Annotated in this window: 52 protein-coding genes (2 of these 52 cut by a window edge); 24 read left to right on the top strand and 28 right to left on the bottom strand. The window is 55.5% G+C overall.

The window, feature by feature from the left end:
* On the top strand, positions 1–1313 hold the 3' portion of the coding sequence (locus ACNQ6O_RS12885; protein WP_418053629.1) for a SulP family inorganic anion transporter. Its footprint begins 424 nt before the window's first position; 1313 of the gene's 1737 nt are visible here — the last part of the coding sequence; the start codon falls outside the window, past its left edge; it ends in the stop codon at positions 1311–1313.
* Position 1314: 1 nt separating this feature from the next.
* On the opposite strand, the gene ACNQ6O_RS12880 is transcribed toward ACNQ6O_RS12885, so the two are convergent.
* The 5 genes from ACNQ6O_RS12880 to ACNQ6O_RS12860 form a co-directional block, all read right to left on the bottom strand.
* Entirely contained in the window at positions 1315–1845 is a 531-nt protein-coding gene (locus ACNQ6O_RS12880; RefSeq protein ID WP_418053628.1) for a response regulator transcription factor, read from the bottom strand.
* A 1-nt stretch (position 1846) separates the two neighbouring features.
* Positions 1847–3115, bottom strand: coding sequence for a sensor histidine kinase (locus ACNQ6O_RS12875; RefSeq protein ID WP_418053627.1), 1269 nt, complete (start codon positions 3113–3115; stop codon positions 1847–1849).
* Positions 3116–3178: 63 nt separating this feature from the next.
* Positions 3179–5761 (bottom strand): PEP/pyruvate-binding domain-containing protein, encoded by a 2583-nt coding sequence (locus tag ACNQ6O_RS12870; protein ID WP_418053626.1) that lies wholly within the window; start codon positions 5759–5761, stop codon positions 3179–3181.
* A gap of 7 nt (positions 5762–5768) precedes the next feature.
* Positions 5769–7118 carry an NADP-specific glutamate dehydrogenase gene (gene gdhA, locus ACNQ6O_RS12865; RefSeq protein ID WP_418053625.1) on the bottom strand — a complete coding sequence of 450 codons (1350 nt, stop codon included), beginning with the start codon at positions 7116–7118 and terminating at the stop codon, positions 5769–5771.
* A gap of 227 nt (positions 7119–7345) precedes the next feature.
* Positions 7346–7720: a potassium channel family protein gene (locus ACNQ6O_RS12860; protein ID WP_418053848.1), complete on the bottom strand. Its 375-nt coding sequence runs from the start codon at positions 7718–7720 to the stop codon at positions 7346–7348.
* A gap of 193 nt (positions 7721–7913) precedes the next feature.
* Here ACNQ6O_RS12860 and ACNQ6O_RS12855 point away from each other — a divergent pair, with 193 nt between their 5' ends.
* On the top strand, positions 7914–9155 hold the full coding sequence (locus ACNQ6O_RS12855) for an efflux RND transporter periplasmic adaptor subunit (protein WP_418053624.1): 1242 nt from the start codon (positions 7914–7916) through the stop codon (positions 9153–9155).
* Positions 9152–12274, top strand: a complete 3123-nt coding sequence (locus ACNQ6O_RS12850; protein WP_418053623.1) for an efflux RND transporter permease subunit — start codon at positions 9152–9154, stop codon at positions 12272–12274. Before ACNQ6O_RS12855 ends, ACNQ6O_RS12850 begins: the two co-directional genes overlap by 4 nt.
* Here ACNQ6O_RS12850 and ACNQ6O_RS12845 read toward each other — a convergent pair.
* The 11 genes from ACNQ6O_RS12845 to ACNQ6O_RS12795 all read right to left on the bottom strand — a co-directional run bounded on the left by ACNQ6O_RS12845 (position 12213) and on the right by ACNQ6O_RS12795 (position 27971).
* Positions 12213–13148 carry a MotB family protein gene (locus ACNQ6O_RS12845; RefSeq protein WP_418053622.1) on the bottom strand — a complete coding sequence of 312 codons (936 nt, stop codon included), beginning with the start codon at positions 13146–13148 and terminating at the stop codon, positions 12213–12215. The genes ACNQ6O_RS12850 and ACNQ6O_RS12845 overlap by 62 nt on opposite strands.
* 5 nt (positions 13149–13153) lie before the next feature.
* Positions 13154–13936 (bottom strand): MotA/TolQ/ExbB proton channel family protein, encoded by a 783-nt coding sequence (locus tag ACNQ6O_RS12840; protein ID WP_418053621.1) that lies wholly within the window; start codon positions 13934–13936, stop codon positions 13154–13156.
* 80 nt (positions 13937–14016) lie between these two features.
* Entirely contained in the window at positions 14017–14418 is a 402-nt protein-coding gene (locus ACNQ6O_RS12835) for a YkvA family protein (protein ID WP_418053620.1), read from the bottom strand.
* A gap of 19 nt (positions 14419–14437) precedes the next feature.
* A complete protein-coding gene (locus ACNQ6O_RS12830) occupies positions 14438–16096 on the bottom strand; it encodes a phytoene desaturase family protein (RefSeq protein ID WP_418053847.1) in 1659 nt (552 codons plus the stop codon).
* Between the two features lie 152 nt (positions 16097–16248).
* On the bottom strand, positions 16249–17625 hold the full coding sequence (gene pelG, locus ACNQ6O_RS12825; RefSeq protein WP_418053619.1) for an exopolysaccharide Pel transporter PelG: 1377 nt from the start codon (positions 17623–17625) through the stop codon (positions 16249–16251).
* Entirely contained in the window at positions 17625–19166 is a 1542-nt protein-coding gene (pelF, locus tag ACNQ6O_RS12820) for a GT4 family glycosyltransferase PelF (protein WP_418053618.1), read from the bottom strand. The genes pelG and pelF overlap by 1 nt, the downstream gene beginning before the upstream one ends.
* Positions 19163–20146, bottom strand: a complete 984-nt coding sequence (locus ACNQ6O_RS12815; protein ID WP_418053617.1) for a HEAT repeat domain-containing protein — start codon at positions 20144–20146, stop codon at positions 19163–19165. The genes pelF and ACNQ6O_RS12815 overlap by 4 nt, the downstream gene beginning before the upstream one ends.
* On the bottom strand, positions 20143–21477 hold the full coding sequence (locus ACNQ6O_RS12810) for a PelD GGDEF domain-containing protein (RefSeq protein ID WP_418053616.1): 1335 nt from the start codon (positions 21475–21477) through the stop codon (positions 20143–20145). The genes ACNQ6O_RS12815 and ACNQ6O_RS12810 overlap by 4 nt, the downstream gene beginning before the upstream one ends.
* A 6-nt stretch (positions 21478–21483) precedes the next feature.
* Entirely contained in the window at positions 21484–22017 is a 534-nt protein-coding gene (locus tag ACNQ6O_RS12805; RefSeq protein WP_418053615.1) for a hypothetical protein, read from the bottom strand.
* An 11-nt stretch (positions 22018–22028) separates the two neighbouring features.
* Entirely contained in the window at positions 22029–25229 is a 3201-nt protein-coding gene (locus ACNQ6O_RS12800; protein WP_418053614.1) for a tetratricopeptide repeat protein, read from the bottom strand.
* 3 nt (positions 25230–25232) lie between these two features.
* Positions 25233–27971, bottom strand: a complete 2739-nt coding sequence (locus ACNQ6O_RS12795; protein WP_418053613.1) for an endo alpha-1,4 polygalactosaminidase — start codon at positions 27969–27971, stop codon at positions 25233–25235.
* A gap of 246 nt (positions 27972–28217) precedes the next feature.
* Between ACNQ6O_RS12795 and ACNQ6O_RS12790 the strand changes: the two genes are divergently transcribed.
* On the top strand, positions 28218–28904 hold the full coding sequence (locus ACNQ6O_RS12790) for a cytochrome b/b6 domain-containing protein (RefSeq protein ID WP_418053612.1): 687 nt from the start codon (positions 28218–28220) through the stop codon (positions 28902–28904).
* A 14-nt stretch (positions 28905–28918) separates the two neighbouring features.
* Here ACNQ6O_RS12790 and ACNQ6O_RS12785 read toward each other — a convergent pair whose 3' ends face one another.
* Positions 28919–29383: a c-type cytochrome gene (locus ACNQ6O_RS12785; protein WP_418053611.1), complete on the bottom strand. Its 465-nt coding sequence runs from the start codon at positions 29381–29383 to the stop codon at positions 28919–28921.
* Positions 29384–29520: 137 nt separating this feature from the next.
* Between ACNQ6O_RS12785 and ACNQ6O_RS12780 the strand changes: the two genes are divergently transcribed.
* Positions 29521–29946: a hotdog fold thioesterase gene (locus ACNQ6O_RS12780; protein ID WP_418053610.1), complete on the top strand. Its 426-nt coding sequence runs from the start codon at positions 29521–29523 to the stop codon at positions 29944–29946.
* A gap of 108 nt (positions 29947–30054) precedes the next feature.
* On the opposite strand, the gene ACNQ6O_RS12775 is transcribed toward ACNQ6O_RS12780, so the two are convergent.
* The gene (locus ACNQ6O_RS12775) at positions 30055–30288 is read right to left on the bottom strand and encodes a GGDEF domain-containing protein (protein ID WP_418053609.1); all 234 of its coding nucleotides are present in this window, start codon (positions 30286–30288) and stop codon (positions 30055–30057) included.
* Between the two features lie 151 nt (positions 30289–30439).
* Here ACNQ6O_RS12775 and ACNQ6O_RS12770 point away from each other — a divergent pair, with 151 nt between their 5' ends.
* From ACNQ6O_RS12770 to ACNQ6O_RS12760, 3 genes are read left to right on the top strand one after another with little or no spacing between them, the layout of a single operon-like run.
* Positions 30440–30904: a YchJ family protein gene (locus ACNQ6O_RS12770; RefSeq protein ID WP_418053608.1), complete on the top strand. Its 465-nt coding sequence runs from the start codon at positions 30440–30442 to the stop codon at positions 30902–30904.
* A gap of 7 nt (positions 30905–30911) precedes the next feature.
* Positions 30912–31799 carry an EamA family transporter RarD gene (gene rarD, locus ACNQ6O_RS12765; protein ID WP_418053607.1) on the top strand — a complete coding sequence of 296 codons (888 nt, stop codon included), beginning with the start codon at positions 30912–30914 and terminating at the stop codon, positions 31797–31799.
* Positions 31796–32005: a DUF3565 domain-containing protein gene (locus ACNQ6O_RS12760; protein WP_418053606.1), complete on the top strand. Its 210-nt coding sequence runs from the start codon at positions 31796–31798 to the stop codon at positions 32003–32005. The genes rarD and ACNQ6O_RS12760 overlap by 4 nt, the downstream gene beginning before the upstream one ends.
* Here ACNQ6O_RS12760 and ACNQ6O_RS12755 read toward each other — a convergent pair.
* Positions 32002–32883 (bottom strand): LysR family transcriptional regulator, encoded by an 882-nt coding sequence (locus tag ACNQ6O_RS12755; RefSeq protein ID WP_418053605.1) that lies wholly within the window; start codon positions 32881–32883, stop codon positions 32002–32004. The two genes, ACNQ6O_RS12760 and ACNQ6O_RS12755, sit on opposite strands and share 4 nt — an antisense overlap.
* Before the next feature lie 93 nt (positions 32884–32976).
* On the opposite strand from ACNQ6O_RS12755, the gene ACNQ6O_RS12750 reads away from it, so the two are divergent.
* From ACNQ6O_RS12750 to ACNQ6O_RS12700, 11 genes are all read left to right on the top strand, one after another.
* A complete protein-coding gene (locus ACNQ6O_RS12750) occupies positions 32977–33753 on the top strand; it encodes a cation diffusion facilitator family transporter (protein ID WP_418053604.1) in 777 nt (258 codons plus the stop codon).
* Between the two features lie 113 nt (positions 33754–33866).
* Positions 33867–35546, top strand: coding sequence for a methyl-accepting chemotaxis protein (locus tag ACNQ6O_RS12745; RefSeq protein ID WP_418053603.1), 1680 nt, complete (start codon positions 33867–33869; stop codon positions 35544–35546).
* 113 nt (positions 35547–35659) lie between these two features.
* On the top strand, positions 35660–36730 hold the full coding sequence (locus ACNQ6O_RS12740; protein WP_418053846.1) for a TRAP transporter substrate-binding protein: 1071 nt from the start codon (positions 35660–35662) through the stop codon (positions 36728–36730).
* A gap of 109 nt (positions 36731–36839) precedes the next feature.
* Positions 36840–37961, top strand: a complete 1122-nt coding sequence (gene potA / locus ACNQ6O_RS12735; protein WP_418053602.1) for a spermidine/putrescine ABC transporter ATP-binding protein PotA — start codon at positions 36840–36842, stop codon at positions 37959–37961.
* The gene (gene potB / locus ACNQ6O_RS12730; RefSeq protein ID WP_418053601.1) at positions 37954–38811 is read left to right on the top strand and encodes a spermidine/putrescine ABC transporter permease PotB; all 858 of its coding nucleotides are present in this window, start codon (positions 37954–37956) and stop codon (positions 38809–38811) included. The genes potA and potB overlap by 8 nt, the downstream gene beginning before the upstream one ends.
* On the top strand, positions 38808–39578 hold the full coding sequence (potC, locus tag ACNQ6O_RS12725; RefSeq protein WP_418053600.1) for a spermidine/putrescine ABC transporter permease PotC: 771 nt from the start codon (positions 38808–38810) through the stop codon (positions 39576–39578). The genes potB and potC overlap by 4 nt, the downstream gene beginning before the upstream one ends.
* On the top strand, positions 39575–40615 hold the full coding sequence (locus ACNQ6O_RS12720; RefSeq protein ID WP_418053599.1) for an extracellular solute-binding protein: 1041 nt from the start codon (positions 39575–39577) through the stop codon (positions 40613–40615). The genes potC and ACNQ6O_RS12720 overlap by 4 nt, the downstream gene beginning before the upstream one ends.
* Before the next feature lie 151 nt (positions 40616–40766).
* Positions 40767–41843 (top strand): extracellular solute-binding protein, encoded by a 1077-nt coding sequence (locus tag ACNQ6O_RS12715; RefSeq protein WP_418053598.1) that lies wholly within the window; start codon positions 40767–40769, stop codon positions 41841–41843.
* Between the two features lie 5 nt (positions 41844–41848).
* Positions 41849–42943: an ABC transporter ATP-binding protein gene (locus tag ACNQ6O_RS12710; RefSeq protein ID WP_418053597.1), complete on the top strand. Its 1095-nt coding sequence runs from the start codon at positions 41849–41851 to the stop codon at positions 42941–42943.
* Positions 42940–43800, top strand: a complete 861-nt coding sequence (locus tag ACNQ6O_RS12705; RefSeq protein WP_418053596.1) for an ABC transporter permease — start codon at positions 42940–42942, stop codon at positions 43798–43800. Before ACNQ6O_RS12710 ends, ACNQ6O_RS12705 begins: the two co-directional genes overlap by 4 nt.
* Before the next feature lie 4 nt (positions 43801–43804).
* Positions 43805–44662, top strand: a complete 858-nt coding sequence (locus tag ACNQ6O_RS12700; protein ID WP_418053595.1) for an ABC transporter permease — start codon at positions 43805–43807, stop codon at positions 44660–44662.
* Between the two features lie 60 nt (positions 44663–44722).
* Here ACNQ6O_RS12700 and ACNQ6O_RS12695 read toward each other — a convergent pair whose 3' ends face one another.
* The 7 genes from ACNQ6O_RS12695 to ACNQ6O_RS12665 form a co-directional block, all read right to left on the bottom strand.
* On the bottom strand, positions 44723–46135 hold the full coding sequence (locus tag ACNQ6O_RS12695) for an alanine/glycine:cation symporter family protein (RefSeq protein ID WP_418053594.1): 1413 nt from the start codon (positions 46133–46135) through the stop codon (positions 44723–44725).
* Positions 46136–46282: 147 nt separating this feature from the next.
* Positions 46283–46726 (bottom strand): universal stress protein, encoded by a 444-nt coding sequence (locus ACNQ6O_RS12690; RefSeq protein WP_418053593.1) that lies wholly within the window; start codon positions 46724–46726, stop codon positions 46283–46285.
* Between the two features lie 32 nt (positions 46727–46758).
* Positions 46759–48045: a TRAP transporter large permease gene (locus tag ACNQ6O_RS12685; RefSeq protein ID WP_418053592.1), complete on the bottom strand. Its 1287-nt coding sequence runs from the start codon at positions 48043–48045 to the stop codon at positions 46759–46761.
* A gap of 38 nt (positions 48046–48083) precedes the next feature.
* Positions 48084–48680, bottom strand: coding sequence for a TRAP transporter small permease (locus ACNQ6O_RS12680; protein WP_418053591.1), 597 nt, complete (start codon positions 48678–48680; stop codon positions 48084–48086).
* A gap of 112 nt (positions 48681–48792) precedes the next feature.
* A complete protein-coding gene (gene dctP, locus ACNQ6O_RS12675; RefSeq protein ID WP_418053590.1) occupies positions 48793–49821 on the bottom strand; it encodes a TRAP transporter substrate-binding protein DctP in 1029 nt (342 codons plus the stop codon).
* A 141-nt stretch (positions 49822–49962) separates the two neighbouring features.
* Complete coding sequence (locus ACNQ6O_RS12670) at positions 49963–50502, bottom strand: YqiA/YcfP family alpha/beta fold hydrolase (RefSeq protein ID WP_418053589.1); 540 nt, start codon at positions 50500–50502, stop codon at positions 49963–49965.
* Positions 50495–51490: an LLM class flavin-dependent oxidoreductase gene (locus ACNQ6O_RS12665; protein WP_418053588.1), complete on the bottom strand. Its 996-nt coding sequence runs from the start codon at positions 51488–51490 to the stop codon at positions 50495–50497. The genes ACNQ6O_RS12670 and ACNQ6O_RS12665 overlap by 8 nt, the downstream gene beginning before the upstream one ends.
* A 184-nt stretch (positions 51491–51674) precedes the next feature.
* On the opposite strand from ACNQ6O_RS12665, the gene ACNQ6O_RS12660 reads away from it, so the two are divergent.
* The 4 genes from ACNQ6O_RS12660 to ACNQ6O_RS12645 are packed head-to-tail and all read left to right on the top strand — an operon-like array spanning position 51675 to position 55793.
* On the top strand, positions 51675–52847 hold the full coding sequence (locus ACNQ6O_RS12660) for a mechanosensitive ion channel family protein (protein ID WP_418053587.1): 1173 nt from the start codon (positions 51675–51677) through the stop codon (positions 52845–52847).
* The gene (locus ACNQ6O_RS12655; protein WP_418053586.1) at positions 52844–53671 is read left to right on the top strand and encodes a (Fe-S)-binding protein; all 828 of its coding nucleotides are present in this window, start codon (positions 52844–52846) and stop codon (positions 53669–53671) included. Before ACNQ6O_RS12660 ends, ACNQ6O_RS12655 begins: the two co-directional genes overlap by 4 nt.
* A complete protein-coding gene (locus ACNQ6O_RS12650) occupies positions 53668–55125 on the top strand; it encodes a LutB/LldF family L-lactate oxidation iron-sulfur protein (protein ID WP_418053585.1) in 1458 nt (485 codons plus the stop codon). Before ACNQ6O_RS12655 ends, ACNQ6O_RS12650 begins: the two co-directional genes overlap by 4 nt.
* Positions 55122–55793: a LutC/YkgG family protein gene (locus ACNQ6O_RS12645; protein ID WP_418053584.1), complete on the top strand. Its 672-nt coding sequence runs from the start codon at positions 55122–55124 to the stop codon at positions 55791–55793. The genes ACNQ6O_RS12650 and ACNQ6O_RS12645 overlap by 4 nt, the downstream gene beginning before the upstream one ends.
* A 24-nt stretch (positions 55794–55817) precedes the next feature.
* Here ACNQ6O_RS12645 and nfsA read toward each other — a convergent pair whose 3' ends face one another.
* Positions 55818–56555, bottom strand: a complete 738-nt coding sequence (nfsA, locus tag ACNQ6O_RS12640; RefSeq protein ID WP_418053583.1) for an oxygen-insensitive NADPH nitroreductase — start codon at positions 56553–56555, stop codon at positions 55818–55820.
* Positions 56556–56668: 113 nt separating this feature from the next.
* Here nfsA and ACNQ6O_RS12635 point away from each other — a divergent pair, with 113 nt between their 5' ends.
* On the top strand, positions 56669–56959 hold the full coding sequence (locus ACNQ6O_RS12635; protein WP_418053582.1) for a YebG family protein: 291 nt from the start codon (positions 56669–56671) through the stop codon (positions 56957–56959).
* Between the two features lie 31 nt (positions 56960–56990).
* Here the strand turns inward: ACNQ6O_RS12635 and ACNQ6O_RS12630 are convergent, their stop codons facing one another.
* A protein-coding gene (locus ACNQ6O_RS12630; protein WP_418053581.1) for a TrmH family RNA methyltransferase crosses the window boundary here: on the bottom strand, positions 56991–57304 show its 3' portion. The gene runs 415 nt beyond the window's last position; 314 of the gene's 729 nt are visible here — the last part of the coding sequence; its start codon lies beyond the right edge, outside the window — the gene reads right to left on this strand; the stop codon is at positions 56991–56993.

The raw sequence follows: 57304 nt of genomic DNA, 5'->3' as shown, positions 1-57304 counted from the left end.
CCGGTTTGGTGATTGCAGCCAGCCAGTTGAAACACCTCTTGGGCGTTCAGGCATCCGGCCATAATTTGCTGGATATTGGCACCTCGTTACTGGGTGCCTTCGGTGACATCAATACGCCGACGCTGTTGGTGGGCGCGGGAACGCTTCTCGTCTTATGCTGGGCGCGGCATGGCCTGAAACCTCTGTTGGTAAAGTTGGGCCTGACGCTACGCCTAGCCGACATCGTGACCAAAACTGCCCCTATCCTTGCTGTTCTGATCACAACGCTACTGGCTTGGTACTTCAGACTGGACCAGCAGGGCGTGCGCCTGGTTGGGGAAATTCCATCGGGTTTGCCCTCGTTTACATTACCGAGTCTGGATACGGCGCTTTGGTCACAGCTGGCGGTCAGTGCGCTGTTGATCAGTGTTGTCGGCTTTGTTGAATCGGTCTCTGTGGGCCAGACTTTGGCGGCGAAGCGGCGCCAGCGCATCGATCCGGATCAGGAGTTGATTGGTTTGGGTACGGCCAACCTCAGTGCCGGTTTTTCCGGGGGGATGCCGGTCACGGGTGGTTTCTCTCGCTCTGTGGTGAATTTCGATGCGGGTGCCGAAACCCCCGCGGCGGGAGCCTATGCCGCTGTTGGAATTGGGTTGGCAGCGCTGTTTCTGACTCCGGCGATTGCGTGGCTGCCTCAGGCAACCTTGGCCGCAACCATCATCGTGGCCGTGGTCACCTTGATTGATCTGCCCGCCCTGCTCCGCACCTTCCGGTACTCGCGCACCGATTTTGGCGCCATGCTGGCGACCATTGTGCTGACCCTGGTACACAGTGTCGAAGCCGGCATCATCGCCGGTGTGGGCTTGTCGATCGGCTTGTTCCTGTACCGCACCAGTCGCCCGCATTGCGCGGTGCTAGGCCGGGTGCCGGGCACTGAGCACTTTCGGAACATTCTGAGGCACGATGTGGAAGTGTGCCCGAAAGTCACCTTCCTGCGGATAGACGAGAGCTTGTATTTCGCTAACGCCCGTTTTCTTGAAGAAACGGTTATCGAGCTTGTCGCCCGAGAGCTGGAACTGAAAGATTTGGTTCTGGTGTGCCCCGCGATTAATCTGATCGATGCGTCGGCACTGGAGAGCCTGGAGGCGATGAACGAACGCCTTTCTGATGCTGGAGTCCGCTTGCATTTGTCTGAAGTGAAAGGGCCGGTGATGGATCGATTGAAAGGCACGGAATTGCTGGAACGCATGGGTGGTCAGGTTTTCTTGAGCACTTATCAAGCATGGAGAACGTTGACCGGGCGCCATGGTGTGGCGGTGCCTTCCGAACGCTGAGTCAGCGCCAGCGGGAATGCTTTTGCAGTTTACGCTGCAAGGTTCGGCGATGCATATTGAGAGAGCGCGCTGTCGCGGAAATGTTGCCGTCGTGTTCGCTTAATACGCGCTGAATATGCTCCCATTCCATTTCTTCAACGGAGGGGGGCGCTGGGCGAAGCTCGGGTTCGCCTTCAACCGGGTCAAAGCCGCACATCAGTTGTTGAACGGTGACAGGCTTGCACAGGTAGTTCACCGCGCCCCGCCGAATCGCCTCGACGGCGGTGGCAATGCTGCCATAGCCGGTCAGTACCAGAACTTCGAGCTCCGGCTTTGTTTTGAGTAGCTCTGGCAACAATTGCAGGCCACTCTCGCCCGCCAAGTTCAGGTCCAGCACGCAGCGTTTAATGCCAGCTTCAGTGGCGGCTGCCAAAGCCGAGGCGTGATCGTGGGCCGTAGTTGCTTCGACGCCCTGGCGGGCAAGAGATCGAACCAGCACCTGAGTAAATGCCTGATCGTCGTCCACCAACAACCACTGTTCTTTTGTAGACATATCAATGGGCTCCGCTCGTTTTAACCGTGGCAGCAGGCAGAACAATCATCATGGTGGTACCCGACCCGCTGGTTTTGGCCTTCAGGCTTCCGCCCAGTCTTTGAATGGTGGCATTGGACAGAAAGAGCCCGACCCCCAAGCCATTGCGAGAGTCGACGATTTCTTCGCCCGGCGCACCTTGTAGCGAAGATTCCAGTCCATCACCTTGATCTTCAACGATAATCTCAACCTGACCGTCATCCGCTACCCGGCTGCTGACCGAAACCCAATAGGGGCTTGCAGTCAGTGCGTTCGCCAGTAAGTTGAGCACCGCTTGGTCCAGTGTTGCGTCCACGTTAACGCTGGCCTCGGGGCAGTTTGTGGGCCAGTGCAGCGGGCCGGACGGCCACAACAAGGTGGCAGATTCCCGTAGCCGTGCCAGCCAGTGTTTTACCGTTACGGTTTCCAGCTGTGCGGTTTTGGCGTCCACCGCTGTTTTGGTGAGTTGTTGCAGGTGGCCACTGCACAGCTCTATTTGCCGCCCAAGCATGTCCAAGTCTTCGTTCAGCTCCGCTGAAGCTTGGTCTTGGGTATTGGCCCGGATTTCATCAAGCAGCAGCGTCATGGTGTTTAACGGTGTACCCAAGCGGTGCGCGACCGCGGCAGCGGACAGCCCCAAGGCAATGACCTGTTCATCCCGAAGCCGGTTTTCACGAAACGTCGATAACTGGCTCTGCTGATGCCGCAGTCGCCGGGCTAATGCCCCGACCACCAGTAGCAAGATGCCAGCGGTCAGGGCAAAGGTTGCCCACATCCCGACCAGATGCAGCTGAGCCAAGTCGCCGCCGTGATGATGGTGCACTACGGGTGTGTGCCAAAGCACCAACGCGGTATAGATGGCAATGCCAGCCAGGGTCAGCGCAAGGCTCTGGCGGGTTGGCACCAGAATAATGGCCACGGCAATGGGGAGCAGCAACATGGAAACCAAGGGGTTGGTATAGCCGCCTGTGAAGTACAGCCACCCGCCGATCAGTATTAGATCGACGGCCAGTGTGAGGCTAACGGACGAAGAAGATTGAGGCGGCCGGCGGTTAAACCAGAGCCAGCCCAGAGTGGCAAGTACACCGTATAACAGGCAGAGGAGGAGGGCTTCAGCCTGGTGGGCCAGTTGAACCATGGTTTCGGCAACGGCGATCGCTACCAGTTGAATGGTAATAATGGCCAGCCGCATGCTCAGCAGATAGCGGGCCGCCTGACGAAAACCAGTTTGAGAGTGTGTGAACCATTCCATGGCCGCATTCTAGCAGCAAGCAGCAACAACAGGCCTTGAGACGGTGCGACTTATTGTCCCGGGTCAATCCGCGAAATAACACACCAACTGCTGACTGAGGACATCCCCCGTCAGTTGAAGGTGCGCGGAAGCCATGCTGTGCACTTTTACGGCGGCGGCAACGGGGTTGTCTGGGTCAATGGGGTTGCCGGTTTCACCGAATTGCAACAGGTCTGGATGGTATTGGCAGTGGGGCATATCTGGGAATAAAGCCGCGTAGGCAATGCCGCTTTCGACCAGATCCTGGAAAAAGTGAGAGCCATAAGACAAGTCGGGCACCATGTCGCCGGCGTTCTCCGACACTTCAATCAGCGCGGCGACGCCGGCGATGTCGGAAAAGCGCACCGGCACGCCGAGTTCAGGACTGCTGGTGCCCCAGCGGCCGGGCCCGATCAGCATGGTGGGTTCGGACGACGAGCGCATGATCTTTCCGATCAGGCGGGCCACCTCATAGCGCTCACTGGTGTTCAGGTCCGCGTAAACTGAGGCGTCCACCCGGATTACCCGGTTAATGGCAAGGTTGATGTTGCCACCCATAAAGTGACCCCGGGTTTGGAACAATAACCGGGACCGAGGCAGTGGGTCAGGAATCTGGACCGGCCCGGTTTCGCCGATGGTGGCCAGTGGGCGGCATTGCACCAGATTGAAGGAGGTTTCGCCCTGGTCATTCAGGTGCAGGGTGAATTCCACGTCCACGGGGTGACGGTAACCGGCTTCCAAAGTAGCTAGCAAGCTCGACAGCTGGCGAATAAATTGGCTGCCTTTCACCAACGGCCGGAACGTTAAGCGCCACACCGGGCCATCGAGGCCTATTTGTTCTGCTCTGGTTGTGGCTGCGCGATCCACCTCCGCTAAGTGCTTCATGGGCAAGGTTTGGGTGGTCGCGAGCAGTTGGCTTAACGGGCAGGTTTCGAGGTTGCCGGTTTCCAAGTCCAGCACATCGATCAAATGCTGGGAGTAACGGAAGCTTTCGTCTTGGTCGCGGAAGGGTTGTCGCATGGGGTAATCCAGTGCCATCACGCAGGCGTGGTCGCCTTCGATACGGTCAACCGCCCGGGTTCCCAGCCCCATCACCAGCCGCACCATGCCGGCTTTCGGGTCCATTTTACTGTCCCACGCAAAGGTGTTGCGCGACACCCCGACACCGGCGGCATCAGGCAGGTAGTAACGGTTGTGAAAGCGGCCGTTCACGCGCTGAATCAGTAGCGCCATGGGCTCTTCCCGCTGATCGAGCCCGCGCCGTTTCCGGTACACCAGCGCATCCTCGCTCATGGAGGAGGCGTAGACTTCCCGAATGGCATTTTCCAGAGCGACCAGGCGTTGTTCGGGTGGGCCCTGATTAACCAAAAAGACACTATCGTACTTACCCGCAAAGGCATTGCCGAAACCATCTTCCTGCAGGCTGGATGACCGCACCAGAATCGGGTATTGCCCGTAATGATCGAGCAGCCGCTCTAGGTCGGCCCGAATTTCGTTGGGAAAGTGCCCGTTCAGAATGCCTTTCTGCAGGGCCGGGGCTTCGCTCAGGTAACCGCTGGCGGAGCGTTGGCGCATCACCGTTGGCCACAGGCCGTTGTGGACCAGAAAAGCGTAGTAGGCATCGGTTCCCAGATAGCTGGAATCATGAGGTTCCAAGTGCTGTAGCCATTGCTCGGGGTCGTCTTTCAGCAGGATATTGCGGGCAATCAGCATGCCGGTGGCCTTGCCGCCAATATAGCCGCTGCCGATTAGCCGACTGCGGATGCTCAGCAGATCTTCCAATGATAGATAGCGCCGGGCCAGCTCTAGTATTTGCGGATCTCTGCTAACCAATACTTGAAGAACCTGTTCTTGCAGAGCTGCGATGGTATCGGGGTTCTGTTCGGCCAGTGCCCGGCTGGCGTCTTGAAACAACCGGTCCCAGTAGTCCAGCAAGGGCTGGCTGTGCAGGCTTTCCTGCTCCAGTGCGGCCTGTAGCCTTGTCGCATCACTACTGTAGGTAATTGGGTGAAACTGCCCGTTGAGCTCCCGATGCGGCAAGAACATCGTGGGTGATTGTCGCCGCCAGGCCTTAATGGGTTGTACCTGTACGTCGTCGCCATGGCGGTGAACGTCGAGCATCACTTGGGTGGTCTGCCGGATGCGGTCCAGCGTCATCCGGGAGTGACGGTCTGGGTGGAGTGCAAACCAGGCGACGGTATCCAGTTCGAACAGGAACGGGCAAATCACGCGGAAGAAATTACCCACCATGGCATCGGTGGCCCAGGCGTTCAGCAGCTCGCTCAGGCTATCACATATATAGAAAGCGCCTCGGCCATGCTGCTCAATCAGGCGCCAGACCCGGCCGGTAAAGCTTTCAAAGCCGCCCAAGGCATCTATTTCGATGGTGCGTACAGCGGGGTGATTTTCGATGATTGGCGCGTGGTCGCCAAATCGAAGATAGAGGATCTGCCGGCCTGAACTTGCGGCCGCTTCTACAAAGGGTAGGACGAAACGGCGATAGTCATCGAGGTGCGATACCCGCCAGACTACGTTATCGCCGATTCTGAGGTGATCCAGAACCTCGTCGAGCCCGGCCAGACCGGTGGATACGCGGTCTGAGGACTGACGAGGATCTTCGCCGTTCATGGCTGGATCAGATGACGCCCATGGCGGTCATCGCTTTGGCTACACGCAGGAAACCGTTGACGTTAGCGCCCAGTACGTAGTTACCTTCAGCACCGAACTCGGCTGCGGTTTCGTAACAGTTCTTGTGGATATCAATCATGATTTCCTCAAGACGTTTCTGGGTGTAGTCGAAGGTCCAGGAGTCACGGCTGGCGTTCTGCTGCATTTCCAGTGCGGAGGTGGCTACACCACCGGCGTTGGCTGCTTTGCCCGGGCCGTAACAGATCTTGGCGTCTTGGAACAACAGGATACCTTCCGGAGTGGTCGGCATGTTTGCGCCTTCGGCCACGGCAATACAGCCGTTTTCAACCAGAGTTTTGGCATCGCTGGCATTCAGTTCGTTCTGAGTGGCGCAAGGCAGGGCTACGTCACACGGAACGCTCCAGATGTTGCCGCCTTCAACGTACTTGGCATCTTTATGAATTTCAGTGTAGGCGCTGATGCGGCGACGCTCAATTTCTTTGATCTGCTTGAGAGCCTTAAGATCGATGCCCTTCTCGTCCACGATGATGCCCTGAGAGTCGGAGCAGGCAATGACTTTAGCGCCCAGTTCATGACACTTCTCGATGGCGTAGGTGGCTACGTTGCCGGACCCGGAAACCACAACGGTCTTGCCATCCAGAGAGTCGCCACGGGCTTTCAGCATTTCGTGGGTGAAGAACACAGTGCCGTAGCCGGTTGCTTCGGTACGGGCACGACTGCCGCCCCAATCCAGGCCCTTGCCGGTAAACACGCCGGATTCATAGCGGTTGGTGATGCGCTTGTACTGACCGAACATGTAGCCAATCTCGCGACCGCCTACGCCGATGTCGCCGGCTGGGACGTCAGTGTACTCGCCCAGATGACGGTAAAGCTCGGTCATCAGGCTCTGGCAGAAACGCATGATCTCGTCATCGGAACGACCCTTCGGATCGAAGTCGCTGCCGCCTTTACCGCCGCCGATGGGCAGGCCGGTTAGTGCGTTCTTGAAGATCTGCTCAAAGCCCAGGAACTTGATGATGCCCAGGTAAACAGACGGGTGGAAGCGCATGCCGCCTTTGTAGGGGCCCAAAGCGCTGTTGAACTCTACGCGGAACGCACGGTTGATGTGGATCTCGCCTTGGTCGTCCTGCCAGGGCACACGGAAAATGATCTGGCGCTCAGGTTCGCAGATGCGCTGGATAATCTTTTTGTCGGCGAACTCGGGATACTTCACCAGAACGGGGCCGAGAGTTTCCAAAACTTCGTGGACCGCTTGATGGAACTCCTTCTCGCCCGGGTTGCGGTGAAGGACGTCCTGGTAAATTGGTACCAGCTTTTCGTCGAGTTTTGCTGTCATAGGAATGGCTCTCGGGATACGCGTATTGAAACCCGATAAAAATTCGGGCGCCCAAAAAAAGGGCACTGATTGCACCACAATCGAGCACCATTTGGCAAGTCAGTTGGTCAATTGTTGATAGCCTGATTATTAATAGTCGCCTAAAAAATAGTTCCGGCATCGTGTCTCGAGTCAGACGAGTGGGGGCTGTATGATTTTTCCATCTGCATAGCGTTATTGTCGGGGGTTTAACTGCCCTCCCAATACCGCTGCATCTTCATGAACAGGAACGAAGCACTCCAAGTAATTAGTACCAAACCTGTGAGCCCTTCGATTCCGGTCAAAAAACGCAGTGCGCCAATGGGCTCTATGTCGCCATAACCCACGGTGGTGAAGGTGCTGAAAGAAAAGTAGACGCAGTCCAGAAAACTGCCGTTAAAGTTACCTTGCAGTGAGCCCCAAGTATCGGCGTGGTGCATGAGAAAATAGGCAACAGCAAACACCCACACCTGGGCGGTGTGGGCAATTAGTACACCTAAAACAGCCGTCACCAAGCGTAGGTTGTGGCGAGCGTGCATGACTTTCAACAAGGCGCTCAGGCGAACGAGTGCCTCGCGGTGCATAAGTACGACAAGCACTACAATGAAAGCATTAATGAGTGTGGCGCTTGGAAGATTGGCATAATCTGCTGACAACAAACGTATAGTACTCCTGACCGTGCTTTTTATAGCAATCTGGAGCTGCCTCTCAGAGGTATCTCGTAATTCGCTGCCGTCTTGTGGCGGAACTTAATTTACCTTAGCCGGCTAAATCGCTATGTCCAAGAGAATTATACCCATAATTATTCTGATCGCCGGAGTGTTGGGATTCCTTTATCTGAAGATGACTCGCCCGGAGCCTGCTCAGGTCACTGCCGTTGAGCGTGGCTGGAGAGTGCAGGTTCAAGTGGTTGAGCCAAAAGCCCATACACCTGTGCTACCTCTATACGGCGAGGTAGTCGCACCCGAGCAGGTATCTGTGGTCGCCGCAATGGCTGGGCGAATTGCTGAGCGGCCTGTGGCCGAGGGGCAGAGAGTAGAGGCGGGTACCTTGTTGGTCGCGCTGGACAACCGGGATGTGGAGCCGCTACTTGCGCAAGCAAGCGCCCAGGTGGCTGACCTTGAGGCACAAATTCGTTCAGAACAGGTTCGCTACCGAAATGATCAGGCCTCGCTTAAAAGCGAGCAGGCTATTCTGGCCAATGCCCGCCGGCAGATGGAGCGCACTCGGGCGCTGGTGGAGCGCAAACTGGCCTCTCGGGAAAACCTAGAAGCGGCTACTGACTCCGCCGCGCGCGCCGAGCTGACAGTGAGTGTGCGCCAACGAGCCGTAGATGAGCACCCTGCGCGCCTGCAGAGTCTGAAAGCCAGGCTGGCTCAGGCGCAAGCGACCCTTGTGAGCACTCAGCGGGATGCCGAACGTGCGCGGGTTGTTGCGCCTTTTGATGGCGTGGTAACCGATGTGCAAGTTGCCGTGGGCGATCAGATATCTCGCAATCAGAAGCTGCTTTCGATTTACGACGTCAATGGCTTGGAGCTGCGAGCCAGAGTCCCCGACCGATATCGGGCAGAGTTGCTTGCTGCGTTGGCTGAGGGCACAGAGCTGTTGGCTTATAGCGATCAACAAACGATTCGTTTCAGGTTGGAGCGTTTTTCCGGCACCAGCGACCCTGCAGGAACCGAAGCCATTCTCACGCTCACCGGAGGGTCAGCGGGATTGCGGCCCGGGGCTCTGCTGCCTGTTAGCCTCGAGCGGCCAGTGCGCAGAAAAACGGTGGCCATACCGTTCAGCGCCTTGTACGGCGCAGACAGCGTATACCTGATGACCGATGAGGGTCGGATGAAACGCATTGAAGTAGAACGTATCGGAGAAGCACAAAGCGACAATGGCGAGCGTCGCTTACTGATATCCGGTGAGCAACTTACGCCCGGGGCCCAATTGATCACCACTCATCTTCCGAACGCGGTTACAGGCCTCAAGGTTGAGCTGGCGGGTGCTGCGGGAGAAGCCTCCCAGTGAAACGTAAAAAGGGTGTGATCGGGTTCTTTGTTCACCATCGGGTTGCCGGCAATCTGGTGATGTTAGTGATGCTTCTGGGCGGGGTGCTGGCGCTGACCCGCATGAACGTTCAGTTTTTTCCGACCTTCGCCTTGGACATGGTGAACGTGCGGGTGGTCTGGAGCGGAGCCTCCGCTGAGGACGTAGAGCGGGGGATTACAGATCCGCTGGAGCAGAAGCTGCGAAGCGTGGATGGTTTAAAGAAAATGACCTCCACCTCCGCCCAGAGCGTGTCATCCATTACTTTGGAGTTCCACGAGGGCACCGACCCGATTCAGGCGGTGGACGACGTACGTCAGCAAGTGGACGAGTTCAATAACCTCCCGGCGGACGCCGAAGAGCCCCGCGTAACGCGGATAGAGCGGTACGAACCAGTCGCTCGGTTGCTGATATACGGCGATGTGGACCGAAGCGAACTGCGCGATATGGTCTTTCGTTTTGAAGATGAACTACTGGACCGAGGCATCGATCGGATCAGTATCCGGGGCTTGCCGGAGCAGCAGATCAGCATCGATGTGCCCGTGGAGCGTTTGGAAACCCTTGGGCTGACACTTGAGCAGATTGCCGACCGGGTAGCATCGCTGTCTCGGGATCTCCCCGCCGGCATGATGGCCCAGCAGGATGCCACTCGGGAACTGCGCTCGGTGGAGCAGCGCCGAAGCCCTCAGGATTTTGAAACTCTGCCCGTTCTGAGTGGTGATCGTGTTCGGCTGCAATTGGGGGATATTGCGATTATCCGCCAAGAGAATCGTGATAATCAGACGATCATGGAAAATGCCGGTCAGCCCGCCGTTGAGCTGCAATTGCAGAGAGTGGAGAACGGGAATTCTCTGGCAGCAGCCAAGGTTCTCGAGCGCTGGCTGGAAGATACCCGCCCAGGCCTGCCGCCCACCATCAAACTCGATGTTTATGATGAAACCTGGCAGTTGCTGGAAGACCGTATCTCTTTGCTAGTGAATAACGGTTTGGGTGGTTTGGTGGTGGTCATTACCCTGCTGTATTTATTCTTACCCGGCCGTGTGGCAGCGTGGGTCGCTATCGGTATCCCGACGGCGTTTATGGCGGCATTGGCGGTGCTGTGGTTGGTGGGCGGTTCCATCAACATGATCTCATTGTTTGCCCTGATCATGGCCTTGGGGGTCATCGTGGACGACGCCATTGTGGTGGGCGAAGATGCCGATGCCCATGCGCGTATGGGGGAGGAGTCGATCTACGCGGCCGAAGGGGCGGCCAAACGCATGGTTTGGCCAGTACTGGCGTCTTCTCTGACCACGGTCGCCGCTTTTATGCCGCTGCTGGTGGTGGGCGGGATTATAGGCAATATTCTGGGGGATATTCCGCTGGTGATGATCTGCGTTCTGATCGCATCTCTGCTGGAATGTTTCATTGTCCTGCCCTCACACCTGCGCCGTGCTTTTGTGACTAAGACTAAAAACGACCACGGAGAAACGCCACGCTGGAATCCGGTCAGCCGTTTCCGGGACCGATTTGAACAGGGTTTTGATCGCTTCCGGCACGGCTCGTTTCGTCGCTTATCCCGATACAGCTTGGAACACCGGGGCATCACGGTTGCCACGGCCGTTGCTTTGGCTTTGATCACCGGTGGCTTGTTGGCTGGCGGCCGGCTGGGCTTTAACTTCTTCCCCACGCCTGAGCCTTCTGTGTTCTATGCCAATGCCAGCTTTGTTGCTGGCACGGATAAACAGACCGTACAGAACTTCATCCACGACATGCAGCAGTCCCTCGCGGAAACCGAAGAAGCTCTTGGTGGCGATTTGATTTTAAGCGCGGTGACCACCTATGGCGCGACTCTCGGCGCTGAAGGCAGCTCCCGTAATAACGACGAATTGGGGGCCATGCTGGTTGAACTGGTGCCGTCCGATCAGCGTTCGGTCCGTAACCCGGACTTTATCCGGGAGTGGCGCAGTCGCCTGAACTTGCCGGCGGGCCTGGATGCACTGAACATAAACGAACGTCAGGCCGGTCCACCGGGGCGTGACGTGAACGTGCGATTGACCGGGACTAACGCGATCGACCTGAAAAAAGCCGCTGATGAAGTGGCTCAAGCCTTGAGCACCCTGCCCGGCGTCTTGGATGTCGAAGATGACATGCCTTGGGGGCGGGAGCAATTGATCTATCAAGTGAGCGCTTACGGTGAAACTCTGGGTTTGACTACCGTTGATCTGGGGCGGCAGCTTCGGGCCGCGTTCGATGGCCGTGTGGCGCAGATTTATCAACAGGGCCGCGACGAAATAGAAGTCCGGGTGCAGTTGCCTCGCAGTCAACGCGAGCAATACTCCACCTTGGAGCGTATGACCGTGCGCGTGCCGGATGGTCGCTTTGTACCCTTGACCCAGGTGATGGATCTGGAACACCGGCAGGGCTTTCAGGCCTTGCGGCATGCGGATGGTAAGCTCTCGGTAGAAGTAACTTCAGCACTGAATACACGGATAGCGACCACCGACCAAGTGCTGGAAAGCTTGGAAACCAATGTGTTGACCGACATCGCCAGCCGGTATGGCGTGGGTTATAGCTTTGAAGGCCGGTCTGCGGACCAGCGCGAGACCATGGATGACATGAAGACGGGGCTGCTCATTGGTGTCGGGCTGATGTACGTCGTGTTAACGTGGGTGTTCGCGTCCTGGATGCTTCCCGTGATCGTGATGGCGATCATTCCGTTTGCCTTGGTGGGCGCGTTGCTGGGGCATTGGCTGATGGATTTGCAGCTCACGATCTTATCGTTGTTCGGCCTGTTCGGCCTGTCCGGAATCGTGGTCAATAACGCCATTATTCTGGTGGCCTTTTACAATCAGCAGCGTCAGAAGGGGCTGGCCATTACTGATGCGCTGAACGAAGCCGTCGTGCAGCGAGTGCGCGCGGTATTGCTGACCTCTCTCACCACCATTGGCGGGCTGACGCCCTTGTTGTTCGAGACATCACTGCAAGCCCAGTTCCTGATTCCGATGGCCACTTCCATAGCCTTTGGCTTGGGGTTGTCTACGGTGTTGGTGCTACTGGTTATTCCGGCGCTGCTGTCTTGGGTCGAGCACTTCCGGGCGTGGCGGAGCGAACGTCAATAACGGTTTCGTTTTGCCGTGTACTGCGTTCAATCAACTCTCTCAGCCGTAAGCGCTCTTCCTCTTGAGGGGTGTGCATGTCGACTATGATTTCAACGCGGCGGTTCTTTGCTCGAGTTTCTGGGGAGTCGTTATCAACGCGAGGTTCGGTATCAGCGAGCCCCTTCACGGCCAGTCGAGTGGGTTCAACGCTGCCGGTTGCCAGTAACGCATTGGCAACGGCTGCGGCACGAGCTGCGGAAAGGTCCCAGTTGCTGTAAAAACGGTCGTTTCGAATGGGAATGTCATCCGTATGGCCCTCGACCGTAAGCTCACCCGGAATGTCCGCTAGTACCTCGGCCATTTCCAGCAACAAGGTTTCAAAATCCCAGGTAAGTTCCGCCGAGCCAGAGGGGAAAGACCCTTTCTCTTCAACCCGAATAACGATTCGATGTTGATCTAGATCGGCTTCGACCGTGATGCGTCCGTCCTCAAGGGCCTCAGCCAGAACTTCCCGAATGCGCGCGGCATTGGCCTCGAGGGCTTCTTTTGCCGCTTCTTCGCGGGCTTCTGCGGTAGGGCTCTTTAGCGTTTCCAGCTCAGGCTTTTGATCGGTCGTGGTTTGGCGGATTTCGTTGACCACCGTAGGCTCGGGCGGAGCCGGGGAGAATTTATCGAAAATAGGGCTGGTGCCTTGGGGGATTTCCAGGGCTGGTACTTCGCGCTGCACCCCGAAGGCTTTTGAAAGTTCACCGGCAATCTGCTTGAACTTCATTGCATCGATTTCAGAAAACGATAGCAGAAGCACGAAGAAGCACATCAACAGCGACATCAAGTCGGCGAAGGTGACGACCCACGCCGGGATGCCCGGTTTTTCCTCTTCTGGGAGCTCATCCATAGTGCTTATCCGCCGCTCGCCTCAGCCTCAGCCTCGGGCGCTTTATCGCGCTGACTTGGTGTCAGGTAACTCGAGAGCATTTGTTCGATGACGCGTGGGTTGGTGCCCTGTTGTATGGCAACCAGTGCGTCGGTGTAGAGCATTTGCAAGCGGGCTTCTTCAGTCATTCGAAGAGACAGCTTGTCGGCAATGGGGGAGGCAATCATGGTTGCGATCATGGCGCCATAGAGCGTGGTGAGCAGCGCGACTGCCATGGCCGGACCAATGGATTTTGGGTCTTCCATGTTGGAGAGCATCTGAACCAGACCAATCAGGGTGCCGATCATGCCCATAGCCGGTGCCACGTCCGCCATCGCGGTGAACACTTTGGAACCGGAACGGTTGTAATCCAGCGTCATCAACCGCTCTTTGTCCAAGAGCTGTTTGATGGTCTGATCGTTTTGTCCATCCACCAGCATCTGAATTCCGCTGGCGAGAAACGGTGAGCTGACATCCCTGCCTTCAAGGCCTAAAGGTCCCTCTTTTCTGGCGATGTTGGCAACTTCCACCAGCTCTTCTATGCTCGCTTGAGTTTCCGGCAACTTAAACTTGAAGGCCCGAGCGGCCGCTTTAAACGCGCCAAGAAATTGAGGAATGCTGAACTTGGCCAGGACGACCAGTAAGGTGCCGCCCACGACGATCAGCAGAGATGACGAGTTAATGAATACATCAGGAGACACGCCGAGAATGACGGCAGAAGCGATGAGTGCCAGTGCGCCGAGAAGGCCGACCAGGGTTGCGAAATCCACATGCGCTCCGAGAAGTTAATGGCTAAAGGTAGGAGGAAGATTACTGGTAGTTGTTTGCCCAATCAATTGATTTTTTGCAACTACTCGGGCTGTGCTGAGAGTTCCTTCCAAGCGGCATACTTATGCAAATCCGATTCAATCAGCTTCAAGCAAAGTGCGACAACCCCGGCGTCGTCGATAAACCCGAAACCGAAAATGAGATCGGGGATAATATCCAGTGGGTTCAGCACATACAGCAAGGCACCCGCAACAGCGGCAATGGTTTTCCATGGAACGGTGCGATAGCGACCATTCCAATAATCCCGAATCAGTGAAAACATCAGCTTGATGTCGGTGCTGAAGCGCTGGAGTCGACCACTGGCTTTGACCTTTGCCTCGATCGCCTCTTGCTTTTGCAGTAGCGCTTCCAGATCTTCCTTTTGGACTTTACCTGCTTCGCCCTTCAGTTGTTCTGCTGCCGCTTTGTCGGAGAACACCGCCATTGCTGTGTGCCTTTTAGTCTTAGCCTACAAAGATACGCTTGGCTAAGCCGGCGCCTCTGAGGCCCTGAATGGAGAGTGTGGTAATCAATCCGCCAATCATCGCGCCAACCAAGCCGCAGGTCAAAATATCCTGCCCGGTCAGGTATAGGCCGGGGATGTCGGTTTTCGGCCTTAACCAGCGTTGTTCGAAACGCTCAGGTGTATGGTCCAAGCCGTATAGCTCACCTTCTTCGTAACGGCAGAACCAGGCTGTCGACAGTGGGGTTGAGGTTTCAACGTAATCTATTTTACCGCGCAGCTGGGGGAGCTTGTCATAGACCTCTTCCAGCAGTTTGTCGGTGATTTCTGTTTTCAGCGCTTCGTAATCGTCACCGCGTTTGCCCCAAGTGCTGCCTTGCCAAGATTCGAACATGTCCCAGGATGTCGGTGCCACAACCTCAAGCGTTGAGGTGCCCGGCCAGCGGTTCTGGTAATCCGGATCTTTCGCTGCCGGGAACGACAGGTAGACAACCGGGAAAGGCGCGTTGTGCGGGTCTTTCAGGAAGTTGTCTACGCTGGCATCGTGATCCGCCCCCGGATAAATCCAGAAGTTGGTGCGCGGTAATCCTAGTTCTTCAGGCGTGCCTTTCAGCCCGATGTAAAGGCCGATATGGGCCATGGACGGTTTGATGTGCTTACGGTCTTGTGGATAACCGACCTTTTCGGACACTTCCTTTGGCAGCAGTCGTTCATAGGTGTTGATAACCCCTGCGCCACTGATGATCTTCGGTGCCCGGATTTCTTCGCCATCGGCCATACGAACACCCACGGCTTTGCCCTTCTCGACCAAAATGTCGGTGACGTCGGCGTAGGTAAACACTTCGCCGCCAGAGGCCTGAATTCCCGGGATGATCGTTTTGGCAATTTCGGACGCACCGCCGACCGGGTAGTAACCACCGTGCAAATAATGTTTGGCGATGATCGCGTGAATCATGAAACTCGACTGCTTCGGGGTCACACCACAGTCGCCCCACTGCCCGGTGATGGCACCGATGAGTTCTTCGTTATCGGTTAGCTCGCGGAGTACGTCGTAGGTGGTGCGGTTAAAGCAGTCCGGCAGTACTTTATTCAAACCTTTTGATACCAGCGGGCTGATCAAAGAGGGTGAGAGTTTGGACAGGGTATACCACTGCATGCCGCTGGTGACTTGGTCGAGCAGCGCAACGTAACGATCGATGGCCTCGCCTTCATCCGGGAATGAGGCCAGCAGCGAGTGACGCAGGCCTTCTTTGCCCGCTCGCAGATTGACCACTTTGTCGCCGAGGAAGAAACGGTCGTAGTTTTCATCCATCGGTGCCCACTTGAGCTTGCTGTCGGTGATGTAGTCGAACAGGCGGCGCGCCAGTGTGGTGCTCACGCCCATATCGCCGATGTAATGAACACCCACATCCCACTCGTAGCCGTTCCGGGCGTAACTGTGGGTGTAGCCACCGGCGGTGTAATGTTGTTCCAGTACCAGAACTTTTTTTCCGGCGCGGGAGAGGCACGCAGCAGCGGTCAGGCCGCCAATGCCAGAGCCAATCACAATGGCATCATACGGGCCTTTCAGGCGGTTGGCTCGATACCGGGTGCCGATTCTGATGGTGCTGGGTTTCAGTTTTTTTGGAGTTGTTGTCGTTGCCACTGCAGGTGTCCTCATGATCATGGATTGGGGCGGTCTGCTGAGGGGTGTCGGGTCAGCCGTCCCGGTATTATTTTTGGAGTAACCTTTAGGATCCTATGGTTCTATTTGCTTGTCCATACCCACAAAACAGAACATCTGAATATTAATTCACGTTTTGTGAACCGGCATCAGCGCCCCTGCAGCATGAAGGTTTCATACTCCAGACGATCAAACTTGCGTGATAACAAAGCCAGTCCGATGACCGATGACAGGAAGGTGGCACCCGCGTAGCCGTATCCGTAGAAATTCGCGCCCAATTCGATGGTCAGAAAGGTAAAAATCAGGTTGCTGGCAAAAAAGATCACGCACAACGACACGTTGATATGCCGGGAGTCCAGATAGAACAACACGTTCTGTATGGCCAGCAGAATAAGCTGCATGCTTACGGAAACCAGATCAATGTAAAAGATTGGCAGGTACAACGTAGAGATGCCGATGGCCGCGAGAATTTCGTCAGCCCAGCTGAACAGAACGATCAGTGTGAAGCTCTGAACTTTGCAGATCTCGTAGATGCCGTTTTGGGCCACCCGGACCATTTCATCGCGAAAGCCGTTGATGTGGGCGAGCGTGTCGCCTTCCCGTACCGCGGTGTAGAAACGATCGTAGGTTTCGGAAAAGTCGGTTTCCATTCTCACAAGGAAAACCGCCATGCCGGGAATGATCGCCAGGTAGGCCAGAAAGATGGACAGGTCATAGATGGCTGAAGCCCGCAGTGTTCCGATCACGTGCTGTGAGGTATCCGGGTGAAACCAGAAGATGAACTTGTCCGCCCAGACCGCAGCATTAAACAGCAAGCCGGTTGCGATCAGTGCGGGAAAGATTTGTGAGCGGCGGGTGAAACTGAAATCAATCAGTTTTTCGCTGGGGTACTGCCGAATGATGGTAAACAGGAAGCTGAACAACAACAAGCTGTGGCCAAGCAGCAACCCCCCTAACAAGCCCTCAAGGCCGAAATTGGAGAGCAGCAGAGCCGCGACAATGGCTGTGGTGTAGCCAACCGCAAACAGAACCACAATCAGGTAGTAAGACTTCATGCCTGACAGGAAGATAGTGACCGGCCAGAGATTACACAGCACTACGAAGTTGGCCAGCATCAACAGCTTATACAGGGTGCTGGTATCCGGCAGTAAAAACAGTATGGCTGGCAAACCGCCCAGCAGAGCCAGTACGGTTGAGAGCCAGAGCACGCCCATAAGGTTGGGCAGGATCAAGTCGTTGCGTTTTTCATAGAGGCGGTCGGCAACCCAGCGTGTAAAGACATGCTGGAATAGCCCGGAAAGGACCAAGGAAATCGCCATCAGGTAGGTGACCGAGACCAGAAACTGAATGATTTCCAGATCACGAACCGCCAGTGTGAGGCTGACGATACCAATCAGCATTACCCCAAGTACCGAGAGCACCCAAGGCCCGGAACTGATAATACTGGCGAGACCGTAGGCGCCAATCAGACTGCTCAGGCTGTCGCGTTTCAGAATGCGTCTGAGTTCGAATCCAATGCCGGCCATCAGTCTTCCCGGTTCTCGGCCGTTAAGGCCGTGTCGTAGATGTCTCGATACGAATCGTACATAGAATCCAATGTGTAAAATTGTTTAACTCGAGCCAGCCCGGCTGCACTGGCCTCTTGCCAGCGCTGTTTGTCCAGCAGAAGCCGGGTGGCGGCTCTTGCTGTCGCTTCAGGGTCCGCGATGGGGACCACTGCCCCGCTGCGCCCTAGACGCTTGTCTTCGGCGGTGCCGCCTTCGATAAGCTCACGACAGGCTCCCACATCGGTAGCAAGGCAAGGCAGTCCCGCAGCATTCGCTTCAAGGATCACCAGGGGCAGCGCTTCGGAGATCGACGTCAGCACCATCAGGCCCAGTTGCGGGAGTATGTCGTTCACATTCTGGAAACCCAGGAACTTGACGCAGTTTTCCAGACCGAGGCTGCTGACCAATTCCCGGCACTCCTTCACATAGGTTGGGTCTTCTTCTTCCGGCCCGACAATCCAGCCTTCAATGTTTGGAATCACTTCGTAAACTGCGCGCATGGCGCGGATGAAGGTTTTGATATCTTTGATGGGAACCACTCGGCCCACCAGTCCCATTACCTTCGGCACTTCTTCTGGCCGGGCTGCCAATGCCCCTTCAAAACGAGTCGGGTCGATCCCGTTCGGAATGATATGGGTGCGCGCCGGGGCAGCCCCATCTGCGAGTTGGCGTTGCTGGTTGCCAATATAGAGCGAGATGATCGGGTCGGCCATTTGATAAGACATCCGCCCGAGCGATTCAAAAAAGCGAATCCAGAGTTGCCGGATGTAGCCCAGATCGTCGTTCAGGTTGGTACTGACTTTGTCAGTCACGTCTTTGATCCAGTCGGCCTGGGAGAGGTCAATTTTCCGCTCTTTGGTGTAAATGCCATGCTCGGTCAGAATGTAAGGAACGCCCCGAGACTCTTTTAGCATAGCGCCCATCAAGCCGGCATAACCGGTGGAAACGGCATGCACGGCACGGGTAGGCGGAATGTTTTGGGCGATTTCGGCGATCCGGAACAGCGGCCCATGCATGATTTTGATGGTCCAGAAGTAATCGATGAACGAAGGATCGGTGCAGTACTTGTTGTAGCTTTCATCGATCACTTTCCAGCTTTCTTCGCTGTACAGAAAATCTTCTTTACTGATGCCGCCTTTGCGCCCGAGACTTTGGAATATCTCGCTGAGCACGCCTTTCTGTACGGGGGCTTTGTTACGCAACTGGGTGTGAAGTTTGCGCTGGGTATCGAACGCCGCCCGATTACCTTTCCGTGCCTTCGGCTTTGATTCCACCAAAGGGTCCATCAAGTAGTGGCACTCGAGATGAACAACATTCTCTGGTAGCTGGTACTGCTGTTCACCGTAATGGCTGCGGTCGCCGCCCAGGAAAACTAGGGAGAAGCTGTATTGGGGCAGCCCCATAATGATCTGGTGTACCCAAGATGAAACACCACCGCGAACAAACGGGTAGGTGCCTTCTAGCAACAGCGTAATGTCAGCAATGGGAGTGTCCGGTTTTGCTGGTTTTCGGCCGATCATAGCCAGCCCTCCATCAGTTCTTTAACGGGCGCGGAAGGGCCGAAGCGTGAGCAGTTGGCCAAGTGAAAGCGCACCTTCTGAAAGTCTCGTGCCAGAAAGGCCATTTCTGCCAGATATGGGTAGATTAGCTCCGGAGGCGCGCCACTAGCCAGTGCCGCTTCGAAAGCGTTGCTGGCAGCTTCGGTGTGGCCTAGAGCTAGCTCGATACGGCCCAGCAGTCGCCAGTCGTTATGAAGAGACCGCTCTTTGGTAAGGTCGACAAGCAGATTACGAGCATTCTCGAGGTAATACTGCTTGAGTCCGCCTTGTGCTAAGCCAAGGTAGGCGATTTCCCACCAGGTATGGGCGAGTCGGCGGGTCAGCCTGCGCCGGTCAGGGTGGTCAGGTTCATCCAGAAGCTTCTTAAGTTGTTGAGCCTGGGTCGCAAGCCGCTTCTCTTTCTGTTCCAGCATGGAGTAAGCCAGCAGTCGGATGTCGTCGGAGGGATCCTTGAGAGCCTCCTTCAAAATGTCGACGGCTTCCTGGTCCGTTAATTGTCGTGACGCCAGCAGAGCTTTCAGGCGCTTATCAGGGGTGCTGGCCTCACGCAGTACTTCGCGCAAGCCTCCGTCACTAAAGCCCAGTTGTTCACCCATATTGATCGGGCGATAGGGCAGGTCTGGTATGGCGGTTTCCTGCCAGGGAATGCTGTGCTCGGAGCGCGGCAGGCGAAGGGGTAACAACACACCGGCAAACACACCAATGGTGCCGATAACGGGCATAGCAAATTGCAGTGTGAACAAAAATACGCCCGCCAAAACCAATTTTTGACGATAACTGGCGGGCAACAGCGGCAGGCATACCAGGGTAAATATCAAGGTGGCCAGTGCGTGTACAGATAAATAGGCAGACAGCGTCACCAGGGAGGGCAGGTCTGTAAAGAGTGCCGCAATTCCGCCAGCTTCTAATGCCAGTCCTAGCGAAATGAGCCAAGCGCTCATGTCGACTCCTTCTGAACACGGTCAAGCCATTCGGATGGGTTCGTTTGTTGACTCAAAGACAACTGTTGAATGCGCGCGAGCGACTCCAAATAACGGCCCGATTGCAGTTGTACGGCGTCAGACAAGCGCTGAAGGTAGGCTCCGGTGCCTAATTCGTCGGTAAGGGGCAATAATACAACAATCTGGGTGTTAGGTGCCTCCGGCGGCTGAGCAATAACGTCCAACCCACGGCGCGTTTGTTGCATCATCTGGAGGAGCTGGATCGATGAAGCAGCGTCGTTGAACGTGAAGTGCACCAGCGTAGAGGGTAAATTGTGGTCGCGAGCATCGGAGGTGACACGGGAAAGCTGGAACTGGAAGTGGCGCCAGTCTGACTGTGTTTGCCCGGAGGTCTGAGTGTGCTCCAGAAGGATATCGGACATGTGTCCGGCCATAATCGCCAGCAAGCGCAGTGTTTTGGTCTGGAAGCTGAAGAATGGCATTGCTTCTACGGCAACGATGCCAATCATCGTCTGTTCTGAATCAATAAGTGGAAGTGCAAGAAGCAGTTGGGTGTCCAGGTCGCCGCGGTTGTCACGGTATTCGGTGTGGACTGATATCAACGTTCTTTGTTCCAACGCATGAACCAACAGAGGGTCGTTAGCGTTGAGAGGCTGCCCACTGCCGACCGTGGCTACCGGTTCGTCCGCCAGGACACCGTTCTCGATTGGATAAATCGCCGCAACTTGCAGCTGCCCATAGCGCACCAGCAAACGCATCATCAGTTCTCCGGTCTCCTCATTGAGTCCGGTGCCACGGGCGTAGGAAATTTCACTGTATAGCCGCCGCAGTGCTTCGCGCAGGCTATTGGAGCTGCCGGCGAGCTGCTGCTCGAGACGGTCATGGGAGACTTTCAGCAGATAAAAGTTCCGGGTGAACTCTTCCAGACGTACGTGACGGTATTGGTTAGCCGCAACCAGTTTTTCAATGCGACGATCCCAGTAATCTCTAAATTCCCCGGCTAATAAGCCTGTCGAAAGAATGCCGAGACCCCAGATGTAAGGCAGCTGGTCGTCCGGCAAGAAGCCAGCCCTGAGTATCAGCCCGGCAGCCGTGAAAATCAGGCTGGAAGAAACCAAAGCCATTATGAAACCGTATCGCAAACCCGCGACTAACGGTGCCAGTACCGGCCACGGGAAAGTTTCTTCTATGAACAGCGGGTCTTCCGGGTGCAGCCAGAAACCTGCCGCAAGAAGCAACAGTGTGATGATAATGGTTTCAAGCCATTTCACCCAGGCTGTCGTTTCCTTGCTGGACAGGCCGAGATCGCCGTATACGTCGGATTTGGTCATGTCGGTTTAACGCGCCACTTCAATAACAGGCATTTCATCCAATAATTTTTCAAGCACCTTATGGCCGGCAACGGCAACGCCTTCGCGGCCCCAGCCAGTGCGGGCGCCGGTTGCTGACCAGATCACCGAGTTGTCATCCGCGTTGCGGAACACCAAGGTAATGCCGATCGCAGGCTCGCCATCGAGGCCAGACTTGTAACGCCACTCATCAACGGTGCCTTCCACGATGATGTCCGCACCTTCATCCCTCGCTGTTGCAATGGCGTCCTGCTGGCGGTCATGGTTATCGTAAATCAGCGGGTTGTCATCGGTGGGGAGGTAAAGCTCTACTTCCGCAGCGCCACGGGCTCGCAGCAGTGCACTGAGGATGCTGGCGGCTTGATCCCCGGCTTGGGGCGTTTGAGACAGGTTGCCCAAAGGGATAACCGCAAATTTGCTGTCGAGGTCGACAGGCTCAGACTGCATTTGGCTCTGCATGACAGAACAGCCGGCCAGGAAGGCCAGAGTAAGCCCGAGGGCTAGGGATCGCATGAGCATCATAAAAACTCCTGTTAGTGGCCCAAGTAAAGGGTATACGTTAATTTTGCCGTTGCACGGGGCTGGCCGCCCAGACTGTCGGAGCTGTAGCCAGCAGAAAGTGCTAATTCATCATCGCCCACAATACGCCAGCCCAAGCCGACACGAGCGCCAAAATCAAAACTTGCATTGGATAAGACATAACCGGTGTCCAGCGCTAAAAAGTAGCGTGGTGAAGGTCGGGTTCGGTATAGCGCGTGGGGTTCGCCGTGGGACCATTCGGATGTGAAGCCAACACGCTGATAATCTTCGGTCAATAAACCGCCGGGCGCGAGCGGAGTCTCCAACAGCGCCAGAGTCTGAGATGACAAGTTATCAGCAACGTCCAGTTGCTGATGCTGGTAGTTCAGCGACAGTCGCCACGCGGGGTCATTTTGGAACAGGCTGTAGGTGGCTTGAGCATTCACATTGTAGCCCTTGCCTACTTCGCCTCCGAAGGCTTCATCTACGGTTCGATAATCAATATTTCCATTGACTGTCAGCCGTTGCCAAGGGGTGTAGCTGGCGGTTAGAGACAGTCGGTTTCCGGAGGTAAGCCACCAGGCCTCAGCGCTATCACTAACCCGTTCGTTCAGGGCTGCGCTGACAGCGAACGATACGCCGTCTTCCGGTTGAGTATCCAGCTTGATCAGGCCGGACAATTGCTCCCCGCCTGCGAAGGTGTAGGTGCCGATTTCCGCAGTGATCAAGTGGTCGACAAAATTGTTCTGCAGTTGCAATTTTCCACTTGTGCCCGGCTTGGGCTTTTGTTTGAGCAGCCCCTGGTCCTGAGCACTCGTTTGTTCCGCCGACAGTAACCAGCGGTAACGGTCATGGCTGAACTGGCCGGTCAATGCGGCCGTGTGCAAAGAAAAACCGCCTAGGTCGCGTATCTCAAGGCCAGCCTGCAAAGCTCGGTTGTCCGATTGGTAGAGGGGTTCACGAGGTGATGGCTCTGGGTCTCGAACGACTGAATAAAGCTGGTTAATAACGTCAGGGTGCAGTTGTTCACGCTCCTTGGCGTATTGCACGGCTTGCTGTCGTAGGGCTTCGGCTTCTGCGCCTTTGCCGGTTTCGTAAGCCTTTGCATACTCGGCCAATGCCAGTAGCTGGCTCGGCTCGTCTGATAGTTGCTGGCGCGCAGCGCTGAGCCAGGCACTCGCTTTTTCTGGCTGTCCCAGTGCGAAGTGCCCGTATACCTGAAGCGCGTAGTCGTCGGCAGCGGGTGACTCTTCCAGTGTGGCTAATATGAGGGGTAACCGCCCGGGTAACAGGTCAGATTGGCCAATCAGGAACCAACCCCAGCTGGACAGCAGCCCTGCACTCTCCGGCGCGAGCCGGTATGCCTGGATGAAAGCGTGTTGCGCCGCCTCTGCGTTGTTCTGGTGCTGATGTAAGCGTGCGCTGAGTCGCCAGAACAGTGGGTCACGCTTTGTTCGTGCTAAGCGTTCGTTCCATGTCTTGAGTGAATCGGCCAGTTCATCAAACCGGCCAAGGGAGCTTTGCAACTCGGCCAGAATGGCCAGGTGACGCGTCTCCCCTGTTTCTTCGTATTGCTCTCGACTCAACCGTAATGCTTCTTCTGGGGAGCCAAATTGCCATGAATAGCCGATCAGCTGTTCTCTTGTTTCTACGCTTAAAGCGCCAGCTGGCTGTGCAACGAGGCGTTTGTAGTACTGCTCGAGGATATCGGTACGGTTCAGGATGCGGGCCAGATTCACTCGCATGGATTCGACTTCCTGCGCCAGTGCCGGGTCATCGGGGGTGAAGTCGAGCGCAGCTAAAGCGGCTTCAGGGTTCCGTGTACGCCAGTGGAGATTGGCCACTTGTATCTTTTCTTCATCGGTGAGGTCTGGCGCTGTTTCCAGCAGATCAATGGCCTCGAAAAACTGACGATTGTTCGTTAACAGAGCCAGTTCGCGTTGTCGAAGGACCGTGCTGGAGGGGTACCGTTTGGTGCCTTCCAGCAGGTAGCGTTCTGCAGCTTGCCAGTCACCAACACTGACCAGTGCATCGGTCAGTTCGATATAGCCTTTCTCAGAAAGCCGGCTGCGCTGTGCTTGTACTTTGTGCAACTCAGCCAGCGTTGACCATTGGAATAAACCGGCCGCCAAGTTTGTTGCGCGATCGTACGCGACGGGGGAGTTGTCCGTAGAGGGTTGCGATAAGAACAGTTTGCGCCAATAGCTCAGTGCTTTTTTCGGTTGATTGCTCCACTCATAGAGTTGGGCGATCTGTTCTTGGTCGTTTCGAGTTAGGTCTGGGCTGTTCGCTTCCATGCGTTTCGCGGTTTTCAGCGCCGCACGGAGGTTGTTTTGCCCCAGTTGGCGTGCCAGAAGTTGGCGTTGAATCTTGGCGTTTGCAGGTTCTGCTTGCGCAAGCTGTGCTAACCAGCGAGTGCTGGACTCAGGTTTACCCGCTAGGTTAGCGAGGTAAATCCCTTGGCGCAGTTGTTGTGCATTTAGCTGGCTGCCTCGGATTGTAGCAACGAATCGTTCGAGCGCGCGACGCGGTTCGTTAGTGGCTAGGTCGAGCCGTATCAAATTCTGGGTAAAGGCCGGCTTTTCATCGGGTGGCACCAGTAGCTGGATCGATTCCAATGTGTATTTGGCATCAGCGGGTCTGCCCAGGGCCTCTTGCTGCATGGCTAACTTCTGGCCGGCCCTTAAACGCTCGATACCGGTGGCCAACTCAAAGAATTGTTGCCGAACGGTCAGTTGCTCGTTGTTGGACAGTAACGGCAAATTGTCGGCCATCAGGGCTTCTTTTTCCGCCAGAGAGTAGGACTGCACCAAGGACTCTTCGAGAGTGGCGGCTAGCCGGTTTCGAACCAGCACGCGACCGACCGTTGTTTGAGCCCGAAAAAACTCCCCTCGAAGCAGCTCCGTGAAGGCGGTCATAGCTTCCAGTGGCACGTTCTGGTGGTTCATCAGTGGCGACAGAGTGCTTATTGCTTTGTCATGCTCGCCCACTTTTTGTTGCATTCGGCCCAGTGTGAGGCGCAGCGCTTGGTTGTCCGGGTCGGACCTGAGTAGAGTTTCCAGATAAGACAGAGATATGCTGTCTGGCGATTCCAGGTAGCGAGCGTCCTCGTAAATGGCTTGCCGCGGAAACAGTAAGTACAGAGTGACCAATATGAGCGCGGTCAAAGCCAACAAAGCGGGAAAGCTGAAAAAAGCAGGCTTGCGTTGGCGCATAGGTTAATCACACTCCAGTTCGAAGCGGCCAGCATGCTGAGCGCGCGAGCGGAAGTGAATCAAACCATTGGCAGTACGTTGCGACAGTTTGGGGCCTTTGGCCGAGCATCGCGAAGTGCCGGCCAAAGTGAAGTCCAGTGCTTGGTAACCCTTCAGCTCCAGTTCAATCTGCCAACGACCGTTACGTCGGGAGCGTTGCCAGCTAACGACTTGAGCGTTGGCGGAGTCGAGGATGGGGCCAGAGCTTGGTTCACGAGAGAGAACCAGTAGTGGATCACTACCGGTAAGATGAACAAAGCGCACCTCGCGTGTGTCGTGATACCCAGCTACCCCTTGGCTGAGGTTCATGTCTGGGTACTGGCTCTGACTGATGCGGACGGTTGAAGGTGAATGAACACCCCGCCAACGATAGCTGTTTTCATCCGGTTGCAGCAGGGTTGAGTAGTATTGCCCCTGAACACGCTCGGCATAGTCGCTCAGGTACAGCGGCGTCACTTGCTGTGACAGGGCGTATTCGTACACCTCCTGCAGCGCTTGAAGCGCTTCAGGCTTGGTACCGGAATAAAAGTGGTAATAGATGCCGATGGGCTTCAGGCGATTATGGTTTTCCAGAAGCTTGAAGGTATCAATCACGTTTCGGTAGCCGAAAAACGGACCTGTCCAAAGGTTGGTATAAAGGTTTTCGTTCATTACCGGTGCGTAAACCTGAAGCTCATCGCCTACCGGCCGTGCATCAGGCCAAACGCCGGCCAGCTCCGAGTCGAAACGAAGAGGGTGTGTGTCGCCGCCGTTAACATTCACCAGCCCCAGCTCTCGGGTTGCTCTCAGGGCCTCTGGCCCCGGGCGGGCATCACCGGTCCACAGGAATACCGATGCGGTTTTGTTTTTTGGTGCCAGACGCTTGTTGATGTAGTCGATGGAGTCGTTGATTTCCCGGTTAACGTGAGGAGTATACCGGGGAACATTCATCGCATAGCCGTAAAGCGTATCTTCCAAGTTTGGTGCTGTGTCTGAAGCGCCCTCAAGAATGGCCCAGAAAAAAGGATGACTGTAGGAATGGGATGCAACCTCGACGTTCTCCATTCTGAAAATATCGCGAGCACTGGCCTCAGCTTCAGCGCTGACATCGGGGTAAAGGCCATTTGGTGAGGTTTCGGCCTCGATGACCGACACCGTATGGGGAATGTCGAAGACTTTCAGAATTTTCTGCTGGATGGCTTCTGACCCTAATGGGCGGCCCGGTAGCTCGGCTCGTGATACCAAGCCGTCGCCATCAATGTGGGCAGTCAGGATACGCCGCCCGCTTTCGGTGGTGCTGTCGATAGCCGGGAAATCGTCCAGTTTCAGCGCTTCTCTAAGAAAGCTGAACGGATCGAACAGCCAGTAGGCTTGATCGTCCGGCCCTTTTTCAAAGATAAACGTTGCGGTGGCCACGGCGCCTTGGTCATGGGTATAGACCGGGCTGAAACGCGCGCCGGAAGCATCTGTGACCGTTAACCATTGATTGGCGGCGCTTGGCTGGGGTAACGGGTCAAAAGCGGTTGGGGGCAAGCGCGTACTCTCAAAGTTACCCATAGAAGGGTGTCCTTTGGATACCTTTAGCTCCCCTTCCGGGGTGGCAGTGCGGCGGCTTTGCATCAGTTTGTTGCACTGGGTTGCGGTGGGCCTCAGCCCGAACAGAACCACCGGGAAATCGGTAGATTGTGATTTGCTCGCCCAGCGACAAAACGCGGTTTTTCGTGCGCTGGTTTCCCACCAAGCCACAATGCCTACGTAGCGATCATCCAGCGGCTCTTTCGGCAAAGGCCGTGAGAGGGAGCGGTAAACCGGTACCAAGCCCAAGCGCTCGAGCACAATGCCCAAACGCCGGTGGGCATTACTTCGGTCAGCCTCGTTCTCCGGCAGGTCGTGATATACCAGTACGTGGCGTTTTTTGACGGCGGGATGCGTCGGGCCAAGGCGGTTCAGGTCGTGGTCCGCAACGTAGGGGATAAATCCGTCCTGTCTTAGTTGTTCCGACATTTCTCGCGCTTTGGCGCTTGTGTTGGCATAGTCAATCGCGATGATCGGCAGCTCGGGGTGGGCTTCACGCCAGTGGTCAAGTTGGCTGGCAAGCCACGCACGATCCTGCTCAGATACAGCGTAGTAACGACGCCCGCCGGCTTCGTAGCCGTTGCGCCATGACTCGAAGGCAAGTGCGTCGACCTGATCATGGGTGGATTCGGGCAGATGGAAGCCGCGATTGATGATGATCCGGCTATCCGGGAAACGCTGGCGGATGGCCGCAATGAGCTGCCCCTGAGCCTCCGCGAATGCTTGTTGGTTTTCTTTGCCTTCCCGGGTCAGCAGGTGGCTGTCCAGTGTGTCCAGAAACACGCCTCTGAAGCCGCGAGCCATGGCTGGCGCGACCAATCGCTCAAGCATGAAGTTCCGAACATTTTCTCGGCGGATATCCAGAACGTAGCTCTTCCAGGCGGTGTTTTCGCCCAGCACCCATTCCTTGCGTAAGCCTTTTGCGGCTTGGTCTGAATGGGCCATTTCGCCAGCGCTGAGGTAGGCAATCGGGCGGGTATGACCTTTGTTCAGGAGATCGAGGCGGGCATTAGTCGTTTGGCTTGGCTGAAGCACTAACCAGTCATAAACGTATAAGCTGCCTAGCGGAGCTTCGTGACCGTAGTAAAAGCCCACGTTGCGAGGTGGCGTTTGGCTTGCAGTGCTTGCTGCCAGTGTTTGTATCGACAACAACAGCGTTGTGATAAGTAGACAATATCGATACATCTTGAGCAGGGTAATGCCTCATCTTTTGAACGGGTTGGCGGTTCGAAATCTAGAGCACGCACCCGATTTCTTATGTCAGACAACAGAGGGTATAGCTATGCCAGCCCTGAAACAAGGCGCATATAGACTTTTGAAGTGAAGTGCAGCTACGGAACTTTGTGTTCTTGGCGCGGTCTTGGGCCTTATCTTTTTTGGAGGAGATGGTTTGATATGACAACCATTCGGTTATGGGACTTGCCTACGCGTTTGTTTCACTGGCTGTTGTTGCTGGCGATCGTGGGCGCGGTGATTACGATAAAAACAGGCATGCCCGAATGGCATGGCCGGTTCGGCTTGCTGGTGGTCGGTTTGTTGAGCTTTCGCATTTGTTGGGGCTTTGCCGGCTCAACCTACGCGCGCTTCAGTTCTTTCGTTCGTGGGCCTGTGAGTGTGGTCGAATACCTCAAAGGCCAGTGGCAGGGGGTGGGCCATAATCCGCTCGGCGCCCTGTCTGTGTTGGCGTTACTTGGGCTGTTCGGGTTTCAGGCGGTGACCGGCTTGTTTGCTAATGATGAAATCTCGTTTCAAGGCCCGCTGTACCCACTCATTTCTTCAGACTGGAGCGACACGCTGAGCAGTTGGCACCGGCTGACAGAATGGTACCTGTATGGCTTGGTTGCCCTGCATGTGCTGGCGGTAGTGTGGTATTCAATGGTGAAGAAAGACAATCTGGTGAAGCCGATGATTACCGGTAAGAAGCAAGTGGCGCCGGGTACTGCTGAGAATGCCACCGGGGGTGGTGCGGTAGCGTTTTGGGTGTCATTGGTGCTGGCAGGGATTGTCGTGGTTGGTGCCAGTGGTCGTTTGGTTTCGCCACCACCGGCACCGGAGCCGCCTCCCCAGAATCTGGGTTGGTAGAGGCGGTATCGGGCTTACTTGGCGCGGAAGTTGGTGTGGCAGGCTTTGCAGGTCTTGCCCACGGCTGCAAACTGACGCACTAAAGCGGCTTTGTCACCCGTAGCGGCGACTTCCTGCAGCTTGTTGGCTTCCCGGCCAAAGTTCATACCCACTTCGCGGGCCTTTTCCGGTTGCTCGAAAAATTCGGGTTTCAGGCGAGTGTTTTCAGCCTTATCCAAGGACGACCCGGGGCTGAAGAGCGCGCCCATGCCGGAATTGGCTACGGCTGCAATGGCATTGGCAGCGGCTTTCATCTGGTCGGCATTAAAGGCAACATCGCCGTCGATTGCCTGAGCTTTGATCTTGTCCATGTTCCAAGACATGAACTGATATGCTGCTTGCCGAGCTGTGATCTGATCTTCAATGCTCATCTGGGCAGCGGCTGGCATAGTGATCGACAGTGCTAGAGCAGCGGTGGCGATTAGGCGCGTTTTTTTCATTCTTGATCCCTCTCTATTTTGGTCTGGTCGAAAATGGTAAAAGCGTTTATAAAGGCGTGGTTCTAAGCATGCTACCTGTATAGACTCATCCCATGACAAATGTATGAGTTTAAAGTTCAACCCGGAGACGTTTCAGAATGGCAATTTGGACAGTAACCCCCAGTATTGAACAGATGACTGAGGCCAGCAAGAACACGGCGGTCGGTCATATGGGTATTGAATACCTCGAAATCGGTGACGATTATGTGAAAGGCCGAATGCCGGTGGATGAGCGCACCATCCAGCCGTTTGGCATTCTGCACGGGGGATCATCGGTGTTGCTGGCTGAAACCCTGGGCAGCATGGCGGCCAACTGTGTCCTTAAAGACAAGGGCACCGTTGCGGTGGGGCTGGACATCAACGCGAACCATATTCGCCCGGTGAGTGGTGGGTGGGTGTACGGCACTGCCCGTGCCCAACACATCGGCAGCGCGACTCAGGTGTGGGAGATTCGGCTGGAGAATGAGCAGGGCAAGCTGACCTGTATTTCCCGCCTGACCATGGCTGTGACCAAGCGCCGTTAACAGTTACGCGAGGCAGGGTCAGTCGGTATAGAGTGTTATTCGGCCTCGACCCTGCTCTTTTGACTGATAGAGTGCCCGGTCAGCTCTTTGGAGAAGCGCTTCCAGATCCTAGTCGTTCGGGTCGACCGTGGTGATGCCAAAACTGGCGCTGAGCTTGATCGTCTGGCCTTTGTGAGGTACGCCCAAGGAGTGGATGAGATTCAGGAGCTGCTCGGAAATCTGGCGGGCTTTTTCGGCAGATGATCCGGGTAATAACAGCACAAATTCCTCTCCACCCATCCGGGCAATCAGATCGGATTCGCGTAGCCGAGTTTGTATGAGTCCGGAGACTCGCTTGAGCACTTCGTCACCACCTTTCGTTCAGATCAGGTCCATTGATCGTTAAAGTATGGCCAGTGTGTCGTGTTTTTTCATGTTGAGTGCTCGGCTGATTGCGTCCAAATAGACAATTGGCCTGCTGACGAAGCCTCACGCCTTCAGGAACTAGTGTTTTATGAATTCAGCTGACTCGTCTTCGGTTTGCCCCTGTGGCAGTGGCAGGGAGTACGTGCGCTGTTGCCAGCCTTGGCATCTGGGCCAGCCAGCCACCTCGCCCGAAGCGTTGATGCGCTCAAGGTTCACGGCATTCGTGCTTAAAGATCCAGACTACCTAAGGGCAACCTGGCACCCGGATACCCGGCCTTCGGAGCTGGAGCTGGAGGGGTCGCCAGACTGGACATCACTGCAGATCATTGCAGCCAGTGAAAAGGGCCACCAAGGAAAAGTGCGCTTCCGGGCCGTATACCGGGTCGGCGCAGGTTGGGGCTACCTTGAAGAGCAGTCTGATTTCTTAAAAGAAGATGGCCGTTGGTACTACCTGAGTGGAGAGACCAGCGAAGGCCCGCTGAAGCCTGGCCGGAACGACCCTTGCCCCTGCGGTAGCGGCCGCAAATACAAAGTGTGTTGTCTGCGTAAGTGAGTGATTCATGAGCAAGGCGGTTTCGGAAACCAGTAAAGGTGTGGCGTATGGATTGGCGGCCTACACCATGTGGGGCAGTTTTCCGCTGTATTTCGCGCTCTTTGAGGGCATTCCCGCGTGGGAAGTGTTGATTCATCGGGTGGTCTGGTCCTGCGTATTTCTAGCCGTGGTTATTTCGCTGCTGAAACGCTGGTCTCCGGTTAAGGTTGCATTGAGGTATCCCAAACGTCTTGGTTTCGTGTTGGGGTGTGCCATTTTTATCGCGTTGAACTGGGGAATCTATATCTACGCGGTGGAAACGCGGCAAGTGATGCAGGCTAGCCTGGGATACTTCCTGACGCCTTTGGTTAACGTGGCCATGGGGATGCTGATTCTGGGCGAGCGCATATCCCGGCTGCAGTTGGTGGCCGTGGTGTTGGCGGCTGTGGCCATCGTCTACCAGATTGTTCTGCTGGGCGTTTTGCCGTGGATTACTCTGGCATTGGCGTTCAGCTTCGGAACCTATGGGTTGATGCGTAAGAAGGTCGATCTGGATGGTTTGTCGGGTTTGTTTGTGGAAACGCTTTTGCTGTTACCGCTTGGTCTGCTGGCGTTGGCATGGCTGTCGGCGCAGGGGATGTCTCATCTGACTGACAGTGCGAGCAGCGCACTGCTGCTGATGTCCAGCGGTATTGTGACGGCCATTCCGCTACTGGCCTTCGCCGGTGCTGCCCGTCGGTTACGCCTGTCCACCGTCGGGTTTCTTATGTATATCAACCCTACCCTGCAGTTTCTGATTGCAATGTATGTTTTCCACGAGCCGCTGGGTACTGAGAAACTGATCAGTTTTGTGATGATATGGGTGGCTTTGGCTATCTATTCCTGGTCGGCCTGGAACGGCAGGGCCCGGGCATGAAGCAGCCTATTGCCGGTTACCACAAAGATGATGAAAACCATTGGGTTGCCCAGTTAGGCTGCGGGCATAACCAGCACGTACGCCACGATCCGCCTTGGGTGAATCGGCCGTGGGTCATAACGCCCGAGGGTCGTGAATTCATGCTGGGGTTCGAATTGGACTGCAAAAAATGCGACCTCGGCGCACCGCCGGATGAACAGCCTTAAACCATGGTTTCCAGATAGGCTTCCAGTTCGTTAGCCAGCCAACCGACGACGGCACCACCTTGGGCCTGCTCCGTCTCCAGTGCACTGAAGACTTTCCACCACCGAGCACTCCGGTGCTTGATGGTCTTCAGTTGTTCTTTTCTTAAGGCTTCTGCGATCAGTGGCAAAGGCAAGTCGGCCCAGCCCGCGCCCTCTATAACGGCATCGCGAATCAATTCGTACTGCGTAAAAGCGAGATAGTTTGCCGTCTCTGGCGACTCCGCCACCAACTGTGCATCTTCCATATAGGCGATGGTGACTTCGGTGTGAGCTACGAGCTGGTCTTGTGTCACGCGCTTCAGCTGACACAGTGGATGATCGGGAGCAGCCACCGTGAGCATGCGCACGTCAGCTAGTTCCCGGAACCATTGATACCCCTCGCTCAGCAGTTCGGGCATCAGGCCGTAGGCAACATCCACGGACTGGTTGCGGACAAGGTGTGTGAGTTCTCTGGGTGGTGCGAGGTACACCGACAAGCTGGTTTGGGGGAAACGTTGTTTAAGGCGTTTGAGAAGGTCCCGCCAGATGACTTCCGGAATGGCATCGTCCCGAGCGATACGCAGCACTGACTCGGCGCCGCTCAGGTGGTGCTGGCAGCGGGACTGTATTTGCCCGGCCACTTGGTCAAAGCGCCGGCAGTCCGTCACGATCGACTGGCCGATGGACGTCAGGTGCAATTGATTGCCACTGCGTTCAAACAGGGCGACACCCAGCTCATCTTCTAACGCGGCTAAAACCGTACTGATGGTTGTGCGGCTGCGGTTTAGTTGGCGGGCTGCGGCTGCGATGCTGCCATTATCGACGATGGCCAGAAATGTTTTGATTTGAGATGTTTTCACGATCGTTTCTTTCCGACGGATTTTCCGTCGCTCAGTGACTCACGCCGGCAAAATGATCCCTTTAATATGGGCGTATATTAACAGGAGGTCAAAATGTTTACTTCTCTAGCGCGGGAAAATATGGCGCTAAAATTATCTGCAGTCGGGGCTGGCTTGTTCGCAGTTGCCGGTATCGTCTGGGGTCTTTGGGTAGATTCTCTGGTTATTCTTTTCGATGGCGCCTACTCCTTGGTCAGTTTGGCGCTATCGCTCTTGTCACTGTATGCCGCACGAATTATTCGCCGCCCCGCAACTGAAGACTATCCGTTTGGTATGGGTGCCGTAGAGCCGCTGGTTATTGCGGTCAAAGGGCTGGTTATTGGCTTGGTGTGTGTACTTTCGTTTGCCTCGGCGGTGGTGTCTATTTTACAGGGCGGCCGCCCGGTGGAGGCTGGCATGGCCCTGATTTTTGGGGCTGTCAGCGTTGTGGGCTGTTTGGTGGTCTGGATTTATTTGCGCTGGACCAGTCATCGCAATGGCTCTGGCTTGGTGCTGGCTGAGCAGGGTCAGTGGCTAATGGATACGGTCTTGAGTACCGCCGTGATGCTCGGCTTTGCTATCGCGTGGTTGATAGAACGCAGTGAGTGGTCCGCGTTGTCGGTGTATGCCGACCCGGTGATGATGCTTCTCATCTCGGGCTACTTCATGACCGTCCCTGTAAAAATGGTTCTGGGTGCTGTGCAGGAGCTGTTGCTAGCCGCGCCTGCGGAAGAAGCCATGGATGAAATTCATGACGCCTTGAAAGATCTTGGGGTGAATCCCGACGCGGTGAAGGTGGCTAAACTTGGGCCGAACCTGTTGCTGGAAGCGAAGTTGGTCCGCATAGGCTGAAACTAGATTCCGGGATGAAAAATTAGCTAGGCTACGCTTAAGTTGCGGTCGTATTGGCCGATACCCATGACAACTAAAGCCGCCAACATTAATAAGAACCCGGAGTCACAGACATGCCGCTTATAAGCAATATGCGAATACGAACTCGACTGCTAATCGGTGTGCTGGTGCCGGTACTTCTGACCGCGGCTGCCATCGCCTGGATTACCGCGACCCAAATCAATGCCATCGGCCACGAAGAACTTGAGCGGCTCGAAGCCGAACTCTTTGCTGCGAAAAAACAGGGTCTTCAGGATTTGATCGACGCGGTCGAGGATGTCGTCGCGGATGTGAAAAACGACACCGGGTTGTCTGTAGAAGAGGCCAAGAACGAGGCGCGCAAACGAATCCGAGCGCTCTCGTTCGGTGACGGTAACTACGTTTTTGCGTATACCCGCGATGTTTTCAATTTGGCTTATGCGCCGAATCCCGACAAAGAAGGCCCGACCAGCAACCCACAGGTCAGGGAGTTAGTGGGTAATCTGTTCCGGGCAGCAACTAACGATGGCTTTCACCAGTACGAGTGGCCGAATCCGGCATCGAATGGCGCAATTGAACCGAAACTGTCCTACACCACCTTGGTGCCTGGATGGGATTGGATGATTGGTGCCGGGGTCTATATTACCGATATTGAGCGGGTGTTGGCTGCCACCGAGCAAGATGTTGAAGACACCATTACATCCGCCATGTTGTTTATCCTGATTGCCACCATTGTTGTGGTGATCGTCGCGCTGATCGTGGGTTTGTTGATAGGTCGTACGGTCACAGTACCGCTGAAGAAAGTCAGTGACATGATGCAGGAAATCGCAAATGGCGACGGCGATTTGCGACAGCGCCTGCCGGAAGATGGCACGGACGAGCTGGCGGAACTGGGGCAGCGCTTCAACCAATTTGTGGTCAAGATGCAGAACACCATCCGTGAAGTGGGTATCACCACTGACCAAGTGGCCTCCGCCGCCGAGGAGCTCAGCCGGGTGGCGAATGAAACGAGCCAATCGGTGCAGGAGCAAGGCTCAGAAACCGATCAGATTGCCTCGGCGATTAATGAGATGGCTGCGACCATCCAGCAGATTTCGGGCAACACCAACGAAGTAGAAAGTGCAGCGTCGGATGCTGACCGCATGGCCCGTGAAGGGGGGGATACCATCGCCAGCGCCCAGGGCGCGGTCACGCAGCTATCTGGCGAAATCGAAAGCACCGCTGCCAGCATCAACGCGTTGGCCGAGAAGTCCGGTGACATTCAGCAGGTGTTGGATGTGATTCATGCGGTGACTGAGCAGACCAACTTGCTGGCACTGAACGCTGCGATCGAAGCCGCCCGGGCGGGCGAGCATGGCCGTGGCTTCTCTGTGGTTGCCGATGAGGTGCGCCAGCTGGCGAGGCGTTCGGCGGAATCGGCCGATCAGATCGGTGAAATGATCGGCGGCTTTGTGGCAGAAACCAAAGCCTCGGTTGAGCGGATGAATAATTCTCGCAGAAGCTCTGAGGAAACCGTTGAACGCATCAACCACGCGACTTCGGCGTTGAATACCATCGTCAATTCGATTGCTCAGATCCATGATCAAGTTACGCAAATTGCTACGGCTGCGGAACAGCAAAGCCAAGTCGCCGAAGAGGTAAACCAAAACGTGGTCCGGATCGTCGATGCCGCGCAACGAAGCGACACCGGCGTGACTCAAACTAATGAAGCCAGCCATGAACTGGCGCGCTTGGGTGAGAATCTGCGAGAGTTGGTTGCGCAGTTCAAGGTATAACGCGATTTGCGGGCTTGCTGGAGAGGGCTGGAGAGGCGAGACTAGTCGTTTATTGTGGTTTAATAACACGTTACAGCACGTGACCAATAGCGATAACAATGGAAGATTTTACTATGTTCATGCGTAATACTTTTCTGGCAGCCCTCGCCGCAGTTGCTGTTCTAGCCAGCCCGTTTGCGGCTGCAGACAAAACTTACACCATCCGCTTGGCGGAGACCTGGGGGCCAAACTCCGGCCTGCTGGGCGATACGTCCCGTAATATGGCGGCCATGGCTGAAAAAATGTCCAATGGTCGGCTTAAGTTTCGAATTGATTCCTCTAACAAGCACAAAGCGCCTTTCGGCATCTTCGATATGGTGCGTAACGGCCAGTACGATATGGGGCACACCGCCTCGTACTACTACAAAGGCACCATCCCGAATGCCATGTACTTCACCACCACACCGTTCGGTATGATTGCTCCGGAAATGTACGCCTGGTTCTACCATGACGACGGCATGGAGCTGATGCAGAAGGTGTATGAGCCGTTTGGATTGCTGTCCTTCCCCGGTGGTAATACCAGTAACCAGATGGGGGGGTGGTTCCGTAAAGAGATCAACTCGCTGGACGACCTGAAAGGCTTGAAAATGCGGACGCCAGGATTTGCTGGCGAAGTGATGTCAGAATTGGGTGTGGCGGTTACCAACTTGCCTCCGGGAGAGCTGTATACGTCCCTTGAGCGTGGCACCATTGATGCTGTGGAGTGGGTTGGTCCGGCGCTGGACCTGAAAATGGGCTTTCACCAGATTGCCGACTACTACTATTCCGGCTGGCAGGAGCCGAATGCGGAAGTTCAGTTCCTGATCAACCAGAAAACCTGGAACAAACTGCCGGAAGATCTGCAGGAAGTGCTGCGAGTGGCGATGCGTACGGCGGCTTACGACATGTACATCCAAAGCACGCATGAAAGTGGAGCTGCTTGGGCAAGCATGAAAGAGGAATACCCGAATGTAACGCACAAGGTGTTCCCGCCAGAGGTGATTAACGCCCTTCGTGAAACCACCAACCGTTTGTTGAATGAGTTCGCGGCCAAGGATGAACTGGCGAACGAAATCATTACCTCCCAGCGCGAATACCTACAGCAGGTTCGTCCTTGGACAAACATTTCGGACAAGGCGTATTTGAACAGCGTAGCTGACCAGTAAAACCGGCATGAAACGCCAAGGGGCGCGGGGTTGTGGAATACCCTGACGCCCCTTTTTGTTGGCCAGGGTTTCTGGAAAAATACGCCGCTAACTTTTTAGGCGGCGGCCGATGAAACAGACACTGCTTTCTTTGAGTAAACTCTCCAAGCAATTCGATGACCGCAAGGTGTTGGATTCGCTCGATCTTGAGATCTTGGATGGTGAGTTTATTACGTTGTTGGGCCCTTCCGGCTGTGGAAAAACCACGCTCCTCCGCATGATGGCCGGGTTCGAGCACCCGGATGAAGGTTCCATCACCTTGGGTGGCCAAGACCTGACCCACACACCTCCAGAAGCTCGTCCGCTGAATACCGTGTTCCAGAATTATGCGCTGTTTCCGCATATGTCGGTCTTCGACAATGTGGCTTATGGCCTGAAAATGGAAAAGCGCCCGAAGCCGGAGATCCAGCAGCGCGTTAACGAGGTGCTGGCCATGGTACAGCTGGAAGAGTTTGCCCAGCGCAAACCCCATCAGCTTTCCGGTGGTCAGCAGCAGCGGGTCGCCATCGCCCGGGCCGTGGTTAAACGTCCGAAAATGTTGCTGCTGGACGAGCCGTTGTCGGCACTGGATTACAAGCTGCGCCGGACCATGCAGGTGGAACTGAAGCGCTTGCAGCGAGAATTGGGCATTACCTTTGTGTTCGTGACCCACGATCAGGAAGAAGCCTTGTCTATGTCTGATCGCATTGTGGTGCTGAAAGATGGCTTGATCCAGCAGTTGGGCACCCCGCGTGAAGTCTATGAACGCCCTGCCAATCTGTTCACCGCCCGATTTGTCGGGGAAACTAACTTCTTCCCGGGACAAGTCGATACCCTCAACGAAGACGGTACCGTTATCGTCGATGTTTTCGGTTTGAAGCGCAGATTCCGTAAACCGGACTTTTCCGTTGCGGAGGGGCAGTCCTTGCATGTATTGCTGCGACCCGAAGATATCCGGGTGCTTGCGCCGGGTGATGAGGATGGAGTGGCTGGCAAGGTCGTGGAGCGCAACTACAAAGGCAGCACACTGGATTCGGTTATCCATTTAGCCGATGGCACCGAAGTGCTGGCATCTGAATTCTTTGATGAAGATGACCCGACGTTCGACTACCGTTTGGGCGAGCCGGTCCGAGTCAGCTGGGTTGATGGCTGGGAATGGTTGTTGCCGGAAGAGCCGTCGGTTGTGACCGAGGAAGACACCGTTGATGGGTAACACATTGCAGCAACCGTTCAGAACCGCAGTGCTGGTTCTGGTGTGGGGTTGGTTGTTGTTTTTGGTGTTCACCCCCAACCTGCTGGTGGTGGGTGCCAGCGTGATGACCCGGGATCCGAGCAACTTTATCGCGCTCCCGATCAATCTGGATGCCTACCGCCAACTGCTGAACCCGCTCTATCTGGATGTGTTTTTGCACTCCCTGTATATGGCGGCCATGACGACGTTGATTTGCTTGCTGATTGGCTATCCGTTTGCGTGGTCGTTGTCCAAAGTTGCCAGAAAGAATCGAGTATTACTGATCTTCCTGTTGATCGTGCCCTTCTGGACCAACTCGTTGGTGCGTACCTACGCCCTGAAGTTGATACTGGCAACCAACGGGCTGCTGAACAATGGTTTGATGGCGATGGGAGTCATCGATGAGCCCATGCAGATGCTGTATACCGAAGGGGCTGTCATCATCGGCCTGGTGTATCTGTTGTTGCCGTTCATGATTTTGCCGTTATACACGGTGTTCGAGGATCTGCGCGAAGACTTCCTGCGGGCTTCCCACGACTTGGGCGCGGGCCGTTGGTCAACGTTTATCCATGTCATCGTGCCTTTGACCTTGCCGGGTGTTCTGGCTGGCGTCATGCTGGTGTTGTTGCCGGCCATGGGCTTGTTCTTCGTACCGGACGTTCTGGGTGGCTCGCGCAACTTGCTGGTGGGTAACGTGATCAAAAACCAGTTCCTGGATGCCCGGAATTGGCCTTTCGGCGCGGCAGCCAGCATCATGTTGACGTTAGCCATGGCGTTTTTGATGTTTGCCCATCGCTTGAGTAAACGGCGAATCGGGGAGGACGGTGTATGAGCCGCTGGCTGCCACGGACCTACCTGATCCTTGTGTACGTGTTGCTTTATGTGCCCATTGCCGTGCTGGTGGTGTTTTCGTTCAACGATTCCCGCACCGGCTATGAATGGGGCGGGCTGAGCCTGCGCTGGTATGAGGCGCTGTTTAACAACCGTGCCATGGTTCAAGCCATGTGGAATTCCCTGTGGCTGGCGCTTTCGGCAGCGACGGTATCAACCCTGATAGGTGCGCTCACAGCTCTGGCCTTGCACCGGTACCGGTTCCGGGGCAAGCAAGTGCTGAACGGTATGCTGTTTATCGTGATGATGTCGCCAGAGATTGTTCTGGCGATCTCGCTGCTGGGATTGTTCCTGATGGTGGGGCTGCAGTTGGGTTACGTTTCCTTGCTGTTGGCTCACGTCACCTTCTGTCTGCCCTTTGTGGTCATTACGGTGATGGCTCGCCTGAGTGGTTTCGACGAGCGCTTGCCGGAGGCCGCCCGGGACCTGGGTGCCAGCGACTTCACCATGACCCGCACGGTATTGATCCCGGTGATCATGCCGGCACTGCTGGCGGGGTGGCTGCTCGGCTTTACGCTATCGCTGGACGATGTGGTGGTGAGCACCTTCGTCAGCGGCCCCAGTTATGAAATTTTGCCGTTGCGCATCTATTCTATGGTGCGAGTTGGCCTGAAGCCGGAAGTAAATGCCCTAGGTACGCTGTTGCTGGTGTTTTCACTGGTGATGCTGATGTTATCTCAATGGATCCTGTTAAGGAGTAAACGATGAAGAAACTGGCACTGGCCACGATGCTGGCGGTTGGTCTGACCGGCTGCAGCAGTTCTGACGAAACCCAAGTGTTGAACCTGTACAACTGGTCGGAGTACATGCCGCAAGAAGTACTGGATCGTTTCACCGAGGAAACCGGCATCCAGGTGGTTTACACCACCTATGACAGCAACGAAGCCATGTATGCGCGGCTGAAACTTCTGGACGACAGCGCTGCTTACGATTTGGCGGTGCCATCAACTTACTATGTGAGCAAAATGCGTCAGGAAGACCTTCTGATGCCGATCGACCGCAGCAAAATTGAAGGATTTGATAACTTGTCGCCAGAGTTGGTCAATCTGGATATCGATCCTGAAAACGCATACAGCGTGCCGTTCTTGTGGGGTACTACCGGTTTGGGCGTAGATACCGCCGACGTGGAAGGTGAAGTGACTGCGTGGGCTGACCTGTGGGATGAGCGCTTTGAAGGTCGCATCGTGCTGACCAACGACATGCGTGAAGTGTTCCACGTTGCTCTGCGAGTGTTGGGCTACCCCGGCAACAGCACCGATCCGGAGCAGATCGAAGAAGCCTATGAGAAGTTGACCGAGCTGATGCCTTCGGTCCGCACCTTCAACTCCGACGCTCCGCGTATGCCTTTCCTGGAAGGTGAAACCGACATCGGTATGATCTGGAACGGTGAAGCCGTGATGGGCCGTGAAGCCTTGCCTACACTGGACTACGTGTACCCGGCTGAAGGCATCATCGCCTGGTTGGACAGCTTCGTGATTCCGAAAAACGCGAAAAACCCGGAAGCTGCCCACCAGTTCATCAGCTTCGTGCTGAAGCCTGAAATCTCTGCGCTGATCAGTGAGGACATCGGTTACGCCACGCCAAACCTCGCTGCCCGTGAGTTACTGGACGAATCCGTGGCCAATGATCGTGCCAGCTACCCAACGGCTGAAGATATGCTCAACGCCGAATTCCAGACCGATATCGGTGAAGAGGCGTTGCAGGTCTATGCGAAGTATTGGGAAAAGCTGAAGTCTGGTCTTTAAAGCGTTTTAGCTCATCAGATTGAAAAAGGGAGGCTTAGGCCTCCCTTTTTCGTGGCAGGTTTTCACATAACCGTCATATATGGTCTATAACTTCCTGATAACAAGAAGTTAGCGAAGTACTTCGCCACTGAAATCAGAGGAAGGAACGACCATGAAAGCAAATAAAACACGGAACGCGGCACTGCTGTGTACCTCCCTGTTGGCTGCATCGGCTTCCAGTCCGTTGTTAGCCGAAGAGCTCCGGTTGATCACTTGGGGTGGTTACGCGCCGGACGAGGTAGTGGCGCAGTTTGAAGAAGAAACCGGCATCGATGTAAAAATCACGCTGTCGAACAACGAAGACATGATTTCCAAACTTCGTGCCACCGGTGGTGCCGGTTTTGATCTGGCTCAGCCAAGCCAAGACCGGATCGTTGGTGTTCAGCGCCAGTTCAATGTTTATAAGCCCATTGATTACAGCCGAATCAATACGGACCAACTGCAGCCGTCTATGGTCAAGGCCACTCAGGAAGCCACCGCGTTGAATGGCAAATCCTACGGCGTGCCGGCGGTGTGGGGCACCAGTGGTTTGATTGTGCACAGCTCTGTGGCAGATACCGTCAAGGATTACACTGACCTGTGTGATCCGGCTGTCTCTGGCAAAGTGAGTTACCGCCTTAAGCGACCGACCCTGATGGGCTTCGCCTTTGCCATGGGAATGGACCCGTTTGCGGCCTACAACGATCGTGACGAATATGCGTCGATCATGGCGAAGGTGGAAGACAAACTGATTGATTGCAAAGCCAACGTGAAAACCTATTGGACCGGTGGTGATCAGTTGCTGTCGCTGCTGCGTACCGAAGAAGTAACCGCGGCCATGGCTTGGGACGCTGGTGGCTGGAAATTGAATGCCGAGAACCCGGAGATCCAATTTGTTGCGCCGGAATCTGGTGCTTTGGGCTGGATTGATACCTTTGCGATTCCACGTCGCAGCGAAAATGAAGATGCGGCCTATAAGTGGATCAACTTCGTGATGCAGCCAGAAATTGCCGCGAAGATTACCAACGCTTCCGGCAACTTCACTGCGTCTAAAGCTGCCGATGAATTTGTGAAGGCGGATCTACGTGATGCTTACCGAGCGAGTTTTGACGAGCAAGCCATCACCAACATTAAGTGGTACCCACCTGTGCCGCCAGGACTGGAAGCCACCGAAGGGCAAGTGCTGGATCGTGTTCAAGCGGCGAACTGATCTGCATGGCTACACAATCAGACCTTTCCTGTAACGGGCTGGTGCGGCGCTTCGGCGCCCATACAGCGGTAAATGACATTTCATTGGACGTACCTGCTGGCACGTTCTTCTCTATTCTCGGCCCGTCTGGTTGCGGCAAGACCACGCTGCTACGCCTGCTGGCGGGCTTCGATAAACCGAACGAGGGTGATATCTATATCCGTGGTGAGCGGATGAATGATGTTCCGCCTAACCGCCGGCCGGTGAACATGGTGTTTCAGCACCTAGCCTTGTTTCCCACCATGTCGGTGGGCGACAACATCGGCTATGGCTTGAAACGGCGGAAAGTGCCCGCGGCCGAACGCCGGAAGCTGACGGCAGAAGTGCTTGAACAGGTAGGCCTACCGGGGCTCGAAAACCGTAATCCGCTGGAGTTGTCCGGTGGCCAGCGCCAGCGGGTGGCCCTTGCCCGTTGTTTGGTGCTGAAACCTACTCTGTTGTTGTTGGATGAACCTTTAGGTGCGCTTGATCTTAAACTGCGGGAACAGATGAAGGTGGAGCTTAAGCACCTTCAGAAGCAGTTCGGTACAACCTTTGTGTACATTACCCACGATCAGTCGGAAGCCATGGTGATGTCCGATCAGGTGGCGGTGATGAAAGACGGTCGCTTTGATCAGGTAGCACCACCAGAAGTGCTCTATCGGGAACCCGCGACGCCGTTCGTTGCGGGTTTTGTAGGCGATAACAATCGGCTGGCGGGAGAAGTGGTCTCGCTGGCAGACAATCTGGCACACATCCGGCTGGATAGTGGCGAGGTGGTGCGCGGCCGCCTGGCGTCGAATGAGCTGCCGCCGGGTGCGCGTGCGGAGCTGTATATTCGCCCCGAATCGCTGATGTTTACCGGTTCTGCGCCGAACAGTGATTACTCGGTGATGCAGGCGAGTGTGAAGGCGACACTGTTCGACGGTGCGAATAGCCGGGTTGAGGCGGAAAGCAGCGGCAGCCCCGTGTATGCCCGCTTACCCCAAGACGGTTCCGCGCCAGCCTTGACCACCGACAGTACGATCAAGCTGGCTTGGGACCCCATGCTGGCTCGAGTGTTCAGGGTGGATGGGGCATGAAATCTTCGGCGAGTAGCCTCTCACTCTGGCTGTTGTTAACCCCCTTCCTGTTGTGGATTGTGCTGTTGGTGTTGGTGCCCCACATACAAATGCTCAGGGTGTCGTTTCAGGTTCGCGAGAGCTGGGACACGCTGGCATGGGGGGTGGAGCAGTATCAGAACTTCTTTACGGAATCGTATTACTGGCGCACCTTCGTACGTACCGGCGTGATGTCATTGTTCACCACCTTTCTGACGCTGCTGGTGGCTTTCCCCATTGCTTGGTACATCGCCAAAATGGCCCGTGGCCGCAGCAAAGGCATACTGTTTCTGGCCTGCCTGATTCCTTTTTGGGCCAGTGAGTTAGTACGTACTTACGGCTGGATGATTCTGCTGCGTGAAAGTGGATTGTTCAGCTCTTGGCTGCAGGCATTGGGCTGGGCCGATGGCCCGGTGGAAATGCTCTATAACGATGTCGCGGTGATTGTCGGGCTTGTCTACAACGGCTTGCTGTTTATGGTGGTGCCCCTGGTGACCACGTTGGATGGTATGGACGAGAATCTGGTGGAGGCGGGTTACGACCTTGGCGGCGGCCACGCCACGGTGCTGCGGGAAGTCGTAGTGCCTTGGGCCATGCCCGGCATCGTTTCGGGTTGTATTGTGGTGTTCATGTTAACGCTCGGCAGCTATCTGACACCGGTTCTAATGGGCGGCAAAGACAGCGCTTGGTTCACCGAACAAATCTTCACCCAGTTTATTACCCGCTTCAATTGGGAGCAGGGAGCCGCTTTAGGGGTACTTTTGCTGGTGTTGTCGTCAGTGATGGTGTGGGTTGGACTGAAATTGTCTGGTCAGTCTCTGCGCAAGGTAATGGGGTGACCGCATGATTCGTTCCGTACCTCGTTCCCGTTTGTTTGATGGCCTCTACTTGGCCTATCTGGTGGCCTTTTTCGTCTACCTGGCAATGCCGCTGCTGGTGACAGCCGCCTTTGCGTTCAACGATTCCCCGTTTCCCTCATTGCCTTGGCAAGGGTTTACGCTGGACTGGTATTTGGCGGATGGCAGCGAAGGGCGAACGGGCCTGTTCCATGACGATGGCCTGCTCAGTGCATTGTGGGTCAGCACCAAAATCGCCTTTTGGGTAACTTTGGGCAGCGTTGCACTGGGTTGCGTGAATGCGGTGTTGTTTGAGCGTCTGCAGTTTCGCGGCAAGGAGTTCTTGTATCTGCTGATGCTGTTACCGCTGGTGATTCCCGGAGTGATTCTGGGGGTTTCTATTCTAGTGTTCTACAGCGGCACGGCGAACGAAGTGTCCCGGTTGTGGGGTATCGAGCTGGATATCTTTCGGCCGGGCATGACGCTGGTCGTTATGGGGCAAGTGACGTTTATTACAACACTGGCCACGCTGGTCATCGGCGCACGGTTGCGAAAGTTTGATCCACAATTGGAAGAAGCGGCGCTGAACCTGGGCGCTACGCCATTGGTGGCGTGGTTCACCGTGACCTTGCCTTGGTTGATGCCGTCGATTTTCGGGGCGGCGGCCATGGCGTTTCTGATGTCGTTCGAGAACTTCAACACCACGGTTATGCTCACCGGTAGTGACACGCCGTTGACGGTAGCGCTCTTTAACCGATTGCGAGAGGGATCTACGCCGGTGCTCAATGCCGTGGCGCTGTTCTTGATGGCCGTGTCCGGGCTGTTAGCGATGCTGACTTTGCGGCAAAACCGAGGGGATCAATAGTTCGCGGAAAGGAAAGAAATGCCCTGCAGCTATCACCGGATAGCAGCAGGGCATTGCAGATCAGTGCCAGATATTGCTGTCGATCTTCTCGTGCAGTTCTGGATAATCTTTTGACTTGAATTGCGGGACCAAACCTTCCTTGCGCTGTGCCAAATAATCTTTGGTCAGCTTAGTTACTGTGCCTGACAAGAGCACAATGGCAATCAGGTTGATCACGGCCATCAGACCCATGGAAGCGTCTGCTGCGTTGAATACGGTGACGACGGCCTCGTAGCCACCCCAAATCACCATACCCAAAGCGGCTAGACGCAGAATCGTCAGGCCCAATGTATTGCCGCCTTTCAAGTACACCAACGCGTTTTCAGCATAGGTGTAGTTGGCGACAATGGAGGTAAAGGCGAAGAACAGGATGGCCACGGCAATGAAGTAGCTGCCAAATTCGCCGAGGTGAACTTCCATCGCTTGTTGCGTCAACTGGGTGCCGGTCACGCCGGAGCCAGGCTCAAGAACGCCGGCGAGCAGGATCATGACCGCCGTTGCTGTACACACAACGATGGTGTCGACAAACACACCGAATGCCTGCACCAGGCCTTGAGAAGACGGGTGGTGTGGCGCAGGTGTGGCTGTGGCGGCAATGTTCGGCGCCGAGCCCATACCCGCTTCGTTGGAGAACAAGCCGCGCTTGATACCATTGAGCATGGCGGCGGTGATGGAGCCCGCAGCGCCACCGGCCGCTTCTTCAAGGCCGAAGGCACTTTTGACGATCAGTGCCAGTACGCCCGGTACTTCAGTAATGTTCATGGCCATGACGACCAGCGCCAACAGCACATAAGCACCGGCCATAAAGGGCACTACAAATTCAGCAAAACGAACGATTTTGCGTAAACCGCCGAAAATTACCAAGCCCGCACACGCGGCAATCACTACACCCACACCCAGTTTCGGGGTGCCAAAGGCGCCTTGCATGGCATCTGCAATGGAGTTGGCTTGAACCGCGTTGAACACAAGCCCGAAGGAAATGATCAGGCACACTGCAAAAATGGCTGCGGCCCAGGGTGCTTTCAGGCCCTTGGCGATATATACAGCGGGACCACCGCGGTATTGGCCTTTGCCATCACGAACTTTGTAAAGCTGTGCCAGAGTGCTTTCCGCATAACCCGTGGCCATACCCACCAAAGCGACCATCCACATCCAGAAAATGGCGCCGGCACCGCCCAGATACAGCGCGACGGCCACACCGGCCAGATTGCCAGTACCTACGCGCGAGGCGAGACTGGTGCAGAGAGCCTGAAACGGAGATATGCCGTGGACGTCACTTTCACGGGAGCCACGGATGGCGCGTACCATCTCTCCGAAATGACGAAACTGTAGAAAGCCGAGGCGAATGGTGAAGAAAATGCCTACGGCGAGCAAACCGTAAACGAGGACATAGCCCCAAATAATAGAGTTGAGAAAATCGACAATTGCGGTCATCGACTAGCGCCTTGTGATTTGTGAATGAAAGTTAACCTAGAGGCACGGCAGTTTAGCACGGTGAAATTTCACGCAGCTTGCGGATATCCGTGATACCCCGGCAGCAAAAAATCTGCTTTCGGGGTGTTCAGAAGAGAGGTGGTTTTGTCAGACGACCAGTACCGGGCACTTAGCCTGGGAGGCTACGCGGTGCGATACGCTGCCGAGAAACATGCCGTCTTTGTCGGTGTTGGTGCCCTTGGTGCCGACCACGATCAGGTCGGCTTCTTTGTCCTGGGCGAACTTCACAATGACTTTCGAAGGACGGCCTGCCTTCACAAAGCCACGGACCTTGGTGGCTCCATGATCCTTGGCAAATTCTTTGGCGTGGTTAACCACGCCTTTTGCGTATTCCGACAGCACCTTGTCCGGAATATCCATATCATCCGGCCGGCCTATTGATAGGGAGGCCTCAAACAGGCTGTGGTGTTTGTAAACGCAGAGGATGAAAATCTCCACGTCCGGCATCAGCCGTTGCAGCTCAATCGCCTTATCCAGTGCCCTCAGCGAAGTTTTGGAGCCATCAACGGCCGCAAGAATTCGTTTGAACATAGCAGTCTCCTGTTATTGGCCGGAAATCCGGCTTACTGCGGGTAAGCCAGATCCCTCAGGAACAGCGCAATTTGCGGGAAGGCGATGATCAAACCAGCGGCCGCGACCAGCATGAAGATGAACGGTGGTGTGCCACGGATAACCTCCAGATAGGGCCGCTTGAAGATGGCGATGGCGGTGAATATATCGCAGCCGAACGGCGGTGTTGCCGAGCCAATGGCTACCTGCAAGGTGATCAATACACCCACCAGAACCGGATCCAGACCTGTGGATTGGATCGCGGGTGCAAAAATTGGGGTGAGAACCAAGATCACCACGATGGGGTCCACAAACATGCAGGCAATGAAGAACGCGATACAAATTGCGATTAGTACGCCTACCGGGCCGGCTTCGTTAACGCCAACGGACTCCAGAATCGCTTGTGGAATCTGAGCGAAGGAAATAATCCAGGAGAAGCCGTTACCTACTGCAACCAGAATGAATACCACCGCTGTGATCAGGCCCGTGGATTTGGCGATGCGGTAAATGTCGTTGAGCTTCAGTGAACGGAAAACCACGAATTCCAGCAGGAAGGCATAAAGCACGCACACTGCAGCCGCTTCCGTCGGGCTGAAGATCCCGCCATAGATACCGCCGACAATAATGACCGGGAACATCATAGGCCAAGAGGCATCCCGTACCGACAGGGCGCGTTGTTTCCAGCTGGCTTTTGCTTCTGTGGGCACATCGTTCTTGTAGGCGTAGATCAGGCAGTACACCGAAAACATGCACAAAATCAGCAGGCCCGGGCCAATGCCCGCAATAAATAGCTCGGCAATGGAGGTTTCGGAGATAACGCCGTAAATGATCATGCCGATACTGGGCGGAATCAGGAAGGCAATGTCACTGGCGTTGATGATCAGCGCCAGAGTGAATGAATCCGAGTAGCCAGCTTTCAGCATTTTGGGGCGCAGCGGAGAACCCACGGCGACAACGGTTGCCTGAGTGGAGCCGGATACCGCGCCGAACAAGGTGCAGGAGGTGGCGGTACTGATCGCCAGGCCACCTTTCACGTGGCCGATAAACGACATCACCATGTTGATCAGGCGGTCGGCTGACTGGCCGCGAGTCATAATGTCTGCGGCCAGAATGAACATGGGTACAGCGATTAACGACGCCGGCCGGATGCCACCCATCATTTGCTGGATGAACGTGCCCATCTGGCCGAAACCGTCAAACATCATTACAAAGCCAATCACCGCGGCGGTGATCAGCGGAATCATCATCGGGAAGCCCAAAAGCAACAGCCCGATCATGGTGAGCATCATGATAGTTGCCATAGTATATGTGTCCTCAACCTTCCAGGTTTATGCTGCTTTTAGACTTCTGATTCAGTGTCGGCATAACCGTCAACCACCCCTGTTGAAAGGTAAACGTCCTTGCTGGTTAAGTTCTTGATGGCGGTGAGGAAGTATTGAATACCAGTGACTGCAAAACCAATGGGTGCCCAGACGTAAATCCACCAGATAGGTAAGCCTAGTGCAGGCAGGATTCGACCTCGGCCGTGCAGTGTTTCGATGTACCCGTAGGAGTAGTAACACAGGAAAAACATCACGACAGAGGTAAAAAGCGCGATGATGATCATCAGAACTTTCCGCCCACCGGCCGGAAACGCATCGTAGACTGCTGACATGCGAATATGGCGGCCATGACGGGCTGCATAGCCGATGCCGGCAAAAGTGATCAGAATGATGAGGATTCGATTGATTTCGCCGGAGAAAAACAGGCCTTCTCCAAACACAAAACGGCCAATCACGTTAACGCAGGTGTTGATGGCCATCAGGATGACGCCGGCGGCCAGCATCACCGCTTCGGTTTTGGCAATCCATTCGTCGATGGTGCCAAGAATGCCGGGTAAACCGGATTCGTAGGCGCCAGTATCGTCTTCGACAGCCTCTTGAGGATGCTCAGACATGGGTGGTGCTCCACAACTGATTGCTCCCGGCGGGCAAAGACTCCGGCGGGGCGGGTTTAAACCTTAGCCGGACAACAAAGGGTGGCCTTAGCCACCCTTTGAATCCTGCCGTTTATTCGCCTTTAACGGCTTCAAGGTCGGCTTTGAACTGTTCCAATAGTTCCTTACCACGCTTACCGGTCATATCGATAAACTTCTCTTCAACCTGCGGCGCGCGGGCGCGGAAGGCTTCGATCTGTTCTTCGTTCAGACGGGTAACGGTGACTTCGTCGCTCTTAGAGGTAATCTTTTCCAGAGCCTCGTCGGCCAGACCATCGATATGCTCGATGATCTCTTCGAAGGCGTAGTCGGCTGCATCCTGAACCAGCTTTTTGTCTTCATCGGACAGGCCGTTGTAGAAGTTCTGGTTAGCCATCATGGCGGTGGTGAACCAGCCGTGACCGGTGAACACCAGATTCGGAGAGACCTCGTACAAGCCGCCGGATTCAATCCAGAAAATCGGGTTTTCCTGACCCTGGATCATGTTGGTTTGCAGAGCACCGTAAACTTCACCCCAAGGCAGAGGTGTCGGGGTAGCGCCGAAAGCAGAATAGGTTTCTGACAACAGCGGGTTGGTCATAACCCGGATCTTTTTGTTGTTCAGTTCTTCAGGCGAGGTGACGGGCTCGTCAACGGTGACCACCATTTCACCTTCGGGGTACATTTGCAGAAGCTCCAGACCCTGTTCGGCATAAAGCTTGGGGAAATCCTCGTTGATCGCTTTGGATTCACGGAAGAATTCGATCACCGTGTCCATGTCGGTTGGCATCAGATAGGGGATAAAGAAAATCTGCGCTTCCGGAATCAGCGCGCCGGTGAACCCCGGAGACTGGTTGACGAAATTAAGGATGCCAGCCTGGGTTTGCTCCATGATGTCGTCAGACTCACCGAGCTCGCCAAAGCGGAAGATCTGCAAAGTGTGGTCTGAGTTTTCTTCGATGTATTCTTTGAATTTGTAGGCGTAGACGTCTTGAACATCACCCTCGTATTCTTCGTGGGCGTAACGCCAGTTGGCGGCATTTACTGCGTTGGCAGCGGTCAGCCCGGCAAAAGCCAATGCTGAAATACCGACCAGTTTCCGGAATTTGTTTGTGCTGTTCATTGCGTGATCTCCGCTCGCTTTTTTTAGTTAGTTCCTTGTTAACTTTACAAAGACTGGCAAAACAAAGCGGTTTTCGCAAGGAACTGGCCAAAATTAGAAAACATGAGAAAGTGAACGAACGGATTTTACAACGTTATGATTTCAGTATGGATTCTGCTCGCTTAAACAGCTTTTCATGAAGTGGCGAAACTCCCTGACGACCCTGTCCACGCTGTTTTCAAGCCGGTGCCCGTCCGGCAGTATCAGGGCTTGCAACTGCTGCTGACGAGCAAGTTCTAGAACGGGCATGACCGGCACCACATCGTCGTTCCAGCCATGAATGATTTGTACGTGTTTTGCCTGAATGGTCGGGCTGGATTGCGGGTACTTGGCCAATGCCAGCGCCGGAGCTAGCAGAAAACAACCCCGAACCGGTGTGTTTGCACTGGTTTGGGCACAAACCCAGCCGCCCATGCTAGAGCCGGCCAGAATGGTTCGCTCCGGTGTGGCGCCTGCTGCAGCCATGGCATCACGCATTTGTTGCAGGCGGGTTTCCGGGTCTTTGGTGCTGGTGTGATCTATCGCCTCTGCGATCACACCGGGAAACTCTTCAGCCACGGCTTTCATGGCCTGCACTTTGGTGCCTTTCGGTCCACTTTCCAGCCCGTGTGATAAAAAGACGAAAAAGCGATCATCAGTCATCGGACAAACTCTCTGCCAAAATGTTGAGTGCATGCCGGCGCTTCTCCGGCTCGTAGATGTCGACAGTAAACATCAGTTCCTCGACCTGTATATCGGAAAGTAACTCGTCAAGCTGCTGCTTGATGTCCGTCGAGTTGCCGAGTACCTGCAAGCCCAGAAAATCTTTCACGCCTGCTTCTTCGGCGGCGTTCCAAAGGCCTTCCATGGAGTCGACAGGCGGCTTCATCCATAACGGTTGCCCCCGGAACAGCGCCAGAATACGCTGGTAGCTGGTGGTGGTCAGGTGTTTCGCCTCGTCTAGGGAGTCGGCCGGTACTGCTGGAATGGCGAGCATGGCGTAAGGCTGTTGCAACTGCTCCGAGGGTTGGAAGTTGTCGCGGTACACCCGCAGTGCTTCCCGGTACAAACGAGGCGCAAAGTGGCCGGCAAAAGCGTAGGGCAGTCCCCGCATAGCCGCCAGTTGGGCGCTGTAGAGGCTGGAGCCCAACAACCAGATGGGCACGTTGGTTCCAGCGCCCGGAATGGCTTTGACCTGTTGCCCCGGCTGAAGAGGGCCGAGCAAGCTTTGCAGGTGTGCAACATCTTCCGGGAACTGCTCGGCGCCAATGCTTTCACGGCGCAGCGCGCGGGCGGTTATCTGGTCGGTTCCTGGCGCGCGGCCAAGCCCCAAGTCAATACGCCCCGGGTACAGGCATTCCAGCGTGCCAAACTGTTCGGCAATGACCAGCGGCGGGTGATTGGGCAGCATGACACCGCCAGAGCCGACTCGAATGCTGTTGGTTTCTCCGGCAATGTGGCCCACCAGCACCGAGGTTGCGGAGCTGGTGATGCCTTCCATGTTGTGATGTTCGGCCAGCCAGAAGCGTTTGAAACCCAGACTTTCAGCGTGTTGGGCATAGGCAACGCTGTTTGCCAATGTGGTGGAAACGGAATCACCTTCGCGCACGGAGGCCAGTTCAAGCAGTGAATAGTCGAGTTTTTTGGACATGAGGCTCCCGAGTGGTGAGAAGGGTATGACATTACTAGCTAAACATGGCGACTTCGGGACGGCTCTTCAAGGGTAGATTGGAAATGACGGGGCGAGAATCCGCTACTATATGTGTATTGCGCAAGCAATTTCCCCAAGGGTAGTTTGAACGCCTCCCGCGCTCATTTGGTAAAGGACAGGATTGATGGTCGAATTCACGGCAGTTGTGGTTGAGCAATTAAAGAAAAACCTTGGGGATACACTGAGCGCCTTTGGTGGCCACGAGTTTGCCTGGCGTGAGGTGGGAGCCTATGTGCTCAGCCAGATGCTGATTTCGATTCTGTATTTGGCTTTGTTTCTGGGAGTATACCTAGTGTTGATTGGGCTTATTCGACTAGTGGTCGGTAAGCGCAATGTTGATCGCTCCGTCTTCAAGCACGGGAGAAGCGGGCTACGGTATCTGACCGGGCTGGGTGCGTTGCTGGTTATCCTGGCGCAATTCGGAGCGGGAGTTGAGTTTTTAAAAGCGGTCGCGAGGGCGGGTTTGCTGGCGCTGGGCTTCTACGTGGCGTGGCTGGTCGTTCGTCGCCTGATTGCTGAAACGCTTCGCCGCAACCGGTTGGATGCGTCTATCCAGCAGCTGGCCGGCAATGTGTTGTCGGTGGTGATGGCGACCTTCGCGGTGGTCACTATCCTCGCGCAGTTCGGGTTTGACCTGTTGTCGATTGTGGCGGGCCTGGGGATTGTCGGTATTGCCGTGGGGTTTGCGGCCCAGTCGACGCTTTCGAACTTCATCGCCGGTATCACCTTGCTGATTGAGCGGCCGTTTCGCATTGGCGACTGGGTCACCATTAATGGCCAGGATGGCAAGGTGGTGAAGATTGCGCTGCGAACCACGTGGCTGCGGACTCGGGACAACATTTTTACCATGATTCCCAATGACAGCGTCGCTTCTTCAGAAATTGTTAACTACAGTGCCGAAGGCGCTACAAGGCTGAACATTTCGGTAGGTATTGCCTACAAAGAGTCCGCCAAGGCTGCCCGAGATGCCATTATGCCGGTACTTTTGGCGCACCCGGAAGTGCTGCAGTCACCGGGCATGGAGCCACGGGTGGTGCTTAAAAATCTGGGCGACTCGTCGGTCGACCTGGAAGTCAAAATCTGGATTACACCGGATAACCTGGATGTGCAGCCAACCATCATGGCGGACGTGTTGGAGCAGATCAAAGAGACGCTGGATGAGGCTGGTATCGAAATACCCTTCCCGCATCTGCAGCTCTTTGTAGACGAGGCTAAAGGCTTGAAGCCGATCCTGGAGCCGCTTTATCCAAAAAACCGGGTAGATCGTGCCGCAGAGTCTGGGGGTGATAGCGCGTGAGTGAACTGTTCTACGATGCCGCACCCAATGCCACGCGGATCGCTCCAGCAAGGCCTGCACCAAGAGAATATCCAGCGAAGCCCACCGAGGTGACGCTGTTTGGAACCTGCGTGGTGGACCTGTTTTTCCCGGAAGCGGGGCTGGATGCCATTCGTTTGTTGGAACGCGAAGGTATTCGGGTGCATTTTCCACAGGAACAATCCTGTTGTGGCCAGCCGGCCTGGACCTCTGGTTATGTGAACGAGGCGAGGGACGTTGCTCGTTCCCAGCTGGATGTGCTGGATAACGGCCTGCCGGTGGTGGTGCCGTCCGGTTCCTGTGCTGGCATGTTTCGCCAGCATTATCGGGAAGTATTCGCTGAGGAGCCTGCAACGCTGAAACGCGTCGAGGATTTAGCTAGGCGAACGTTTGAACTGACCGAATTTTTGCTTCATGTGTGCAAGGTTGAGTGGCGGGACTTGGGCCAGCCCACTCAGGTTGCTCTGCACACGTCTTGCTCTGCCCGCCGGGAAATGAACACTCACCTGCACGCCCGGGAGCTGCTGGGCAAACTGGATAATGTGGAAAGGCTGGATCACGACCACGAAAGTGAATGCTGTGGTTTTGGTGGCACCTTCTCGGTGCGCATGCCGGAAGTGTCCGGCGCCATGGTGCTCGATAAAACACGAGCCTTGCGGGACAGCGGAGCGGTCGAAATGGTGACCGCCGATGGCGGATGCCTGTTGAATATCAATGGCGCTTTGGATAAGCAAAAGCAGGCCTTCCGGGGACGGCATCTGGCCAGTTTTCTGTGGGAGCGAGTTAGTAGCGAGGGGGTGTCATGAGCCAGCGTATTCCGGTGACAGAACTCGCCAGCAGTTTCCGTGGCCGCGCCACAGATGCTTTGGCGGACAGCCAACTGCGGACCAATTTCCGGGTGGCCATGGACTCGCTGATGCAAAAGCGCGCCGATGCGTTCCCCGACGAGCATGAACGCGAGGGGTTGCGGGAGTTGGGCAATCACATCAAGGCCCGGGCTTTGTCCCAATTGCCAGATTTACTGGAGCAGTTGGAAGCTAAGCTGACCGAAAACGGCGTTCAAGTACATTGGGCCGAAACTACGGAAGAGGCCAACCGCATTGTGCACGCCATCATCGAGTCGAAACAGGGCTCACAGGTGGTGAAAGGCAAATCCATGGTCAGCGAAGAAATGGAGATGAACGACTACCTAGCTGAACGGGATATCGAGTGCCTGGAATCCGATATGGGCGAGTACATCGTCCAGCTGGATGGCGAAAAGCCGTCCCACATTATCATGCCCGCCATTCACAAAAACCGCCGGCAGGTGTCGGAACTTTTCCACAACAAACTGGGTGTGGAAGAAACCGACGATGTGAACGAATTGATCCAGATTGGCCGGCGTATTCTGCGCAAAAAGTTTATGGAAGCTGACGTCGGAGTGTCGGGCGTTAATTTTGCGATCGCGGAAACCGGAACCCTGCTGCTGGTGGAGAACGAAGGCAACGGCCGCATGAGCACTACGGTACCGCCGGTGCATGTGGCGGTCACCGGGATCGAAAAGGTGGTGGGAAACCTTCGGGATGTGGTGCCCTTGTTGTCGTTATTGACGCGCTCGGCACTGGGGCAGCCGATCACCACCTACGTCAACATGATCTCCGGCCCCCGCAAACCGGATGAACTGGACGGCCCGGAAGAAGTGCACTTGGTTCTGCTGGATAACGGCCGCAGCGGAGCTTTTGCCGACGCCCAACTGCGCCAAACTCTGAACTGCATCCGCTGCGGTGCCTGTATGAACCATTGTCCGGTGTATACCCGAGTGGGTGGCCACACCTACGGTGAAGTGTATCCCGGACCGATTGGCAAGATTGTCACCCCACACATGGTGGGCCTAGATCACGTGCCCGATCACCCCAGCGCCTCGTCATTGTGCGGTGCTTGTGGTGAGGTATGCCCGGTGAAAATTCCCATTCCGGAGCTGCTGCAACGGCTGCGGCAGGAGAACATAAAAAGCTCGGAAGAGCTGCAGGTTGTAAAAGGAGGTGGCGCCAAATACTCCCGCAAAGAGCGCGGCCTTTGGCGCATATGGGCAACGTTGAATAGCCGGCCAGCGTTGTATAAAGGTTTGCTATGGGCCGCAACCCGCTTTGGCAAGCTGACGCCCGGCAAACTTGGCCCTTGGACCGACAATCACACTGCGCCGATACCGGCTCGCCGGTCCTTGCACGATTTGGCGAAAGCCCACCTGAACGCCCAGACAAAAACGGGAGGCCAACCATGAGCGCCCGCGACAATATTCTGAACAAACTCCGGGCAGGCTTAGAGGGAACAACGCCAAGGCCCGATCAGTTTGACGAGGCGCTGGTAACCGAGCCTTGGCAGTACGCGCCGGAAGACCGAATCCAGCGCCTTCGCAGCCTGATGGAATCCGTTCATACCGAGGTGTATACGCTGGCTGCAGCGAACTGGCCTGCGAAGGTGCAGGAGCTGTTGGAGAGCCGAAAGCTGGGCAACCTGCTGTACGCACCGGGTACAGAGCATGGTCGGCAACTGGCGGGGCATTGGGCGGAAGCCGGCGCCAAGCAGGACTTGCTGGCCTATGACCGCTCGATTGAAGACTGGAAGGAAGAGCTGTTCTGGCAAGTGGATGCCAGTATCACCAGCACCGCCGGTGCCATTGCTGCAACCGGATCGCTGGTGTTGTGGCCGGACCGGCATGAACCGCGTTTGATGAGCCTGTTACCACCGCTGCATATCGCCTTGCTGAAGGCGAGCGAGATCGAAGACAACCTGTACGGCATGATGCAAAAGCAGAACTGGTCGGCCGGTTTGCCCACCAATCTCTTGCTTGTATCCGGGCCCTCGAAAACGGCTGATATCGAGCAGGTGCTGGCGTACGGCGCTCATGGCCCGAAAGAACTGATTGTCCTCATCCTTGAGGATGCCTGATCTTCAAACGCGCATAGTCAGTGCTTACTTGACGCCGAATCCGCGTTTTTGCAGGAACTCTTTCATGTGTGCGCGGAGTTTACTGGTGAACAAGGGCTTCAACTGCTCGGACCAGTTGGTGTTTTTGTTGCCGCCTGTACGCTCCCGGTAATAACGGGCCATGGTGTCGTCAAACTCAGCAACCAACGCTTCATCGTTAGAATCGTCGTAGACGTCTTGTTTCAAAATGCTGGCCAGTGGCAGACGGGGCTTCACCTCGGGGTTTTGGTCCGGGTAGCCAAGGCACAGGCCGAACACTGGGTAGACATGCTCTGGCAGCTTCAGAAGCTCGCTGACTTCCTGCGGGTTATTGCGAATGCCGCCAATGTAGCAGATGCCCAGATCTTCCGACTCCGCAGCAACCACCACATTCTGAGCCATTAAAGCCACATCGACACTGGCAACCAGCATTTGCTCAGTCATTCCGCGGGTGACTTCCGCACCGGATCGTTCGGCGGCTTCTGTTGAGCGTTTCATATCGGCACAGAACACCAAGAAATCCGAGGCGCTAGCGACATAGGGCTGGCCTCCGGCTAACTCAGCCAAGCGCGCACGGCTTTCCGGGTTCACGACATGAATAAGGGTGTAAGCCTGCACGTGGCTAGAAGTCGCGGCACTCTGGCCCGCACGGATCAGCTCTTCAAACAGCGGCCTGGGAATCTGCTGATCTTTGAACTTGCGAATGGAGCGGTGTGACTTCAGAAGTTCGATTGTTGGATTCATAACCCCTCATCGGTAGTGAATAAAAATATGGGCACGGTTCCCATCGTCGGCTATTTGCGTGTACTATGCTACTGTATAAATATACATGTTTTTAACGACTGCGAGGAAGCCTCATGGCAGTGCAATCATTATACTTTTCGGATCGGGACGGACTGGAAATGGCGCTAAGCAACCCAGATACCATGCTCTTTCAAAGCAAGGCCGAAGCCGATGCACGGGATAAAGTGCTGGAGCTGGCAGAGAATGTGGCGCTCTGGTTGGAGAAAAACGTAGATGGCATTTCAGAAGAGTTGGCAGAAAAGTGCGCGATAAGCATTGCCGAGCACAAAGATCTGTTCGCGAAGGCCATGAAAAAGCCGGAACTGCTGACCGAGGTCGGCGAAGTGGCGCCGACAGAAAGCTGAGTAGGCAACCGTTGCCACCCATGGTGTCGTGCTACTTTCGGTTCAGTTCGTAGGTAGCCATATTGACGGCTGAGGCTAGGTTCAGGGACTCAATCGTCGCCGCGCCAGGGATGGTGTACCGATGGGCGTTGAGTTTGGTTAAGGCCGCCGTTGGTACACCTCGGGCTTCGTTGCCGAACAGGTAACAATCGTGACCTTGAAAACCGGGTTGGGTGAGGCTGTCACCACCAATGTCCAGACAGGCAATGTTTGGGTAACGCTGGCCCAGGGCATCCAAGCTGATGTCGGTTTCGATCGGTACATGAAAAATGGCGCCCATGCTGGAGCGGACCACTTTCGGGTTGT

The organism is Marinobacter sp. SBS5, from assembly GCF_048285575.1.
Taxonomy (GTDB): Bacteria; Pseudomonadota; Gammaproteobacteria; order Pseudomonadales; family Oleiphilaceae; genus Marinobacter.
This window is presented reverse-complemented; position numbering and strand designations above follow the sequence as displayed.

Bases quoted from the DNA above. Each gene is read 5' to 3' on its own strand.
- ACNQ6O_RS12810 (WP_418053616.1), bottom strand. From the start codon at position 21,477: ATGACCAAATCCGACGTATACGGCGATCTCGGCCTGTCCAGCAAGGAA.
- rarD (WP_418053607.1), top strand. From the start codon at position 30,912: ATGAGCAAGGCGGTTTCGGAAACCAGTAAAGGTGTGGCGTATGGATTG.
- ACNQ6O_RS12845 (WP_418053622.1), bottom strand. From the start codon at position 13,148: ATGGATGAGCTCCCAGAAGAGGAAAAACCGGGCATCCCGGCGTGGGTC.
- ACNQ6O_RS12760 (WP_418053606.1), top strand. From the start codon at position 31,796: ATGAAGCAGCCTATTGCCGGTTACCACAAAGATGATGAAAACCATTGG.
- ACNQ6O_RS12805 (WP_418053615.1), bottom strand. From the start codon at position 22,017: ATGATGCTCATGCGATCCCTAGCCCTCGGGCTTACTCTGGCCTTCCTG.
- pelF (WP_418053618.1), bottom strand. From the start codon at position 19,166: ATGATCGGCCGAAAACCAGCAAAACCGGACACTCCCATTGCTGACATT.
- ACNQ6O_RS12860 (WP_418053848.1), bottom strand. From the start codon at position 7,720: ATGCACCGCGAGGCACTCGTTCGCCTGAGCGCCTTGTTGAAAGTCATG.
- pelG (WP_418053619.1), bottom strand. From the start codon at position 17,625: ATGGCCGGCATTGGATTCGAACTCAGACGCATTCTGAAACGCGACAGC.
- ACNQ6O_RS12745 (WP_418053603.1), top strand. From the start codon at position 33,867: ATGCCGCTTATAAGCAATATGCGAATACGAACTCGACTGCTAATCGGT.
- ACNQ6O_RS12830 (WP_418053847.1), bottom strand. From the start codon at position 16,096: ATGAGGACACCTGCAGTGGCAACGACAACAACTCCAAAAAAACTGAAA.
- ACNQ6O_RS12660 (WP_418053587.1), top strand. From the start codon at position 51,675: ATGGTCGAATTCACGGCAGTTGTGGTTGAGCAATTAAAGAAAAACCTT.
- ACNQ6O_RS12835 (WP_418053620.1), bottom strand. From the start codon at position 14,418: ATGGCGGTGTTCTCCGACAAAGCGGCAGCAGAACAACTGAAGGGCGAA.
- nfsA (WP_418053583.1), bottom strand. From the start codon at position 56,555: ATGAATCCAACAATCGAACTTCTGAAGTCACACCGCTCCATTCGCAAG.
- ACNQ6O_RS12650 (WP_418053585.1), top strand. From the start codon at position 53,668: ATGAGCCAGCGTATTCCGGTGACAGAACTCGCCAGCAGTTTCCGTGGC.
- ACNQ6O_RS12870 (WP_418053626.1), bottom strand. From the start codon at position 5,761: ATGAACGGCGAAGATCCTCGTCAGTCCTCAGACCGCGTATCCACCGGT.
- ACNQ6O_RS12710 (WP_418053597.1), top strand. From the start codon at position 41,849: ATGGCTACACAATCAGACCTTTCCTGTAACGGGCTGGTGCGGCGCTTC.
- ACNQ6O_RS12715 (WP_418053598.1), top strand. From the start codon at position 40,767: ATGAAAGCAAATAAAACACGGAACGCGGCACTGCTGTGTACCTCCCTG.
- ACNQ6O_RS12695 (WP_418053594.1), bottom strand. From the start codon at position 46,135: ATGACCGCAATTGTCGATTTTCTCAACTCTATTATTTGGGGCTATGTC.
- ACNQ6O_RS12800 (WP_418053614.1), bottom strand. From the start codon at position 25,229: ATGCGCCAACGCAAGCCTGCTTTTTTCAGCTTTCCCGCTTTGTTGGCT.
- ACNQ6O_RS12750 (WP_418053604.1), top strand. From the start codon at position 32,977: ATGTTTACTTCTCTAGCGCGGGAAAATATGGCGCTAAAATTATCTGCA.
- potA (WP_418053602.1), top strand. From the start codon at position 36,840: ATGAAACAGACACTGCTTTCTTTGAGTAAACTCTCCAAGCAATTCGAT.
- gdhA (WP_418053625.1), bottom strand. From the start codon at position 7,118: ATGACAGCAAAACTCGACGAAAAGCTGGTACCAATTTACCAGGACGTC.
- ACNQ6O_RS12790 (WP_418053612.1), top strand. From the start codon at position 28,218: ATGACAACCATTCGGTTATGGGACTTGCCTACGCGTTTGTTTCACTGG.
- ACNQ6O_RS12670 (WP_418053589.1), bottom strand. From the start codon at position 50,502: ATGACTGATGATCGCTTTTTCGTCTTTTTATCACACGGGCTGGAAAGT.
- ACNQ6O_RS12700 (WP_418053595.1), top strand. From the start codon at position 43,805: ATGATTCGTTCCGTACCTCGTTCCCGTTTGTTTGATGGCCTCTACTTG.
- ACNQ6O_RS12685 (WP_418053592.1), bottom strand. From the start codon at position 48,045: ATGGCAACTATCATGATGCTCACCATGATCGGGCTGTTGCTTTTGGGC.
- ACNQ6O_RS12785 (WP_418053611.1), bottom strand. From the start codon at position 29,383: ATGAAAAAAACGCGCCTAATCGCCACCGCTGCTCTAGCACTGTCGATC.
- ACNQ6O_RS12665 (WP_418053588.1), bottom strand. From the start codon at position 51,490: ATGTCCAAAAAACTCGACTATTCACTGCTTGAACTGGCCTCCGTGCGC.
- ACNQ6O_RS12815 (WP_418053617.1), bottom strand. From the start codon at position 20,146: ATGAGCGCTTGGCTCATTTCGCTAGGACTGGCATTAGAAGCTGGCGGA.
- ACNQ6O_RS12880 (WP_418053628.1), bottom strand. From the start codon at position 1,845: ATGTCTACAAAAGAACAGTGGTTGTTGGTGGACGACGATCAGGCATTT.
- ACNQ6O_RS12770 (WP_418053608.1), top strand. From the start codon at position 30,440: ATGAATTCAGCTGACTCGTCTTCGGTTTGCCCCTGTGGCAGTGGCAGG.
- ACNQ6O_RS12690 (WP_418053593.1), bottom strand. From the start codon at position 46,726: ATGTTCAAACGAATTCTTGCGGCCGTTGATGGCTCCAAAACTTCGCTG.
- potC (WP_418053600.1), top strand. From the start codon at position 38,808: ATGAGCCGCTGGCTGCCACGGACCTACCTGATCCTTGTGTACGTGTTG.
- ACNQ6O_RS12645 (WP_418053584.1), top strand. From the start codon at position 55,122: ATGAGCGCCCGCGACAATATTCTGAACAAACTCCGGGCAGGCTTAGAG.
- ACNQ6O_RS12705 (WP_418053596.1), top strand. From the start codon at position 42,940: ATGAAATCTTCGGCGAGTAGCCTCTCACTCTGGCTGTTGTTAACCCCC.
- ACNQ6O_RS12875 (WP_418053627.1), bottom strand. From the start codon at position 3,115: ATGGAATGGTTCACACACTCTCAAACTGGTTTTCGTCAGGCGGCCCGC.
- potB (WP_418053601.1), top strand. From the start codon at position 37,954: ATGGGTAACACATTGCAGCAACCGTTCAGAACCGCAGTGCTGGTTCTG.
- ACNQ6O_RS12720 (WP_418053599.1), top strand. From the start codon at position 39,575: ATGAAGAAACTGGCACTGGCCACGATGCTGGCGGTTGGTCTGACCGGC.
- ACNQ6O_RS12780 (WP_418053610.1), top strand. From the start codon at position 29,521: ATGGCAATTTGGACAGTAACCCCCAGTATTGAACAGATGACTGAGGCC.
- ACNQ6O_RS12740 (WP_418053846.1), top strand. From the start codon at position 35,660: ATGTTCATGCGTAATACTTTTCTGGCAGCCCTCGCCGCAGTTGCTGTT.
- ACNQ6O_RS12680 (WP_418053591.1), bottom strand. From the start codon at position 48,680: ATGTCTGAGCATCCTCAAGAGGCTGTCGAAGACGATACTGGCGCCTAC.
- ACNQ6O_RS12855 (WP_418053624.1), top strand. From the start codon at position 7,914: ATGTCCAAGAGAATTATACCCATAATTATTCTGATCGCCGGAGTGTTG.
- dctP (WP_418053590.1), bottom strand. From the start codon at position 49,821: ATGAACAGCACAAACAAATTCCGGAAACTGGTCGGTATTTCAGCATTG.
- ACNQ6O_RS12635 (WP_418053582.1), top strand. From the start codon at position 56,669: ATGGCAGTGCAATCATTATACTTTTCGGATCGGGACGGACTGGAAATG.